At 65.8% G+C, this 57,671-nt stretch carries 41 protein-coding genes and 1 tRNA gene (2 of these 42 only partly in view); 24 read left to right on the top strand and 18 right to left on the bottom strand.

Annotated elements, in window-relative coordinates; translation table 11 throughout:
- Positions 1-700: the 5' portion of a hypothetical protein gene (locus IFSED24_RS17230; RefSeq protein ID WP_491332718.1), read on the bottom strand. 125 nt of this gene lie to the left of the window's left edge; the window shows 700 of its 825 coding nt (coding positions 1-700); its start codon is at positions 698-700; its stop codon lies beyond the left edge, outside the window.
- A 226-nt stretch (positions 701-926) separates the two neighbouring features.
- Between IFSED24_RS17230 and IFSED24_RS17225 the strand changes: the two genes are divergently transcribed.
- Positions 927-2,159 carry a cytochrome-c peroxidase gene (locus tag IFSED24_RS17225; protein WP_491332717.1) on the top strand — a complete coding sequence of 411 codons (1,233 nt, stop codon included), beginning with the start codon at positions 927-929 and terminating at the stop codon, positions 2,157-2,159.
- Positions 2,160-2,238: 79 nt separating this feature from the next.
- Here the strand turns inward: IFSED24_RS17225 and IFSED24_RS17220 are convergent, their stop codons facing one another.
- From IFSED24_RS17220 to IFSED24_RS17185, 8 genes are all read right to left on the bottom strand, one after another.
- Complete coding sequence (locus IFSED24_RS17220) at positions 2,239-4,068, bottom strand: NADH-dependent [FeFe] hydrogenase, group A6 (protein ID WP_491335076.1); 1,830 nt, start codon at positions 4,066-4,068, stop codon at positions 2,239-2,241.
- A gap of 118 nt (positions 4,069-4,186) precedes the next feature.
- Positions 4,187-5,380: a complex I 51 kDa subunit family protein gene (locus IFSED24_RS17215; RefSeq protein ID WP_491332716.1), complete on the bottom strand. Its 1,194-nt coding sequence runs from the start codon at positions 5,378-5,380 to the stop codon at positions 4,187-4,189.
- Positions 5,377-5,898 (bottom strand): NADH-quinone oxidoreductase subunit NuoE, encoded by a 522-nt coding sequence (gene nuoE / locus IFSED24_RS17210; protein WP_491332715.1) that lies wholly within the window; start codon positions 5,896-5,898, stop codon positions 5,377-5,379. Before nuoE ends, IFSED24_RS17215 begins: the two co-directional genes overlap by 4 nt.
- Positions 5,899-6,395: 497 nt before the next feature.
- On the bottom strand, positions 6,396-8,312 hold the full coding sequence (locus tag IFSED24_RS17205) for a T9SS type A sorting domain-containing protein (RefSeq protein ID WP_491332714.1): 1,917 nt from the start codon (positions 8,310-8,312) through the stop codon (positions 6,396-6,398).
- 224 nt (positions 8,313-8,536) lie between these two features.
- A complete protein-coding gene (locus IFSED24_RS17200; RefSeq protein ID WP_491332713.1) occupies positions 8,537-10,492 on the bottom strand; it encodes a phosphoenolpyruvate carboxykinase (GTP) in 1,956 nt (651 codons plus the stop codon).
- 154 nt (positions 10,493-10,646) lie between these two features.
- A complete protein-coding gene (locus IFSED24_RS17195; protein WP_491332712.1) occupies positions 10,647-11,261 on the bottom strand; it encodes a Clp protease N-terminal domain-containing protein in 615 nt (204 codons plus the stop codon).
- 59 nt (positions 11,262-11,320) lie between these two features.
- Complete coding sequence (locus IFSED24_RS17190) at positions 11,321-12,367, bottom strand: SLATT domain-containing protein (RefSeq protein WP_491332711.1); 1,047 nt, start codon at positions 12,365-12,367, stop codon at positions 11,321-11,323.
- Between the two features lie 99 nt (positions 12,368-12,466).
- Positions 12,467-13,102, bottom strand: coding sequence for a hypothetical protein (locus tag IFSED24_RS17185; protein WP_491332710.1), 636 nt, complete (start codon positions 13,100-13,102; stop codon positions 12,467-12,469).
- Positions 13,103-13,265: 163 nt separating this feature from the next.
- On the opposite strand from IFSED24_RS17185, the gene IFSED24_RS17180 reads away from it, so the two are divergent.
- On the top strand, positions 13,266-15,569 hold the full coding sequence (locus IFSED24_RS17180) for a response regulator (RefSeq protein WP_491332709.1): 2,304 nt from the start codon (positions 13,266-13,268) through the stop codon (positions 15,567-15,569).
- Here the strand turns inward: IFSED24_RS17180 and IFSED24_RS17175 are convergent.
- From IFSED24_RS17175 to IFSED24_RS17165, 3 genes are all read right to left on the bottom strand, one after another.
- The gene (locus tag IFSED24_RS17175; protein ID WP_491332708.1) at positions 15,560-16,948 is read right to left on the bottom strand and encodes a methyl-accepting chemotaxis protein; all 1,389 of its coding nucleotides are present in this window, start codon (positions 16,946-16,948) and stop codon (positions 15,560-15,562) included. The genes IFSED24_RS17180 and IFSED24_RS17175 overlap by 10 nt on opposite strands.
- 247 nt (positions 16,949-17,195) lie before the next feature.
- A complete protein-coding gene (locus IFSED24_RS17170; protein WP_491332707.1) occupies positions 17,196-18,923 on the bottom strand; it encodes a M14 family metallopeptidase in 1,728 nt (575 codons plus the stop codon).
- Positions 18,923-20,689 carry a DUF8731 domain-containing protein gene (locus IFSED24_RS17165; RefSeq protein WP_491332706.1) on the bottom strand — a complete coding sequence of 589 codons (1,767 nt, stop codon included), beginning with the start codon at positions 20,687-20,689 and terminating at the stop codon, positions 18,923-18,925. The genes IFSED24_RS17170 and IFSED24_RS17165 overlap by 1 nt, the downstream gene beginning before the upstream one ends.
- A 293-nt stretch (positions 20,690-20,982) precedes the next feature.
- Between IFSED24_RS17165 and IFSED24_RS17160 the strand changes: the two genes are divergently transcribed.
- Entirely contained in the window at positions 20,983-21,639 is a 657-nt protein-coding gene (locus IFSED24_RS17160; RefSeq protein WP_491332705.1) for a hypothetical protein, read from the top strand.
- A gap of 59 nt (positions 21,640-21,698) precedes the next feature.
- Here the strand turns inward: IFSED24_RS17160 and IFSED24_RS17155 are convergent, their stop codons facing one another.
- Complete coding sequence (locus IFSED24_RS17155) at positions 21,699-22,058, bottom strand: fibronectin type III domain-containing protein (protein ID WP_491332704.1); 360 nt, start codon at positions 22,056-22,058, stop codon at positions 21,699-21,701.
- A 354-nt stretch (positions 22,059-22,412) separates the two neighbouring features.
- On the opposite strand from IFSED24_RS17155, the gene IFSED24_RS17150 reads away from it, so the two are divergent.
- From IFSED24_RS17150 to IFSED24_RS17130, 5 genes are all read left to right on the top strand, one after another.
- A complete protein-coding gene (locus IFSED24_RS17150; protein WP_491332703.1) occupies positions 22,413-22,952 on the top strand; it encodes an HDIG domain-containing metalloprotein in 540 nt (179 codons plus the stop codon).
- Positions 22,953-23,210: 258 nt separating this feature from the next.
- Positions 23,211-23,444 carry a ferredoxin gene (locus IFSED24_RS17145; RefSeq protein WP_491332702.1) on the top strand — a complete coding sequence of 78 codons (234 nt, stop codon included), beginning with the start codon at positions 23,211-23,213 and terminating at the stop codon, positions 23,442-23,444.
- Positions 23,445-23,667: 223 nt separating this feature from the next.
- Positions 23,668-25,116 carry a DegQ family serine endoprotease gene (locus tag IFSED24_RS17140; RefSeq protein WP_491332701.1) on the top strand — a complete coding sequence of 483 codons (1,449 nt, stop codon included), beginning with the start codon at positions 23,668-23,670 and terminating at the stop codon, positions 25,114-25,116.
- A 110-nt stretch (positions 25,117-25,226) separates the two neighbouring features.
- Positions 25,227-26,351, top strand: coding sequence for a glycosyltransferase family 4 protein (locus IFSED24_RS17135; RefSeq protein ID WP_491332700.1), 1,125 nt, complete (start codon positions 25,227-25,229; stop codon positions 26,349-26,351).
- Between the two features lie 264 nt (positions 26,352-26,615).
- Positions 26,616-28,157 (top strand): catalase, encoded by a 1,542-nt coding sequence (locus tag IFSED24_RS17130; RefSeq protein ID WP_491332699.1) that lies wholly within the window; start codon positions 26,616-26,618, stop codon positions 28,155-28,157.
- Positions 28,158-28,163: 6 nt separating this feature from the next.
- Here IFSED24_RS17130 and IFSED24_RS17125 read toward each other — a convergent pair whose 3' ends face one another.
- Complete coding sequence (locus tag IFSED24_RS17125) at positions 28,164-28,835, bottom strand: phosphate signaling complex PhoU family protein (RefSeq protein ID WP_491332698.1); 672 nt, start codon at positions 28,833-28,835, stop codon at positions 28,164-28,166.
- Between the two features lie 18 nt (positions 28,836-28,853).
- The gene (locus IFSED24_RS17120) at positions 28,854-30,014 is read right to left on the bottom strand and encodes a Na/Pi symporter (RefSeq protein WP_491332697.1); all 1,161 of its coding nucleotides are present in this window, start codon (positions 30,012-30,014) and stop codon (positions 28,854-28,856) included.
- 330 nt (positions 30,015-30,344) lie between these two features.
- Here IFSED24_RS17120 and def point away from each other — a divergent pair, with 330 nt between their 5' ends.
- Complete coding sequence (gene def, locus IFSED24_RS17115) at positions 30,345-30,899, top strand: peptide deformylase (protein ID WP_491332696.1); 555 nt, start codon at positions 30,345-30,347, stop codon at positions 30,897-30,899.
- Positions 30,900-30,937: 38 nt separating this feature from the next.
- Positions 30,938-31,321, top strand: a complete 384-nt coding sequence (locus IFSED24_RS17110; RefSeq protein ID WP_491332695.1) for a hypothetical protein — start codon at positions 30,938-30,940, stop codon at positions 31,319-31,321.
- Positions 31,322-31,409: 88 nt separating this feature from the next.
- Here the strand turns inward: IFSED24_RS17110 and IFSED24_RS17105 are convergent, their stop codons facing one another.
- Positions 31,410-32,486 carry an AI-2E family transporter gene (locus tag IFSED24_RS17105; RefSeq protein WP_491332694.1) on the bottom strand — a complete coding sequence of 359 codons (1,077 nt, stop codon included), beginning with the start codon at positions 32,484-32,486 and terminating at the stop codon, positions 31,410-31,412.
- A 147-nt stretch (positions 32,487-32,633) separates the two neighbouring features.
- On the opposite strand from IFSED24_RS17105, the gene IFSED24_RS17100 reads away from it, so the two are divergent.
- Together IFSED24_RS17100 and tpx are read left to right on the top strand one after the other, a co-directional pair.
- Positions 32,634-33,167 carry a peptidylprolyl isomerase gene (locus IFSED24_RS17100; protein ID WP_491332693.1) on the top strand — a complete coding sequence of 178 codons (534 nt, stop codon included), beginning with the start codon at positions 32,634-32,636 and terminating at the stop codon, positions 33,165-33,167.
- A gap of 96 nt (positions 33,168-33,263) precedes the next feature.
- Complete coding sequence (gene tpx, locus IFSED24_RS17095; RefSeq protein WP_491332692.1) at positions 33,264-33,764, top strand: thiol peroxidase; 501 nt, start codon at positions 33,264-33,266, stop codon at positions 33,762-33,764.
- An 86-nt stretch (positions 33,765-33,850) separates the two neighbouring features.
- On the opposite strand, the gene IFSED24_RS17090 is transcribed toward tpx, so the two are convergent.
- Positions 33,851-35,002 (bottom strand): methylated-DNA--[protein]-cysteine S-methyltransferase, encoded by a 1,152-nt coding sequence (locus IFSED24_RS17090; protein ID WP_491332691.1) that lies wholly within the window; start codon positions 35,000-35,002, stop codon positions 33,851-33,853.
- Positions 35,003-35,092: 90 nt separating this feature from the next.
- On the opposite strand from IFSED24_RS17090, the gene IFSED24_RS17085 reads away from it, so the two are divergent.
- The 5 genes from IFSED24_RS17085 (at position 35,093) to IFSED24_RS17065 (ending at position 39,136) form a co-directional block, all read left to right on the top strand.
- Positions 35,093-36,232 (top strand): THUMP domain-containing class I SAM-dependent RNA methyltransferase, encoded by a 1,140-nt coding sequence (locus IFSED24_RS17085; RefSeq protein WP_491332690.1) that lies wholly within the window; start codon positions 35,093-35,095, stop codon positions 36,230-36,232.
- 10 nt (positions 36,233-36,242) lie between these two features.
- Complete coding sequence (locus IFSED24_RS17080; RefSeq protein WP_491332689.1) at positions 36,243-37,289, top strand: hypothetical protein; 1,047 nt, start codon at positions 36,243-36,245, stop codon at positions 37,287-37,289.
- The gene (locus IFSED24_RS17075; RefSeq protein ID WP_491332688.1) at positions 37,286-37,636 is read left to right on the top strand and encodes a DsrE family protein; all 351 of its coding nucleotides are present in this window, start codon (positions 37,286-37,288) and stop codon (positions 37,634-37,636) included. The genes IFSED24_RS17080 and IFSED24_RS17075 overlap by 4 nt, the downstream gene beginning before the upstream one ends.
- An 89-nt stretch (positions 37,637-37,725) precedes the next feature.
- Positions 37,726-38,253 (top strand): TFIIB-type zinc ribbon-containing protein, encoded by a 528-nt coding sequence (locus IFSED24_RS17070; RefSeq protein WP_491332687.1) that lies wholly within the window; start codon positions 37,726-37,728, stop codon positions 38,251-38,253.
- Between the two features lie 124 nt (positions 38,254-38,377).
- Complete coding sequence (locus IFSED24_RS17065) at positions 38,378-39,136, top strand: PHP domain-containing protein (protein ID WP_491332686.1); 759 nt, start codon at positions 38,378-38,380, stop codon at positions 39,134-39,136.
- Here IFSED24_RS17065 and IFSED24_RS17060 read toward each other — a convergent pair.
- Positions 39,133-42,402 carry an ATP-binding protein gene (locus IFSED24_RS17060; RefSeq protein ID WP_491332685.1) on the bottom strand — a complete coding sequence of 1,090 codons (3,270 nt, stop codon included), beginning with the start codon at positions 42,400-42,402 and terminating at the stop codon, positions 39,133-39,135. The genes IFSED24_RS17065 and IFSED24_RS17060 overlap by 4 nt on opposite strands.
- Before the next feature lie 570 nt (positions 42,403-42,972).
- Here IFSED24_RS17060 and IFSED24_RS17055 point away from each other — a divergent pair.
- The 7 genes from IFSED24_RS17055 to IFSED24_RS17025 form a co-directional block, all read left to right on the top strand.
- Positions 42,973-45,540, top strand: a complete 2,568-nt coding sequence (locus IFSED24_RS17055; RefSeq protein ID WP_491332684.1) for a sigma 54-interacting transcriptional regulator — start codon at positions 42,973-42,975, stop codon at positions 45,538-45,540.
- 185 nt (positions 45,541-45,725) lie between these two features.
- A tRNA-Asn gene (locus IFSED24_RS17050) sits at positions 45,726-45,800 on the top strand.
- A gap of 321 nt (positions 45,801-46,121) precedes the next feature.
- The gene (locus tag IFSED24_RS17045; RefSeq protein ID WP_491332683.1) at positions 46,122-46,712 is read left to right on the top strand and encodes a FlgD immunoglobulin-like domain containing protein; all 591 of its coding nucleotides are present in this window, start codon (positions 46,122-46,124) and stop codon (positions 46,710-46,712) included.
- 174 nt (positions 46,713-46,886) lie between these two features.
- Positions 46,887-47,981, top strand: coding sequence for a right-handed parallel beta-helix repeat-containing protein (locus IFSED24_RS17040; protein WP_491332682.1), 1,095 nt, complete (start codon positions 46,887-46,889; stop codon positions 47,979-47,981).
- Between the two features lie 525 nt (positions 47,982-48,506).
- Positions 48,507-53,132, top strand: a complete 4,626-nt coding sequence (locus IFSED24_RS17035) for a NosD domain-containing protein (protein ID WP_491332681.1) — start codon at positions 48,507-48,509, stop codon at positions 53,130-53,132.
- Positions 53,133-53,868: 736 nt separating this feature from the next.
- Positions 53,869-56,988: a lectin-like protein gene (locus IFSED24_RS17030; protein ID WP_491332680.1), complete on the top strand. Its 3,120-nt coding sequence runs from the start codon at positions 53,869-53,871 to the stop codon at positions 56,986-56,988.
- A 404-nt stretch (positions 56,989-57,392) separates the two neighbouring features.
- Positions 57,393-57,671, top strand: partial view of a T9SS type A sorting domain-containing protein gene (locus IFSED24_RS17025; protein WP_491332679.1) — the beginning only. 1,902 nt of this gene lie beyond the right edge of the window; 279 of the gene's 2,181 nt are visible here — the first part of the coding sequence; its start codon is at positions 57,393-57,395; the stop codon falls past the right edge of the window.

Genomic DNA, 57,671 nt, shown 5'->3' with positions numbered 1-57,671 from the left:
CCACCAGGACGGTGAGCAGGACGGCAAGCAGGAGCATGGGGTGCAGGTGACTGATCACCGCACCCTCGGTCTCGACCCGGAGGTTCAGGATCACGAGCGCCGAGAGCAGGCTCACCGTGACCAGCACCCAGCCCGTGACCAGCATCAACCGCCGCAGGCGATCGAGGTCGCCCAGGCTGGGCAGACGCTGGAACCAGGCATTGAACCGGCGACGCCGGATGTTCCAGTCGAGGATCACGTGGCCCGCGCCGAAGACGCCGCAGCCCATGAGCAGCGCGATCCCCGCCAGCGACATGGCCACGTGGACCGCCGCCGAGACGCTGCGCAACGACGGAGTCACGCTGCCGGGACGCAGGCCGAGCACCAGGCCCAGGATCATCAGGATCACCACCCCCAGCAACGGCAACAGCGTGAAGAGGCGCTGGTTCACCCGGCGCTGCGCGTAGCACTGGCCGAACCAGACCAGGGTGCCCAGGAAGAAGGCCAGCTGACCGAGATTGAGCATGGGCAACTGCTTCTGCATCACGGTGATGGCCACCAGCCAGATCAGGAGCAGGACCGCGCCCACCCGGCCCAGGCGGACGGCGTACGTCTCGAGCCCCTGGTCGGTCCGGCGCAAAAGGACTCCCCAGAGCCCGAGCAGACAGCCGAAGACCAGCAGCAGGAGTTGCGGCATCACGCGATAGAAGAACTGTTCCATGCCCGTCGTCCCGGTTGCGTGTGGCAGGTTGGAGGGGGGAGCGTGGCGCCTCCCCCCTCGCCGGATAATCTAACAGATGAGGCCGGTCTTGTCTCATCCAACTGCAGCTGGGCCGGATCGTTCCGTCATTCTGCTGTTCCCTGACAGGAACTATTGCTTACAATGACCGGAGAGACCCGCGAGCCTACGACCCACCATGCCGCCACGAAGCTGGAGGAGCCGTGTGATGTTCCCGAGACTGCCCACCCTGACCCTGACGCTCATGGCTCTCCTGATCGCGACCGTGCCCGCCACCGAGCTGACCCCGCTGGAGGAACTGGGCAAGGACATCTTCTTTGACGAAGAGCTCTCCCGGCCACCCGGCCAGTCGTGCGCCACCTGTCACGGCCCCGAGGCCGGCTTTGCGGGTCCGGATTCGGAGATCAACCTGGGAACCGCCGCCTATCCCGGCGCCGATCCCACCCGCTTCAGCAACCGCAAGCCCCCCACGATCACCTACGCGGGCGACAGCCCGGTCTTGGCCTACGTACGCGAAAGCGAGGAGGAGGAAGAGGAAGAGGAGGAAGAGCACGAGCACGCAGACGAGTATCTCTTCGTCGGCGGCATGTTCTTCGACGGCCGCGCCCACGGCTGGAAACTCCAGGATCCTCTGGCCGAGCAGGCCCAGGCCCCCTTCCTCAACCCGCTGGAACAGAATCTGCCCGATGCCCGGGCGGTCGTCGAGCTCGTGGCCGCCTCCTACGGCCAGCGCTTCGCCCGTCTGGGCCTGCCCCTCGATCCCGCCGGCGACCCCGAGGGTTCGTACGACACCATCGCCAGGGTGATCGCCGCCTACGAACGCTCGTTGGAGCTGAACCCCTTCGATTCCAAGTACGACTTCTACCTGGCCGGCCAGGCCGAGCTGACGCCCCTGGAGCTGCAGGGCCTGCAGCTCTTCGAGGGCAAGGCGCTCTGCAGCGAATGCCACCCCAGCCAGCCCGGTCCCGCCGGCGAGCCGCCGCTCTTCACCGACTTCACCTACGACAACCTGGGTGTGCCCCGGAACCTCGACCTGCCGTTCTACCGCATGCCCGCCGAGTTCAATCCCGATGGCGAGGCCTACGTCGACCCCGGCCTCGGTGGCTTCCTGGCCACCCAGCCGGCGTGGGCCCACCTGGCGGCGGAGAACCACGGCAAGCACAAGGTGCCCACCCTGCGCAACATCGATGCGCGTCCCGATCCCGACTTCGTCAAGGTCTACATGCACAACGGCGTGTTCAAGTCGCTGGCCGAAGTGGTCAACTTCTACAACACCCGCGACGTGGGCGACTGGCCGCCGGCCGAGGTGGCCGAGAACGTCAACGTGGAGGAGCTCGGCGACCTGAAACTCACGCCCGAGGAGGAGGCGGCCGTGGTGGCCTTCATGAAGACCCTCACCGACGGGTTCGACCCGGAGAACGGGAACTATCCCACGCCCTAGTTCGCGGCCGGCAAAGCAGGAACCGGGCGCTCCCTGGGGAGCGCCCGGTTCCTCGTTGCGACCGATGGTGCGGCCGCGGCTAGGGGATGTACTTGCCGCGCGGCACGTAGGCCGTGTGCAGCAGGTGGTGGCTCTTCTCGCCGCAGGGCCCGTCGGTGAGGAACTCCTCGTAGATCCGGGTCACGGCGGGATTCTCGTGGCTCTTGCGGACCGTGGAATCGCGGTCCTCGGCGTAGATCGCCTCGGCCCGCTTGGCGCGGATCTCCGGCGAGGTCGGGATGGGCTGGCCGCCGCCGCCGAGGCAGCCGCCCGGACAGGCCATGAACTCGATGAAGTGGCACTCGCTGAACGGTCCGCCCGCCTTGATGTCCTCGAGGACCTTCTTGGCGTTGGCCGTGCCGTGCGCCACGCCCACCTTGAGCTTGGCACCGAGCAGCCAGTCCCAGTCGGGCACCAGGTGCGCGATGATCTCGGGCACCGGCCCCACCTCGGTGATGGGGATCTCGGCCATGCGGATGCCGTCGAAGCCGCGGATCGGCACGATGTCCGCATGCGCGTAGAAGTCCTCCACCACCTTGCCGGTGACCAGCTCGATGACCGAGCGCAGCGCGGCCTCCATGACGCCGCCGCTGGCGCCGAAGATCACGCCCGAACCCGTCTCCGCCCCGAAGGGGTCGTCGAACTCGGTGTCGGGCATGGCCGGCAGGTCGATGCCCGCCTGGTGGATCATGCGCGCCAGCTCGCGGGTGGTCATGCCGTAGTCCACGTCCTTGTACCCGCTGTCGCACATCTCCGGCCGGTTGCACTCGTACTTCTTCGCGGTGCAGGGCATGAGCGCCACCGAGACGATGTCCTTGGGGTCGACCCCGGCGCGCTCGGCGTAGAAGGTCTTGATGAGCGTGCCGAACATCTGTTGCGGGCTCTTGGCCGACGACAGGTTGGGGATGTACTGCGGATAGAAGTGCTCGAGGTACTTGACCCAGCCCGGCGAGCAGCTCGTGAACTGCGGCAGCGCCACGGTCTGGTCCTTCTGCACCAGCGCCTTATAGAGGCGGAGGATCAGCTCGGTCCCCTCCTCGATGATGGTCAGGTCGGCGGTGAAGTTGGTGTCGAAGACCTTGTCGAAGCCGCAGCGCTTGAGCGCGGTGTTCAGCTGCTTGGTCACCGGGGTGCCCGGTTCCAGGCCGAAGCACTCGCCCATACCCGCGCGCGGGCTCGGCGCGGTCTGGATCACCACGTGCTTGGTGGGATCGTCGATGGCGTTCCACACGTCGTCGCCGGGATCCCGCGCCCGCAGCGCGCCCGTGGGACAGCGGTTGATGCACTGGCCGCAGTTGATGCAGACCACGCTGCCCAGCTGCTTCTCCATGAACGTGCCGATCTTGGTGTCGGCGCCGCGATGGAGCGCCTCCAGCACGCCCACCTCCTGCAGGTCGATGCAGGTGCGGATGCAGCGGCGGCAGAGGACGCACTTGTCCATCTCCCGGGTCACCGAGTAGGCCGAACGGTCGATCTCGGTGCGGGGCTGGTTGGTGTGTCCGAACTTGTAGTCGCGGACACCGTACTCCCAGGCCAGGCTCTGCAGCTCGCAGTTGTTGTTGCGCCAGCACGAGTAGCACTCGCCCACGTGCTCGCTGATCAGGAGGTCCACCATGTGCCGGCGGGCGCGGCGCACCCGGGGCGTGTTGGTGAGGATCTCGATGGTCTCGGTGATGGGATAGGCACACGCCGCGTGCAGGATGCGATGTCCCGTCACTTCCACCAGGCAAATGCGGCACACGCCGGCGATGCAGAGGTCCTCGTGGAAACAGAGCGTGGGAATCTTGATGCCCTGCCGCTTGGCGGCCTCGAGGATGGTGGTCCCGAAGGGGACCTCGGTATCCAGGCCGTCGATGGTGACCCGCACCATGTGGGCGTCGTCGCGTTCGATCTCGGGCCGGCTGCGCCGCATGGAGACGGGGGCCCGGCACATGCCATTGTCGACGATGATTTTCTCGGCCATGAGCTCAGCTCCTCATTGCTGCGGTTCAGACGGCACCGACCGCCCGCCCCATGATCTCCTCGCGGAAGTGCTCCACGATCGAAAGGAAGACGTTGCCGCTGGACTGACCCAGGCCGCACTTGCTGGCCATGTGGATCGACTCGCCCAGCGCCACGATCTCGCGCAGGTAGGCCGCGGAACACGTCCCTTCCTGCAGCATCCGGACGCACTCCAGGAGCTTGGGATTGCCCACCCGGCAAGGCGTGCATTGCCCGCAGCTCTCCTCGCACATGAACTCGAGGAAGTTCTCGGCCACTTCGAGCATGTCCCGACCCGGCCCGAAGACGATGACCGCGCCTCCGGTGGGCACATCCTCGTAGCAGACCTTGCGGTCGAACTCGCCCTGGCCCACGCAGCGACCGGCGGCGCCGCCGATGACCACGGCCTTGGCGTTCTCGCCGCCCACGGCCTCGAGCATCTCGCGCACCGTGGTGCCCAGAGGCAGCTCGTAGACTCCCGGCCGATCGATGTCGCCCGAGACGCTGAACAGCTTGAAGCCCGTGGACATGTCGGTACCCACCACCCGGAACCACTCCGAGCCCTTGGCCAGGATGCAGGCGGCCCAGGCGAAGGTCTCGACGTTGTTGACCACGGTGGGGTTGGCGTTCATGCCGGTGTCGGCGGTGAACGGCGGGCGGTTGCGCGATTCGCCGCGGTGCCCCTCGAGCGACTCGATGAGCGCGGTCTCCTCGCCGCAGACGTAGGCGCCGCTGCCCATGCGGATCTCGATGTCGAACGCGAACCCGTCGACGTCCATGACCCTGGGCCCCAGCAGACCCTGCTCGCGACGCTCGCGCAGCGCGCGCTTGAGCCCGCCCTGCAGGTAGGTGTACTCGCCACGCAGGTACACGATGCCCTTGGTGGCGCCCACGGCCTTGGCCGCGATGGTCATGCCGGCGAACACCAGGTCGGGGAATTCGGTGAGGATGACCCGGTCCTTGAACGTGCCGGGCTCGCCCTCGTCGGCGTTGCAGACCACGTACTTCTGCTCGCCCTTGGCGGCGGCGCAGAACTTCCACTTGGCGCCGGTGGGGAAGCCGGCGCCCCCGCGGCCCTTGAGGCCCGAGGCGGTCACGGTCTCGATGATCTCCGGACCGCTCATGTCGATGGCGACCTTCAGGCCGGCATCGGGCTCGATGTCGCGAAAGGTCAGCTTCTTCTGGATGAAGCTCTTGATCATAGCCCGACCTCCTGGTCCTGCATGGCATGGGCGCCGAAGACCTTGCGGCATTCCTCGATGATGTGGTGCACCTCGTCGGGCGTGACCTGGGTGAAGACCCGGTCGTTGACCAGCAGCGCCGGCCCGAGGTCGCACATGCCGATGCAGTTGGCCCATTCCAGGGTGAAGCGGCCGTCGGCGGTGGTCTCGCCGAACTTGATGCCGAGGTCGGTCTCGAGCTGGTGCGCCACCCGGTCCTTGCCCTGCATGTGGCAGCACATGGTCCGGCAGACCCGGATCACGAACCGCCCCCTGGGCTTGAAATCGAGGAAGCTGTAGAACGACACCACCGCGAAGACCTCCACGGGGTGGATGCCGAGGAGATCGGCCACCACCTGCATGGCGTATTCGGAGATGTGGTAGTGCTCGCGCTGGATGTCCTGGAGGATGGGAAGCAGGCTGCTGCGGGTGCTGCCGTACTTCTCGGTCAGTTCGGCGAGTGATTGCCGGATGCGATCGCGTTCGGTCAGTAGAACCATGAGGCCCTCTCCTTGGCGGCGGGAGTGGTCGCGAACAGAGGATCTCCGCTGGCGCCTTCCGTGGACGTTCTTGATGCCACGTCAACGTTTCCTGGGCCAGAATCCGGAGATCCACCCCAAGGATGCCATATGTTGTGAAAAAAACAACCTCGAAATGAGCTCACCAGGGCCTTCAACGTCATTATTTTGCAATCTTTTTCGTCTTAATTGACCGCCGGTCAATCGCGACAAAATGTGCATAAACACATGGACCGGCCAACCCCCCCTTAATTGACCACATCAATGACCTAATCAAGTGTTTGAGGGCAATTCAGGGATCTATATTTGCTGCCAATGAGTTAACATTTGATCCGAGATCAATTTCTGCCCCCACGGCGGCTCAGGATGCGGGTCATGCCGCCATGAGACCTAAAGATCACACGAGAGGGCCGCCCGCCACATGGAAACCGGGGCCGGCTGCGAGCCGGCCCCGGTCGTCGAGGGATCCAGGCAGGAATCTACTTCACCAGCAGGAGCTTGGTCTGGGCCACGCCGTCGTCGGCCACCAGGCGGGCGAAGTACACGCCCGAAGCCACGCGGTCGCCCGACCAGTGGAGGCCGTGCTCGCCGGCGGCCAGCAGACCGTCGTGCAGCACCGCGACCTGGCGTCCCACCGCGTCATGGACCGTGACCCGCACGTGCTGCTCGCGGCCGAGCGAGAGCATCACCTTGGTCTGCGGGTTGAACGGATTGGGCTGGGCGCCGATCAGGCGGACGCCGGCCATCAGCTCGGGCGTCAGCGTCTTCTCGGCCAGCAGCTCCCAGTCACCGTCGACCTCGTGGAGCAGCTCGTAGGTCACCGGGCCGGCGGCTGGGCGATCCTCGGCACGGAAACGGCCGGGGCCATCGCCCTGGGCCGCGAGCATGCGCAGTTCATCGCCCTGACGCGCACGCACGGTGAACTGGTGCGCCGCGCCCTGACCATGGATGCGCCAGCGCAGCTCGATGCGGCCACCCTGGTCGACGGCGTCGAACTCCGCCAGGTACACCGGCACCGAGCCCTCGGGCACCAGGACCAGGCCCATCTCCACCTCGGCGCGCGTTCCGGGCGCCTCGCTGTAGGCCTCGTCCAGGCCCGCCGCCTCGTCGGCCGGCAACTCCAGGCCGCCGCCGCCCGTGATGGGATCGCCCACCTCGATGTCGGCGGTGAAGTACACCAGCGCGCGGCCCAGGTCGTCGCGGTCGGCCACGGCGAGGGCGGCGATGCCGGTGAAGTCGGTGACCACGGCGTCGGGATCGGGATCGCCGTTGCCGTCCACGTCCACGGGCATGCCCTCCATGAGCACGATCTCACCGTTGAGCAGGAGCACTTCCCTGGCACCTTCGGCGGTCTCCACGCTCCAGCAGCAGGCCCAGTCGCCATCCTCGTTCATGTAGGCCCGCTCGATGCTGCCTTCCAGCGGCATGCCGTCGACGAGGTCGCCCTCGCGCAGCATGATCATGCCGTCGATCATCAGGAACTCGTCGGTGGCGGTGTCGCCGTCGGTGTCGCCGGTCAGGAGCCAGTGGCCATCCTCGGTGATGGCGGTGTAGTCGAAGTTGTCCCAGTTCTCACCGGGCAGGCCGCCGGCCGCCGCGGGCAGCGGGCTGCCCTCGCTCACGGGCAGGCCGTCGACCAGGACCACCGCGCCGTCGGAGACCATGTGGTTGTCGTTGGTGCTCGAACCCGTGGCGGTGCCAACCTCGGCGAGGTAGTGGGTGCCGAAGGCCGAGAAGCGGTAGTCGAAGCTCACCGCTGCGCTGCCGTCGACCACGGGGTCGGGCAGCCCGTCGATCATGTCCCCGCCGATGATCAGCGGCGCGGCGTCCGGGCCGTAGAAGAGTCCACGCCTCTGGGTGGAACCACCCTGCGTGTCGGTGATGCCGCCCACGAAATAGGGGGTGCCGTCCTGGGTGGCGCCGGGCCGGCTGCCGAAGCTCCACCAGAAGCCCTCGGCGTGCGGATAGACTTCCTCTTCGATGGCCACCACCGTGTCCTCGAACCACACGCTATCGAGGCCGGTCTGGCCATCGGAGATGCGCGTGCAGGAAGGACTGTAGGCGAAGCCGTTGCCGCCGAGGCCGCAGAAGCTCTCCCACGAGTTCTGCTCGTAGTCGCCCACGGTGGTCTCGGTGCGCAGGATGTCGGCGGCCGCGACCCCATCGAGGGTCCCGTAGGCCAGGGCAATGGTCTCGGCGTCCATCACGGAATTGAGGTTGAAGGCCCAGCCACCCCCGTGGTTGACCGCAGGCAGCGCGATGGTATCGACGAGGTAGGCATCGTTGCCGGGCACCGGTTGACCAGCGACCACGATGGCCGTGGCCACCTGGCCCTGGGCCGCTCCAGCCAGGAGCACGATGCCGGCGAGAACGAGCAGCAAGCGCAAGGAATGCATGGTGTCCCCTTCCGGTAAGCGGATTGACGATGGTATGGCGGTATTTCTAGCGCCGATGTCGTGCGGGGAGTCCAGGCGGTGGCGCACGGGGATGATATCACAAAATTATCCCGATGATGAAAAAAGATATCACTTATATGCGCCCCACCCGATCCCGGTCGACCAAGAAGGGCCGATCCCGAAGGACCGGCCCCACGCGCCTGAACCAGGTGTCTTGCGGCTGCCTAGCTCAACTGATCGATCCCGACCACCGCGCCGAACTTCTCCTTCAGCGCCAGCAGCTCGGCCTTCTGCTTCTCATAGACCTTGAACAACTGCGGCGGGAGGCTCTCCTCCTTGCCGTAGGCCTCGGTCTGCAGGTCGATGCGGCCGACGATGTTGTCGACATAGAGCGCGAACTGCATGTCGTAGAGGCTCTTGGGATACTCCTTGTTGATCCCGGCGAAGAGCTCCTTGAGGTCCTCGTACTTCGGCAGCATGCCGATGGGCGTCTCGATGGCCTCGACCTCGCCATGCACGTAGCGCTCGAGCCAGCCCAGCCAGACCTTCACGTCCTTCTTCTCGCCCAGCAGGCCCTTGCCGTCGCTGCCGCGGTTGGCGTGGGTGAGGAAGTAGTTGAGGCCCGCCATGATGGGACGGCCCTGGTCGGAAAGCGCCTTGCTGTTGAAGAACTTGAACTGGACGTTCATGTAGTCGGCCAGGGCGCCCGGGATGAACGGCGCGTTGGCCCAGGGCTGGCGGTTGACGCCGGTGGCGCCCACCTCGGTGGCGGTGGCGGCCGAGACGATGCTGGCGCCGATGGCCACGCCCGCGTCGGGGTTCTTGGCCACCCACACCGGCGGCATGGTGTCGCTGTCGCGGCCCGAGTAGGTGATGACCTTGACGGGGACGCCCGCCGGGTCGGCGTTGGCCGCGGCGTTGTGGTTGGCGATGACCTTGCAGTCCACCGTGCAGCGCGAGTTCTTGTGGCTCGGCGGGATGGGCTTGCCGTCGGCGCCGGTCTTGCCCTCGAACCACTCGCCCTGGAAGTTGACGCCCTTCTTGGGCATCTCCTCGCCACAGCCGGTCCAGTAGGGCACCCCGTCCTCGCTGATCAGCACGTTGGACCAGATGGCCTCGGTGTCGTCGTCGCGCATGGCCTTCATGAGGTAGGGATCGCCCTCGCGATTGACGTCCTCGACGATGCCGAAGATGCCCGCCTCGGGGTTGACCGCGCGGCAGGTGCCGTCGGCCGCGATCCAGATCTGCGCCAGATCGTCACCCACGAAGTCGGTACCCACCATGGCGGTGGTGGTCTTGCCGCAGCCCGAAGGCGCCGCGCCGGCGAAGTAGGTCACCCGGCCGCCGGGGCCCTTCATGCCGGTGATGAACATGTGCTCGGAGATCTCCTTGTCCTCGCCGTAGTAGACCGCGTAGTCCACCGAGAAGCGGTGGTTGCCCTTCTTCATCAGCAGGGTGTTGCCCGCGTAGGTGCAGAAGGTGGAGAAGGTGGTCAGCCACGAGCGGTCCATGAAGATGCGCGCGTTGGGCACGTCCTCGGGACGGTTGGGACCCTCGCTGTGGACGTTGGTGAAGAAGATCCCCCGGCGTTCGACCTCGCCGTCGAAGGCGTCGTAGCAGTTGCGATAGAGCAGTTCGGCCGAGTGGAGCACGTAGGCCGAACTCGAGATCTCGATGGCCGGCGTCGAGGCCTGGGCACCCACGGGACCGCGGGCGTAGAAGCCCACCATCATGGTCATGCCCTTCATGATGCCCTTCATGTAGGTCTGCACGTACTCCAGTCCCTCGCTGCGCAGGACCTTCTTGGCCAGGGCGCTGGTCTTCTCGTCTTCGTTGACGATGTAGAAGGTCTGGTTCACGAGGCGGGCCTGGTCCTGGGGCAGGTCGAAGTGGATGGTGTGGCCCTTCTTGGCCAGGGGCTTCTCTTCGCCCTTCTCCAGCGCATGTTCACGGATCCACTGCACGTCCTGCGCGCTACCGGTGTTGATGAAGACCCGATCGGGCTCGCACATGGCGATGGCGTTGGCGATCTTCAGGAGCGCCTCTTCGTTGGTGATGGGCGCCAGCTTCTTCTGATTTTCGGCATCGAGCTTCTGCTCGATGAGGGCCCTGGCCTCGGCGATGGACTTGACGCCACCAACCTCGGCGAGGATGTCCACGCCCTTCTTCAGCTCCAGCATGCCTCTCTCCATTCGCTTGTTCGCTTGACGTGATGGGTCCACGGCCCCGCGTTCGGGGTGACGCGACAGACTCGACGACCACAGTTAAATCCCGAACAGGTACGACGTCGAGGCCTACCACTCTAGCACTTATCTAGGGATTGAATCAACGGAATCAGGCCGGGCGTCCATCCTGCAGCAGACGGGCCTCCACCACCTCGCGGCCGCATCCCTCCTGTCGCAGCAACGGCGCGGCCCGCGAGATCTCGTCGCGGGTGCAGGCCAGCAGGAGATGGGTGCTGCTGACCTGATCGGCCCCGCGGGTGACCGCCTCCTCCACGGCGGCCTGGAGGCAGGCCGTGGCCGTGTCGTCGAAACGGGCCGGACCGTCGCCCTGGGCGAGGTAGGGGGCAACACGCTCGTGGAAGAATCCCGCCATGCGCAGCGAGTCCAGGCCGCTGTCGGCGAGGATCCTGGCGGCCCGGCATTCCCGTGCTCCGGCGAGCCCCAGGACCAGATGCCAGTCGGTGATGCTGCGGTGGCGTTCACGGCGCGCGGTCTCACCGGCCATGACCAGCGCGGCCCGGCACCCGCGACTCCATTGTTCCAGCGGTTCGGCCTGGGCAGGCCCGGATGAAGGCGGCACGAACAGGCGCTGCCAGGCGAGGATGGCCGACCCGACCACGCCCACGAGCAGACCCAGCAGCAAGGCGAGCACCTCCGTGGCGCCGAACAGCAGGCTCAGCGTCGTGACGATGGCGCCCAGAATGATTGGCAGCAGACCCAGCATGACCTTCCCTCGCGAACCCTGATAGTAACCGGCGCCTGCCGGGAGTGAAAGGTCTACTGCTAGCCTTGCTCGGCGCGACTGTCGAGCTGTGTCTGGGGACGCAGGCTCGCCAACGTGGCGTCCAGCTGCTTGACCCCGGTGCTGCGCGCGTCGGCCTCGCTCAGCCACTGGCGATGCTCCAGGGAGACCTGCTCGTGGACGGCCTGCACGAAGGAGGCGAGGGACTCCCGCGATCCGGCGGACACCGCCTGGCGCACCTCCGAGAGCCGGCTCTCGAGCTGTTCCAGGGCCTGGCGCGTCCGGTCATAGCGCTCGGCGTTGCGTTGATCCTGGTTCATGGCCGCCCGCGAGGCCGCATAGGCCGCGAGGGCCGAGCCCAGGATGGCCAGCGACGCCAGCGACGCCAGGGGCGGATAGGGTGCCCCCAGGAAGCCGGCCAGACCGGTGGCCGCCCCGGCGAGGAACGCCGCCCAGCCGCTCAGAGCCAGCGTCCGGCGACCGGACAGCCGGTGTTCGGTGGCGCGCACCCGGTAGAAAGCCACCTGGACGTCGAGCTGATAGCGTCGGAAGTACTCGAGCTGCTGCTGCAGGACCGGCAGGTCCGAGGTCTCGGTCACGGACCAGGGCCTGGTCACCGCCTCGAAGTACTGCAGACGGCGCGATTCCGCCCGGGCCCGGCTCTCCATCCATCGCGTCAGCAGCGCACCCTCGCGGATGTTGTGGATCCACATGGTCCCCAGCCAGGCCAGGACCAGCCCGAGGCAGCCCGCCACCAGGAAGGGCCAGCCCGGATTCTGGGTGCCCGCATCGGTGTAGAAGGCGCCGAGGAACACCAGCGTCACCGCCAGGACCGCCGAGGAGATCACGGCCAGACCGGCGCGGCCGGCGATCTGCCGGAAGCGGGCCTGGGCCGTGATGGCGCGCTCGTCGTCCTCCTCGAACTGACGGGCCACCACCTGGACCTCGCTGTGGCGCAGGATCTCGGCGATCTCGGGGACATGGTCCTCGAGCGCGCGTGCGTGGTGGGTCGGCTGGATCCGGTAGTCGTCCTGGGCCGGTCGACCGAAGGCCTCGATGGTGCGTCGGATGGTGTCGGACGTGGACATGACGATTCCTTTCCGCCCGATAATCTCCCCCCGTGGTTCAGCTTACCACCACCAGCCGGCGCCGGCAACCGATCGACTCCGGATTCCCGACCTCCTGGATCAGCCCCGGTTCCGCCGCAGGAAGCGCAGGCCGCAGGCCACCAGACAGGCCACCCCCGCCAGGAACAGTCCCACCGCATAGGGGCGCGGGGGCGCGCCGGCCAGCGCCGCCTCGAGATCGCGCAGCCAGGTGAAGAGCAGGACCAGGGCGCCCGCGGCTCCCAGCGCCCAGGACCACCCATCGGCACGGCCGGGTCGGCGTGCCTCGGCGAGGAAGACCCGCCAGCCGAACCCGACCATGAGGACCGCCACCAGAGCCGGCGCATAGACCGGCCCCAGCCAGGGCCAGGGCAGCAGGAACAGCACGTCCCAGGTCGCCAGGCTCGCGGGCCAGCCGAGCGCCGCCTTCAAGCCCAGGTAGTAGACGAGATCCCAGACGCCGAAGGCCACCAGGAACGCCGCGAAGCGCTGCCAACGGGTCCGACCGGCGAGCATGGCCACGGCGGCGAGCATGATCAGGGTGGCGGCCTCGCGTGCCAACTCCACCGCCAGCAGCGAGGCCTCGATGGGGCGCAACGGCAGGGCGAAGCCGTCGGGATAGAGGATGCGACGCAGGTAGACCACCACCGCCGCCTCGAGCCAGCCGAAGGCGACGCCGAAGACCACGACCCACCACATCCGGACAGCAGCGGACAAGCCAGACCTCCCGGGTTGGAACCGAGGATAACCACCCACGCGCCAGCGACGTCAAGTCCCGCGCCTTGTTGCCGATGATATACTGTCGTTTCGAGTCGACGGGAGCACGGGGCAGCACCCCGCGGCTCCCCGCACGCCCGGGAACCAACGAGGCATCCTCTGCATGGCACCGTTCGCCCTGCCCACCAGCCTCTTCCGACCCAGCCGCCCGACCGTCTCGGCGCAGCAGCGCGAGCGCGAGGCCCTGGAACGGATCATCACCGTGGTGTCCGGCAGCATCTCCGCCGGGGACCGCACCTCCGCCATGCTCGAGATCGAGCACGCGCTGGAATTGCTGGGCAAGCATGTCGGCGTGGATCGGTGCTACTTCTTCCAGCTCGACACGAAGAACCACATCCATCAGCTACTCGCGGAATGGTGTGCTCCAGGCGCACCGCCCATCCCCGCCGAGGCCGACCGCCGCCTGCCGACCGAGGCCCTGCCCTGGGCCACCCAGCAGATCCTGCACGGCCAGCCGGTGGTGGTCCCCGACGTGACCGACCTGCCCGCCGAAGCCGCGGTGGAACAGGAGCGCTGGATCCTCCAGGGCCTGCAGTCGCTGCTCATCGTGCCCGCCTTCACGGCCGCCGATCAGGCCGGCGGGCTCGGCCTGGACCGTCTCCAGGAGCAGGGCGTCTGGACCGAGGCCGACCTCTCCCTGATCCGGACCGTGGCCGCCGTCCTGGTCAACGCCTGGGCCCGCCAGGAGGCCGAGGAGAAGCTGGCCAACCGGCTGGGGATCGAGCGCACCCTCGCCAGCATCGCCGCGCGCTTCATGTCCTTGAAGGCCACGGAGGTGCCCACCGGCATCGACGAGGCGCTCCGCCGGCTGGGCGAGTTCGCCGCGGTCGACCGCGTCTACCTGTTCGAGCTGACCGACGACGGCCAGCATCTGGAATACGCGCACGAATGGTGCGGCCCGGATGTCCCGGCGCTCATCGGCCACCTCGGGCGCACCCGCCTGTCCGACCTGTCCTGGGTCATGACGCCCCTGTTGCGCGGCGAGGTGGTGGAAGTGCCCAACGTGGACGCGCTGCCCGATTCGGCCGCCGACGTCCGCCAGCGCTGGCAGCAGCAGGGCCTCCGCTCGCTGCTGGCGGTGCCGCTGATCCTCGGCGGCGGCGTGCGCGGCGTGCTCGGCTTCGAGACCATCCACCAGCCTCTGCACTGGCTCAAGCCCGACATCTCGCTGCTGCAGACGGCCGCCGGTCTGATCGCCAGCGCCCAGGCCCGCCAGCGCACCGAGGCCAGCCTGGTCGAGGCCAAGGAACGCGCCGAGACCGCCAACCAGAGCAAGAGCGAGTTCCTGGCCAACATGAGCCACGAGCTGCGCACTCCGCTCAACGGGGTCATCGGCATGTCCAACCTGCTGGCCGAGACCGACCTCGATGCCCGGCAGCTGGAGCACCTGGCCCTGGTCCAGAAGTCGGGCGAGAACCTGCTGGCGATCATCAACGACGTCCTCGACTTCGCCAAGCTCGAGGCCGGCCAGCTCAGCCTGGAGCGCGACCCCTTCGATCTGCCCCGCCTGTTGCGGGACATCGGCGCCAGCCTGCAATGGCTCGCCGACGAGAACGGCCTCGATCTGCAGATCGCCTGCGACCCCGACGGTCCGCCGCTCTTGATCGGCGACGCCGGACGCCTCCGCCAGATTCTCACCAACCTCACCCACAACGCCCTCAAGTTCACCGAACACGGCGAGGTGAAGCTGGCCGCCGCCCGCCTGGGCTCCGGGAGCGGCCGCGCGCGCTACCGCCTCGTGGTCTCCGACACCGGAGTCGGCATCCCGGCGGAGAAGCAGGCCCAGATCTTCGACAAGTTCGTCCAGGTCGACGGTTCGTCGAAACGCCGCCACGGCGGCACGGGTCTCGGTCTGGCCATCTGCCAGGAACTGGCCCGGATGATGGGCGGGCAAATCGTGCTCGAGAGCACCCAGGGCCAGGGGTCGACCTTTACCCTGGAGCTGACCTTCCCGGTGGCGGCCACCGGCGACCAGTCCAGCACGGACACCGGGGCGGCAGAGACTCCGGGCAACGCCGACTTCAGCGATCTGCGGGTCCTGGTGGTGGAGGACAATCCCATCAACCAGCGGGTGGCCGCGGCGCTCCTGACCAGCCTGGGCTGCCCGTGCGAGCTGGTCGACAACGGCCAGCATGCGGTGCAGCGCCTGCGCGAGGAATCCTTCGACCTGGTGTTCATGGATTGCCAGATGCCGGAGATGGACGGCTTCGAGGCCACGCGTCGCATCCGGCTCCTGGACGGCGAGTCGGCGCGGGTGCCCATCGTGGCCATGACCGCCCACGCCATGCGCGGCGACCGGCAGCGCTGCCTGGACACGGGCATGGACGACTATCTCACCAAGCCGGTCCGCCGCGAGAAGCTGGCCAACATGCTGGCCCGCTGGGGCCGCCGTCCCACCTACTGCTGAACCGCCTCCCCCACCAGATGACCGAGACCGTCGGCCACCCGCTGGAGCTGCTCGGCCATGTTCGTCAGCTCGGCGCTGGACGCCGCCGATTCCTCGGCGCTGGCCGCGGTCGACTGGGTCATGCGGTCGAGGGTCATCATGGCGTCGGTGATCTCGGCGATGTGGCGCGCCTGCTCGTCGCTGGCGCTGGAGACGTGGCCGATGGCCTCGGTGGACTTCTCGGCCTGTCCGGTGATCTCGGCCAGGATCGCCGCCACTTCCTGCACCACGGCCACGCCCTGGTCGGCCTGCGTGCGCGATCCGGCGAGCAGGTCGGCGGTGTTGTGCGCCGCCTCGGCCGACCGCTGCGCCAGGTTGCGCACCTCCTCGGCCACCACGGCGAAGCCCTTGCCGGCGTCGCCGGCCCGGGCGGCCTCCACCGCGGCGTTCAGCGCGAGCAGGTTGGTCTGGAACGCGATCTCGTTGATGGTGCCGATGATGCGGCTGGTGTCGTCGGCGGCCTTCTTGATCGACTCGATGGAACTGGTCATGCGGCCCATGGCCTCGTGGCACTGGCGGGCCGCCTGGCTGGTCTGGTCGGCGGTGGTGCTGGCGTCGCCGGCGCTGGTGGTGAACACCTTGGTCTGCGCGGTCATCTCCTGGAGCGAGGCCGCGGTCTGCTGCAGGCTGCTGGCCTGGTCGCCGGTGTTGCGGGCGATCTGGTCGCCGGCCTCGCGGAACTGGCTGGCGGCGGTGAGGGTCTGATGCGCGCCGGTGATGATCTGCCGGGCCGCCTGGGTCACCGGACGGATCACGCCGCGGGTCAGGATCACGGTCAGGAGCAAGCCCAGCGCGAGCACGGCGCCCAGGGCGGTCAGGATGATGTTGCGCTGGAAGCTGGCCAGGGCGGTGTCGTTGGCGGCCGTGTTCACGGTCACGCTCGCCGCGCCGAGCACTTCGCCCACCTTGACCTCGTGGCACTCGAGGCAGCTCTCCTTGGCGGCCAGGGGCATGATGGTGCGGATGGTGTGGGCCTGGTGGTCGTTCAGGACGAGCGGCTGGCCGGTGGCCAGCACCTGCTCCTCGAACCGGTCCTCGGGACTGGCACTTTCGCGTTCGTCGAAATCCCGGACCACCGCGGGCCCCCGCACCGCATGGACATGGTCGATCCCCTCGGTGGCCAGCACGCTGGTCACGAAGGCATCCAGCGCATCCATGTCCCCGATCTCCCCGAAGACCTCCATGGAGTGGGTCACGGTCTCGGCCACGACCTGGGCCTGGGTCGTCCGGCCCTCGGTGGACATGTCGGTCACCCGATGCAGCGTGTAGGCCGAAAGCCCGCCCATGATCAGGACGAGGCAGCCCACCATCATGGCCACGATCTTCTCGCGCAGTTTCATGGTCTTCCCCCGGTTCAATAGATATCGGTTATCGTAATCAAATTGACCACCATTGTGGTCCTGTCTTGTCAATCTGATCGACCGGAGAGGGGAAATGTTGAGATAAAAGATCAGATTGGTAGGATCGATCCGAACCTGGCTGACCGGTCGTCGAGGGGGCCAGGGTGTCTGGCCCGGGCCCGGGATCCTGGTCGGCGACGGCGTCAGCCCATCCGCCGCGCGAGAGACAGCCGCGCGGCGTCCGGCGTCATTCGAGGCGGACGGCCGGGCTCGCGACCACCCCGCACTTCACGCCGTCGTAGGTCGCACGCACCGACCCGCTGCCGCGCACGATCCACTCGGCCTCGCGGACCGACTGCGGCGGCAGCCAGGCCGCCAGCCGCCCGGGATCCCGGCGCACGGTCTCCACGCCGCCGAACCAGGGATCGCTCACCAGACCGCCGCTGAGCACCTCGATGTCCTCGCCCTCCAGCGAGAAGAGGTCGCGCCGGTAGATGCTCTTTCCGCGGGCCTGGGCCGACAAGGTGGGCAGACCGCCCAGGTTGGCCGCCCGGGCGCGCACGCGCCAGAGCCCCTGGCCCAGGTCCTCGCGCGCCACCACTTCCACCGTGACCCGCGGCAGCTGCATGGCGGTCCAGACCACGAACATGGCGTTGCGGTGGAGGGTCTCCGGGAGCATCCAGCCGGGTGTCGAGCGCACGTCGAAGGGCTTCCAGCCGCCGATCTCGATGGGGCCGTACTGCGGGTGCTCGAAGGGCGTCCAGTCCACGAACATCTCGCCGGCCATGAGGTGGTCGTTGAACTCCTGCTTCTCGCTCAGCGGCGGCCGGCGCGACCAGAGGTTGCCGTCGTCGCCGTTGGGCTCGTCGCTGCGCCCGCGGTAGGCGAACTCGCTGGACATGGTGATCTCGCCGGTGAAGCCGTACACCCCCCAGATCTGGTACATGAACTCGTCGAAGTCGCCGAACGTGGCGTAGAGGTCCTTGTGCGAGATCAGGTAGCGGTAGCCGGGGACCGTGCGTTCGCCCTCGCGCCCGAGCCAGTCCCAGACCGCGATGTCGGCGGGGTCGTAAGGCGGCGAATCGGCGCTGCCGGGACCGCGCAGCCACATGCCGCCGTAATTGTGGAAGGCGAAGGCGAAGGCGATGTTGGGTCGGTCGGCGATGAAAGCGGCCACCGCGCGGGTGTTGGCCGCCGAGAAGGGGAAGTCGCCCGACCCCGCCTGCACGTACGGCGGCTGCCAGTTGAAGCCCCAGTTGCGGTTCATGTCGAGGTAGCCCGGGCCGTCCTCGTTGACGCGGCCGTCGCCGTCGCTGTCGATGCCCTCGAGCCCCAGGAGCGTCCACTCGGCCTGCTCGCCGGGCTTGACGCGCACCAGGACGCGCGGGTCCGCGGGGTCGCTGCGGTGGGTGCCGCCAGGGTCGCGCACGCGCATCTGCAGGATGAGGCCGTCGCCGTCGAGATCCTCGGGGCCGTCCTCGTCGGCGAGGCCGTCGAAGTCGTCGTCCACCGGCACCTGCGCGGTGCGGCCGAGCTGGTGGCTGGCGGGATCGGCGAAGAAGCGCGCGCGGCTGTCGACGTTCACCGTGGGGACGATGTAGAACGCGGCGCGGTCGACCAGCTCGGTGATGCGCTCCCATTCGCCGTAACGGTCGAGCAGGAGCCAGGCCAGGTAGAGGCAGACCTCGGTGGCCTGGATCTCGTTGCCGTGGATGGCGCCATCGACGTACATGGCCGGCTTGCCCGCCGCGGGACCGGCCTTCTCGCCGGTGATGGTGAGCTGCCAGATGTCGCGGCCCTCGGCGCTGCGGCCGATGGTCTCGAGTTTGGTGAGGTCGGGATAGGCCTGGTGGAGCGACGTCAGGGCGGCGGTGACCGCATCCTGGTCGAAGTAATGGTCCCATTGGAAGCGAGGCTTGTCGGCGGCCAGCGCGGGCACCGCCACGAGGAGCAGGATCACGAGCAGGCGCTTCATCACTGGCCTCCCTTCGCGGTGACGGTGCCGAGGCTCGGCGCGGTGGCGGTGACCTGCAGATCGCGCGGCTCGTCGGCGCGGACCAGCCAGTGCAAGGTGACCGCGCCGCCGGCAGGCAATTCCGCCACGACCTGGCGCAGGGGATCCTGGAGCGGTTCGGCCCCGGCCAGGGTCACGGTCAACGGTCCGGGACGACGGTTGATGGTGCCCATGACGGTGGGATAGGGGATGCGTCCAGTGTTGCGCACCACCGCCGTGACTTCGTGCAGGCCCTCACCCCGCGCCTCGATCCGCAACGGTGCCAGCTCGAGTCGCGGCAGCCAGTCGGGCAGCTCGAGCAGCAGCGGCAGGAGGGCCCGGGACCGGATCTCGGCAGCGTAGGCGGCCGGCGTGCGGGTGGCGCCGGGTTCGGGACCGCCAACCAGCACATCGGTGCCGTCGTCCAGGGTCAACGCGGTCCAGGGCCGCCAGCCGGCGTGGCCGCTGGTAGTCGTCCGCTGGTGCAGCAGGACCAGCTCGTGGTCGGGGGCCGGAACGGTGGTCACCGTGGCGGTGGTGTCGACGGCGGCGGTGTCGGGAGGATCGGGCAGGGTCCACAGGTCCAGCGCCACCGTGGGCACTCCATAATGGAAATAGGCCCAGGTTGCGGGCGAGCCGCCACCGGGGGCGGCCGGTGCCAGTCGCGGCGAGGCGAGGCCCGCCGTGTCGAGGAAGGCGCGGTAGCGTTCAGCCAGGGCCTGCCACCAGGCGAGGTCGCCCGCGGGCGGGTGCTCCAGCGGCGCGAGGTGCAGCATGGCGCGCACCCTCGCCGGCGTCAGGTTGGCCCGTCCCCCGCGCTCGGCGGCCGCGGCGAGCACCGCCTGCAAGGGGTACTCCGCCCCAGACTGCAGGCCCAGCTCGCGGGCCAGCCGCCAGGTCACTTTCACGGGTTCGGAATCGCCGGGCGGCGAGGGGTCGGCACCGGGCACCTGCCAGAGGTTGTTGGTCTCGCCCAGGATCAGGACCAGAGCGATGTCCTGGTGTGCGAAGGCGAATTCGAGGATGGCGCGGGTCTCGGGCTGGTCCCCGGCCCAGCGCCCGCCACGCGCGGTCCAGTGCGTGAAGCCGTGCGGGAAGTTGGTGGCGAGATCCGCGCCGCCTGGCGGGTCCTCGTTGAAGAGACCGTCGCCGTCCTGGTCCCGCCCCTCGACCTCGCGTCGGTAACGACCGGGCAAGCCACGGGCGGGGTCGGCGGAGAGAGGCAGCTGGTCCTGGTCCAGAGTCCACGCCCCGGCCGGGTCCTCCACCAGCATCCAGGTGATGACGCCGTCGCCGTCGAGGTCGTCGGGCGGATCCTCGCCCTCGCGCCCGTCGCGGTCCTCGTCCACCGGCGTGGCGTTGAAGCCGCCGGCCGCACGTGGTCGGGCGAACCAGCGATCGAGGCCGTCGGGTGCCGCCACGGGCAGCACGTACCAGCGGACCGCGGCGGCGGGTGCCGCAGCATCGGCGGCGAGGATCTCGGCTGCCAGTTCGGTGGCCGCCAGCGAGCAGAGGGGCAGGTCGCCCTCCACGTTGGCGAGCACCAGGATCGCCGGGGCACCGCCGTCGGGCTCACGCGCGGGGTCGATCTCCAGCAGGCGCAGCTTCTGGCCGCCGGCCGAGAAGCCGATCTCGTGGAGCTCGGCGCGGTCGAGACGGGCGAGGTCCTTGAGCCGACCGGCCAGTTCCTTGCCGTCGGGCCAGGCGGGGGTGGTGAGGGCGGGGGTGGTGAAAAGGGTGAACAGCAAAACCAACAATCCAAACCACCGCATGTGATCCCTCTCTTGTGCCACGGAAAGTGTGTCCGAGCCATTCTGTGATCTTAATCACCGCCATTGTTGATGTTCCGGCATGCTGGCGACAACAATCGTACTGCCTGCAGGACGATGTTCGACCCGGACACAATCTCGATGGCACAAGAAGGAGTATACCGGGGGCATGGTGGGGCAGCAACGGTCACCACCCCCTGAATCCCCATTTCCTCTCCACGACCCATGGACTATCATGGTCGCCGACCCGCAGCCCGGAAAGGACCGCTCCCATGACCCGCTACCTGTCGCTGCTCGCTGTCGTCGCCCTCTTCCTCGGCCAGGTCGGGGTCGCCAGGGCCCAGACGCCACCGGCCGCCGGTCCCACCTTCCGGCGGGTCGAGATCCATCTCGAGGGTGGCCTGGGGCTGCCGATGGGCGACCTGAGCGCCCCGGTCCGCGCCAGCGCCCCGAGCGCCCTGGGCGCCGAGGCGGGCTACATGCTCGGCCTGCGGACTCGCTTCTTCCTGGGCCGGTCGTGGACCCTGGCGCCGAGCTTCAACTTCACCCAGTTCGGCGACTACGACGGATTCACGGCCACGGGCGACAAGCTCAAGATCACCGCCTCGGTCCTGCGCTACGGTCTGGACCTGGTCTATCTGGCACCGGGCAGCCACGGCACGCTGCGGCCCTTCGTGGGCGGCGGCGCGGCGTTCGTCCACAACAAGTACCACGAGGACATCGACGAGGAGACCTCGATCTATGACGCGGCGGTCAATGCGCTGTCATGGTCGGTGATCGCGGGTCTGCGCCTCAAGGACTGGGAGCTGTCGTTCCAATACGACATCAACCGCTTCAGCACCCCCCTCTTCTATCCCACCGGCGAGGATCTCGATTATAACTGGAGCAGCGTGGTGCTGCGCATCAGCTACGTCCTGCCACGGATCTGAACGTGGACGAGGCCGCCTCCAGGTGGAGGCGGCCTCGTTGCTTCACGCGTCGCCGACGTCTACATCAGCATGGGCTTGCCAGGCTGGCCCGGAGGGCCGAGATCCGGCGTGTAGGGATCCGATTCCTCGGAATAGGGGCCCTGGCGGCCCTCGGCGTCCACGCCGGCCACGCGGGCACGGTAGGTCTGACCGACGTCGAGGTCCATGACGTAGGTGGTGGTGTTGGTGGAGCCCACGGTGGTGTAAGGGCCGCCGTTGGTGGAGAGTTGCAGGATGTAGTGGTGGACCGGGGATCCCTCGCTGGGAGGAGTCCAGGAGGCGGTCACCTCGACGGTCTGTGCCGCGGCCGAGGAGGCGCCCAGGACCCCGAGGGCCAGCAGGACCCCGAGGACCGTCAGAATTCGTGCGTGCTTGGTCATGGAAACGTGCTCCTGGCCGGTTGTCTTGGTCCTTCGCCGGCAGGGTCCGGCGTCGAGATACCCGGCAGTTGCATAGGCGGTGCCCGCCCGGGGTGCCGGTGCGAATTGGGCACAACTCGCCACGACAAGGCAGGTTAGGTCCTTTCTCGAGCTGATATCGATCCTTAAAATTATCACCACGGCTTGCAGGATGCGACGATCGCGGCGCGGTGTTGCAAGATGGCAGAGTATCACGGTCCCGGTAACGAAATCCGGTTGCCTGACCGCTGGCCGTGGTGTTCCTTTGCGGGGTCGAACGACCCGGCCCGCCCCGAACCGTGCGGGCCCCGCCATTCCGCCTGCCGGAGGAACGACATGAACGCCGAAGTCCTGAAGCTGTGGCCCGAGCTCGAGTGGATCGCCGACGAGGATCTGAAGAAGGCCACCGCCAAGACCTGGGAACTTGCGCTCAAGCGCAGTCCGCTCACCGCCGAGGACCTGGAGACCATTCCCTTCACCTTGCTGGTGCCCGACTGCAAGGTGAGCTTCATGGCCCACAAGCGGCTGGTGGTGCACGTCAGCCGCGATGCCGGCGTCCAGATGAACAAGTTTCTCTCGCCGGACCTGCACGTGGACATGGACACCGTCATCGCCGGCGCCATCCTCGCCGACGTGGGCAAGCTCCTGGAGTACGACACGCAGGATGGCGAGACGGTCAAGAGCATGACCGGCAAGTACCTGCGCCACCCGTTCACCGGCGTGGCCCTGGCCATGGAGGCCGGCGTGCCCGACAGCGTCTGCCACATCATCGCCGCCCATGCCGGCGAGGGCGATCTGGTGACGCGGTCGCCCGAGGCCTATGTGGTGCATCATGCGGACTTCATGACCTTCCTACCCTTCAAGCATAAGTTTTAGCCTGGGAGGGGATGGGGGGATAAGAACGTGCGGGGGCCCTGGACGGGCCCCCGCCGTAACGTATCCCCCCATCCCCTCCCAGGCTTGGCGATTTGGGGGCACGAGTGGCGGGCCAGAGGCCCGCCACCGTGCGGAGTACCGTGCGGAGGGCCGTGGGAGGGTGGGGAGGGTGGGTGTGGGGTGGCCATTTTTTGGGAAATCGGTGATCATGGCGCCGGAGATGACAGCAACCGAGTCCGAGACCGAGGAGATTGTGACATGGCCGATCCCATTGACAAGGTGCCTGGCAACGCGAACGGCCAGTTCTACGTGGACACCAACTGCATCGACTGCGACCTCTGCCGCCAGACGGCGCCCGACAACTTCGACCGCAACGACGACGAGGGGTTCTCCTACGTCAAGAAGCAGCCGTCGAACGAGGAGGAGTTGCAGCTCTGCCGCGACGCCATGGACGACTGCCCCGTGGAAGCCATCGGCAACGACGGCGAGTAGCGTCCGCCATATGCTCACGAGGCGAGGCCGGCCGCCCCGGGCAGCCGGCCTCGTCGCGTGTCCACGCCGAGATGCGGAAATCCCGAAACGAAGAGAAACTTTTTCAGGGTCCGCGGAGTTCATACCGAGCGCCCGGCGCTGACGGCGCGGCCCGGCTCCCGTTCCCGGCGGCCGGCCCGCAGCGTCAACGATCAACCCAAGCCACCTCAGTCGGAGGATTGCAATGTTCAAGAGAGGGACCCTCAGTCGCCTGCTGGCCGCGTCGTTGCTGGTCACGGTCGGCTTCATCGGCGGCCTCGCGCTGACCGCCGGCGGCGACCAGACGGCCATGCTGGCCGTGCCCGTCGCCACCGCCGCCGTCCATAACGACCTCGACCCCGCCGACGTGGCCGAGCTGACCATGCCCGCCGTCGTCAACATCAACACCAACAAGGTGGTCGAGCGGCAGCAGAACCCGTTCCAGAACGACCCCTTCTTCCGTCGCTTCTTCGACATCCCCGAGCACCAAGAACGCCTCGAGCGCAGCCTCGGCTCGGGCGTCGTGATCAGCGAGGACGGGTACATCGTCACCAACAACCACGTGGTCGAGAACGCCGAGTCGATCCGCGTCTCGTTCAACGACAACGAGACCTACGACGCCGAGATCATCGGCACCGACCCCTTGACCGACGTGGCGCTGATCAAGATCGACCCCGACCGCAAGCTGCCCTTCCTCGATTTCGGCGACAGCGACCAGCTCCGCGTGGGCGAGCGCGTCATGGCCGTGGGCAACCCCTTCGGGGTGGGCCAGACCGTGACCATGGGCATCGTGTCGGCCAAGGGCCGCGCCATCGGCCTCATGCAGTACGAGGACCACATCCAGACCGACGCGTCGATCAACCCCGGCAACAGCGGCGGCGCGCTGGTGAACATGCGCGGTGAGGTCATGGGCATCAACTCGGCCATCCTCAGCCGCAGCGGCGGCTCGCAGGGCATCGGCTTCGCCATCCCCGCCAACATGGTCGAGCGCATCCTGACCAGCCTGCGCGAGGACGGCTCGGTCACCCGCGCCTGGCTCGGCGTCCAGGTCCAGGAAGTGAACCAGGCCATCGCCGACTACTACCAGCTCGACAAGCCCATGGGCGTGATGGTGGCGCGCGTCACCGAGGACACCCCGGCCGAGGAAGCCGGCCTCGAAGAGGGCGACATCATCATGGCCGTGGACGGCAAGCGCGTGGATTCGGTCTCGCAGCTGCGCAACACCGTCTCGCTGCTGCCGGTCGGCCACAAGGCCAAGCTCGAGCTGCAGCGCGAGGGCAAGCAGATCGAGAAGACCGTGAAGCTGGGCGAACTGCCCGCGCAGGAGCAGCTGGCCAGCAACCGCGGCAGCGGGCCCGAGGACAACGACGGCATCGAGGGCGTGACGGTGCGCGCGCTGAACGACCAGCTCCGCGCCCACGCCAGCGTGCCCGATAACATCGACGGCCTCCTGGTCACCGACGTCGACAATCGCAGCGCCGCCGCCCGCGAGGGCCTGGTCGAGGGCGACGTGATCCTCGAGGTGAACCGCCGCGACGTCACCTCGCTGGACGACTACCGCGAGGCGGTGGGCGAGAGCGGCGACCGGCCCGTGCTCCTGCGAGTCTATCGACCGCGCGTGGAGGGCCGGCTCTTCCTGGCCATTCCGCGCTAGCGTCGCGGCGTCCGGTGCGGTAGCATCGGGTCATGACCGCACGGAACAATAGCGCGCGTTCCGACAGCGAGGCGGTGCGATCCCCAGGGATCGCACCGCCGGTTTCGTTGGTGTTCGTCTCCTCGCTCGTCGGCTGGGGCGGCGGCGAACAGTGGATGCTCTCGGCGGCGGCGAACATGCACCGGCGCGGACACCGGGTCGCGCTGGCGGTGCAACCGCGCAGCGCGCTGGCCGAACGGGGACGCGCGGCGGGACTGGCCGTCGCCGAAGTGCGCCTCGGCGGCTGGCTGGATCCGCGGTCGTTGTTCGGACTGGCGGCCGTGCTGCGGCGCGCGCGGGCGGACGTGGTCTGCGCCAACCTGGACAAGGAGATCCGCCAGGCGCGGTTGGCGGCCGGCCTGGCCGGGCGTACGGTCAAGCTGGTGGCACGACGCGGGTCACCCGACCGGATCAAGGACAACTGGCACTACCGCCTGGTTTACAGCCGCGGCGTGGATCGGTTGATCTGCAACTGCAAGGCGCTGGTGGAGCCGGTGTGCGGCGGGGCGCCCTGGTTCGACCGTGCCCGGGTGCGCGTGATCCCCAACGGGGTCGACCTCGCCGGGGTGCAGGCGCGGGCGCTGGCTGGCGACGTGCGGCAGGAACTGGGGATCGCGGCCGGTGTGCCGGTGGTCGCCTGCGTGGGCGAGGTCGGCTGGCGCAAGGGGCAGGAGCACGTGCTGGCGGCGGCCGCGACGCTGCGCGACCGGTTCTCCGATGCGGTGTGGCTCATCGCCGGCGAGGGCGACGGGCGGACCGCGCTCACGGAACAGGCGCGCGACCACGGGCTGCTCGACGGCGGATGCGTGCGGTTCCTCGGCTTCCGGCGCGACGTGCCGGCAGTGCTGGCGGCCGCCGACATGGTGGTGCTGCCGAGCCGGATGGAGGGCTTCCCCAACACGCTGCTCGAGGCCATGGCGCTGGGTCGCGCGGTGGCCGCGAGCAATGTGGACGGCATCCCGGAGCTGGTGCTGCACGGCGAGACGGGGCTGGTGCACCGGGTGGATGATCGCGAGCGTTTCACCGCCGATGTGGCGCGGCTGCTGGCGGAGCCTGGATTGAGGGACCGGCTGGGCCGGGCCGGGCTGCGCCGGGTGGAAGCGGAGTTCGCCGAGGAGTTGGTGATGGACCGGGTGGAGGCCTGCCTCTGCGATTGGGCATCACCAGCGCGGACACATTCTTCGCGGGAGGGATGAGCGAGGCGAGGTCCTCCTTGGCGTCCCCCGGGGGCGTGCTCCAATCTAACTTACTGTTAATAAAGAAAATACAGAGTTCAATGTTCCTCGCCCCCCACGAACCGCCACCTTCCCCTCCATCCCCCATGCCGCTTGCCATCCCCCCGGATCATCGCTAGATACTAGACCAGAACCCCCACTCCGCAGTACACCCCCGAGCCTCGTGCATCCAGGATCCGCCCACCGACATGGAGGTCCCCACCCGTTTCACGAAGGGGGATGGCCATGCTCGACCGCAACCGCCTCACCAACAGCTTCGGCGCGCCCATCGACGACGACGAGCACTCGCTGACCGCCGGCAAGCGTGGTCCGACCCTCCTGCAGGACACCCACCTGCTCGAGAAGCTCGCCCACTTCGACCGCGAGCGGATCCCCGAACGCGTGGTCCACGCCAAGGGCGCCGGCGCCTTCGGGTACTTCGAGGTCACCAGTTCCATGCGCCACTTCACCCGCGCCGCGTTCCTCGGCGAGGTCGGCAAGATGACCGATGTCTTCGTACGCTTCTCCACCGTGGGCGGCGAGCAGGGGTCGGCCGACAGCGAACGCGATCCGCGCGGGTTCGCCGTGAAGTTCTACACCGAGGAGGGCAACTACGACCTCGTGGGCAACAACACGCCGGTCTTCTTCATCCGCGACGCCGTCCAGTTCCCCGACTTCATCCACACCCAGAAACGCAACCCCGCCACCCACCTCAAGGATCCCGACGCGTTCTGGGATTTCCTGTCGCTGACCCCGGAATCGATCCACCAGGTCACCATCCTCTTCAGCGATCGCGGCACGCCCAAAGACTACCGCCACCTCAACGGCTACGGAGGCCACACCTTCATGTGGTACAACGCCGAGGGCGACCATTGCTGGGTGAAGCTGCACCTCAAGACGGCGCAGGGCATCGAGAACCTCACGCGCGAGCAGGCGGTGGCGCTCGCGGGCACCGATCCCGACCACGCCACCCGCGACCTCTGGCAGGCCATCGACCGCGGCGACTACCCGGGCTGGACGCTCTACGCCCAGATCATGACCGCCGAGGCCGCCGCCACCTACCGCTTCGACCCCTTCGACATCACCAAGGTCTGGCCGCACCGCGACTATCCCCTGCAGGAGGTGGGCCGGCTGACGCTGAACCGGAATCCCGAGAACTACTTCGCCGAGGTGGAGCAGGCGGCGTTCTCGCCGGCCAACTTCGTGCCCGGCATCGGCCCCTCCCCCGACCGGCTGCTCCAGGGCCGCCTGTTCAGCTACCACGACGCGCACCGCCACCGCCTCGGCCCCAACTACCACCTCATCCCGGTCAACGCGCCCCACCAGACCGACCAGCGCTCGTATCAGCGCGACGGCCGGATGCGCACCGATCAGAACGGCGGCGCCGCCGTCAACTACTGGCCCAACAGCTTCGGCGGGCCGGCGCCCGAGGCCTCGGTGGCCCTGCCGTACCTCGACGTCGCCGGGCTGGCGGCGCGCCACGTCTACGAACGGGGGGACATGGACTTCGTCCAGGCGGGCGATCTCTTCCGCAAGGTGATGACGGACACCGATCGCCAGCACCTCGTCGCCAACATCATCGGTCATCTGGGCGGTGCGCAGGAACGGCTCCAGTACCGGCAATGCGCGCTCTTCAGCAAGGCCGACGGCGACTACGGCCGCCTCGTGGGCAAGGGACTGAACCTGAACCTGGCGAAGGTGGAGCAGCTCGCGGCCATGACCCAGGATGAGCGGGTCGCGGCCACGAGCAGCGAGGAGTTCCGGAGCGAGCGGGGCGCGCAGGCCTGACCGCGGTCAGGGCTTCTCGTCGTGGAAGTCGAGCAGGTCGACCGGCATCACCACGGTGGTGGCGATGTTGCTGAGATGCGACGAGATGCGCTTGAAGAAGCGCAGCGCCAGCACCAGGCACACCGCGTCGCGCACCAGGAAGTCGCCGTCGGTGATCTCGCGGATGGCTGCCTCGCAGTCGCGGCCGAGGCGGCGGGTCTCGGCGATGACGTCGGCGGCGCCGGGATCGTCGCTGTCGGCGAAGGCCTCGCGCGTGCGCACCATCAGCTGCTCGATCAACTGCGAGCGCTCGCCGAGCCAGGTGGCGTAGAGGGCCCGGTCGGGCTGGTCGGGCTGCATGTCGACGATCTCGTAGATGTTCTTGATGTAGTCGCCGATCCGCTCGGCATCCTTGACCGCATTGAAGAAGATCAGCGCCGTGGGGACCTCGCCCCGACGGCCGCCCACACCCAGGCGGGTGATGACCCGACGCCGGATCTGCCGCATCAGCTGGTTGATCTGCTTGTCGCGGTCGAAGATGGAGCCGCCGGGGTCGGTGTCCGGTGCCCCGTCCACCAGCACCTGCCGGGTGTAGCTGAACATGTCGCTCGAGAGCTCGAGCATCTCGCTGAGCATCTCCACCATCTCGCTGCTCCAGTCGTCCTCACGGAACAGCGCCATGATCGATTTGAAATCCATGTCGGCCTCCCGGGCCAGCTAGCCCAACCAGCGATCGAGCAAGACGAAGATCAGCGGCAGCACGAAGAATACACCCACCATGTAATACAGCGCATACATCTTGTTCCGGCTGGTGCGGTGCGCCAGGGCCCGCGCCAGGTTGATGGGGATCATGCGCAACCGCCGGTAAGGATAGATGATCAGGATCCCCGCCAGGTTGAAGAGCAGGTGCACCAGCGCCACGGTGACCGCCGCGGTGTTTCCGGCCAGCGAGGCCAGCAGCGCGGTGACCGTGGTCCCCACGTTGGCGCCCAGCGTCACGGCGAAGGCCCCTTCCAGCGGCACCAGTCCCGCGCCGATGATCGGCACCAGCAGGCTGGTGGTGATGGAACTGCTCTGCACCGCCACGGTGATCCCCAGCCCCACGGCCATGGCCCCGATGCCGCCCCGACCGACCCAGCCGGCGAACGACCCCTCGGCGCGGACCAGCACCACTCGTTTGAGCACGCGGGTCAGCATGGTCAGTGAGAAGAAGATCAAGAGCAACGCCAGCACGAGCTCGATCACGCCCGCGACCCAGTCCGGCAGATTCATCACCTCGAGCAGCAGGTGCTTGACCAGATTCGCCGCCGGCTTGACCACGGTCTTCACCGGGCTGTGGAACTCCAGGCCCTCGGCGCCCACGAGCAGGGTGCTCAGCCACGTGGCCGAGCGCTCGAGGATGTGGGTGGCCTGCTCCAGCGGGAACAGGATCAGGATCGAGAGCAGGTTGAAGAAGTCGTGCATGGTGGCGCCCGCGAACGCGCGCACGAACTCGCTACGGCGGTTCATGCTGGTCATGGCCACCAGGGTGTTGGTCACCGTGGTGCCCATGTTGGCGCCCATGATGATGGGCACCGCGCCACGCACGGTGAGCGCGCCGGCCGCCACCAGACCGACCACGATGCTGGTGGTCGAGCTGCTGCTCTGGATCAGCGAGGTCGCCAGCAGGCCGATCATCAGTCCCAGCACCGGATTGGTGGTGCCGGTGATCAGGGCCTCGCTGAAGCCCTTGCCGAAGAGCTTGAAGGCGCCGCCCATGAGGCTGATGGCGAAGAGGAAGAGGTAGAGCAGGCCGGCGACCAGGATGAGGCGTCCGATTCCCGTCAACCAGGGCACAGGCTTGGGATCGGGCGGGGAGGACGTGGTGGCGGCTTCCATGAGGATCCCAGGTTGGAGGAACCGATCGTGAGGGCGCCAAACGAGGCGGATGTTAACGGTGCGTTAAGGGTTTGTCAAAGTAGGTGGTCCGATTTCCATGTTAAGTTTTGGTAAATGCTCCGGGTCGGAGCACGGGGGGCAAGATTTTCCCCGCTCCGGCAAGGTTGGCGGGCCCAGGCACCGGCCCAGAACCACCAGAATCCCGCCCTGAAGCCGCTGAGCGTGGCTCCTGGACTCCCGGGATCTGGGCCCATTTTTGCATCAGCGTTGAAATTGGTTATGGTGGTGGCGCGAGACGTCACCCCATCGACCACTGCAGGAGGCTGGCAGATGGCCATTCTCAAGGTTGCCCGCATGGGTCACCCGGTGCTGCGCGAGACGTGCAAGCCGGTGGACCCGGCCAAGATCACCGGACCCGAGGTCCAGCGCCTGATCCGCGACATGCTCGAGACCATGATCGAGTACAACGGCGTGGGTCTGGCCGCCCCTCAGGTCTACACCCCCGTCCGCCTGGTGATCGCCGGTGGCGAGGAGGACGACCAGGGCCGACCGCGGCTGCGCGTCCTCATCAACCCCGAGATCACGGTGCTCGACGAGGAGCGGCTCCTGGGCATGTACGAAGGCTGCCTGAGCGTGCCCGGGCTGCGCGGCTACGTCGAACGCCCGGCCCACATCCGGGTCAAGGCCTACGACGAGAAGGGAAAGCAGTCGGAATTCGAGCTGGAAGGCTTCCCGGCCATCGTCATGCAGCACGAATGCGACCATCTGGACGGCGTCCTCTACGTCGACCGGATCGAGAATACCACCAAGCTGGGCTTCGAGGACGAGATCCAGCGATTCCAGGACCACGCCGACCTCGACGACGAGAACGGCGAGGAGGACTGAGCGGCCGGCACTTGGCTGGCCGCCGGAAAGGGATGTCCATGCAGGAGCAGTTCCTTGCCGGGCTGGTGACAGCCTTCAACCGCCGCGATTTCCAGAGCGCCGCCAGGCTGGCCAGCGAGGGTCTGGTGCATGCCACCGGCCGCGACGAGGTCTTCTGGATGGGCCTCCACGAGTCCTGCGAGGGTTACCGGCAGTTGCTGGCCGGCAACACCGACCGCAGCGAGCATCACATGATGATCGCCATGCAGAACCTGCGGAACTTCGGCTACAACTATCAGGGCCTGCAGGTGACCACCCTGCTGGCGGGACTGCGCCGCTGCGTGGAGGAATTCCGCGCGGTGAAGGCCCAGGACAAGCGCATCTTCGACGTGACCCTCGTCCCCCAGCTCCGGCTGGCCGAACAGGTCGAGCAGTCCTTCTGACCCCGATGGGGCACCTCGGGTCGGGCCCCCAGCGACGGATCCTCGTGGTCTGTCGATGGTCGGGCCCGGCTTCGCGCTCGCCGACCCCTCACGGCTCCTCTCCCCGCCTCCCCACCGCCGGCAGGATGTCCTTGAACGCCTCGCCGTAGATCTCCCAGATGGTCAGGAACAGCGCCCCCACGATGGGTCCGATGATGAAGCCCAGGGCGCCGAACAGCGTCAGGCCGCCCAGGGTGCTCAGGAACACCAGCAGTTCGGGCATCTGGGTGTCGCGGCCCACCACGCGGGGCCGGATGAAGTTGTCGACCATGCCCACCACGAGGATGAAGAACAGCGACAGGCCGATGGCGGTGACCCAGTGACCGCCCATGGCTAGCCAGACCGCCGCCGGCACCCAGATCAGGGCCGTCCCCAGGCCGGGGATCACCGAGAGCACCACCATGACCGCGCCCCAGAACACCGCGCTGTCCACGCCGGCCACGGCGAAGGCCAGGCCGCCCAGGACGCCCTGGATGATGCCGATCAGGCCGGTACCCTTGAGCGTGGCGCGGGTCACCGAGAGGAACTTGTCGAGCATGAGGCGCTCGTCGCGGTCCTCGAGCGGCAGGTACCACAGCATCTTGTCGAGGACCTGCCGGCCGTTGATCAGGAAGAAGTAGAGCGCGTAGAGCATGACGAAGAAGAGGAAGACGAAGTGCACGGTGCCCATGGTGGCGTTGCTCAGGGCGCCCACCAGCCAGTTGCTGATGCTGCCGGCCAGCTCGCCGGCCTTGGTCAGGATGTCGTCGCGGTAGGGCTCGATGCGGTCATAGAACGGCAGCGCCTCGAGCTTGCGCGAGAGCTCGTCTGGCTGGGTGAGGTTGGTGCGCACCCAGGGAGTCACGTTGTTGCCCACCTTGACCGCCTGGGCGGTGACCAGACCGGCCAGGCCGCCCAGCGGCACCAGGATCAGCACCACCAGCAGGAGCTCAGTTACCACCGCCGACAGTGCCTTGCGGCCGCGGAACAGCCGCTCCAGCCGGCCATAGGCGCCGTTCATGAGCCCGGCCAGGATCGCGGCCATGAGCAGGGCCAGCAGCATGCCCTTGATCATGCGGAAGAACATGATGGAGATGAAGGCCAGCAGCATGAGCAGGACCACGCGGTTCACCGTTTCACGCGACATGGGGCTCTCCAGCGGAAGGGTGGATGGCGGCCGGCCGCAGCCGGCGGGGTCGAGCGCATGGTAGCGCACCGGGGCCCGGGAGGCTAGACTGGCCGCGAGGACGGCCGACCGGCGGCCGTCCGCCCCATCGACCCGAAGGAGAAAACCGTGTCCGTGACCGCTCGCATCGAGACCAGCAAGGGTGTGATCAACCTCCAGTTGCACGCCGACCGGGTGCCCCTGACCGTGGCCAGCTTCGTGAACCTGGCCCGCCGCGGCTACTACGACGGCCTGACCTTCCACCGGGTCATCGACGACTTCATGATCCAGGGCGGCTGCCCCGACGGCAACGGCATGGGCGGCCCCGGCTACCAGTTCGAGGACGAGTGCGATCCCGAGCTGCGCCACGACGGGCCGGGCGTGCTGAGCATGGCCAACGCCGGCCCGGGCACCAACGGCAGCCAGTTCTTCATCACCCACGTGCCCACCGACTGGCTCGATGGCCGCCACACGGTCTTCGGCAAGGTCGCGGGGCAGGCCGACCAGGACGTGGTCGACGCCATCGCCGCGGGCGACGGCATCGTGTCGGTGACCATCGAGGGCGAGGGCGTGGGCGAGCTGCTGGCCGGCCAGCAGGACCGCCTCGCCGAGTGGAACGAGGTCCTGGACGGCCGCTTCCCCGAGCTGCGCCCCGTCGAGTGAGCGCCGGGTGGCGGCAGGCCACCCGCGGCTTATCATGGCACCGATATCGTCGCTTCAACCGGCCCCCGCGGCCGGCAACCCGAGAGGATCCGCGTCATGGCCCAGTTCAAGCTCAAGGGCAACCCCTTCAACACCGTGGGCAACCTGCCCGCCGCCGGCAGCCAGGCCCCCGATTTCACCCTGGTGGGCAGCGACCTCGGCGAGGTCAAGCTGGCCGACCTGGCCGGCAAGAAGGTGGTCCTGAACGTCTTCCCCAGTCTCGACACCGATGTCTGCGCCGCCAGCGTGCGCCGCTTCAACGAGGCCGCCGGCACGCTGCCCGGCACCACCGTGCTCTGCGTCTCCATGGACCTGCCGTTCGCTGCCGGAAGGTTCTGCACCACCGAGGGCCTGCAGAATGTCGTGACCGCCAGCGATTTTCGTAACGGTCAATTCGGCAAGGACTTCGGCATGCGCATCGCCGACGGTCCGCTGGCCGGACTGCTGGCCCGTTCGGTGATCCTGCTTGACGAGAACGGCAACGTCATGTACACCGAACTGGTGCCCGAAACCACCCAGGAGCCGAACTATGACGCGGCCCTGGCGCTCCTCGGCTGACGGGGGACGCATTCGGCGCACAACTTCTTGCTCACGGGAACGGCCGCGACGGATCGCGGCCGTTTCTCATGGGTGGCAACGTGTGATCAGAGCCCGCCCAGGTCGAGATACTGCCACATGTACCACGACCCGAGCGACCGGTACGGCCGCCAGCGCTCGCCGAACGCGGTCAGCTCGCGCGGCGTGGGCGGCTGGGCCAGGCCGTAGACCTTGACCACCGCGTTGCGCAGGCCGAGATCGTCGGCCGGCAGCACGTCCAGGCGACCCAGGTGAAAGATGAGCACCATTTGCGCCGACCAGCGGCCGATCCCCTTGACCTGACACAGCTCCGCGATGGCCGCCTCGTCTTCGAGGCGCGGCAGGCGCGATAGGTCGAGGCGGCCGTCGCGGACCCGGGCGGCGAGATCACCGAGGTAGCCCTGCTTCTGGCGCGAGAGGCCGGCCGCGCGCAGGGTGTCGGCGTCCAGGGCGAGCAGCTCGTCGGCGGTGGGCAGGCCGGGGCCGGCGGTGAGCGCGGCCACGCGGCCGACGATGGTCCGGCCCGCGGCCACGGAGATCTGCTGATGGATGATCGAGCGCACCAGGATGTCCCAGAGCGGCAGCGGCTCGGCGTGGCGCGGGCGGTAGGGACCGACCCGGGGGATCACGCGGCGCAGGACGCGGTCGCGTCGCTGGAGCTCGGCCAGGGCCGCCGCCACTTCCGCGTCGAGGTGCACCCCCTCCACGAAGAGGAGCCGCTCCTTGAGCCAGGCGCCGCCGGGCGACGAGAAGCCGCCCGGGCCCCGGCGCGTGTCGGCGGGCAGGCAGCGGTGGCAGGGAACCAGCAGGGGCACCGGGTTGGCGCCCATGATGCGCCCCACGGCGCGGGCGGCGCCGGGTTTGCCGGCGCGGGCGGCCAGCTCGCCGTAGGTGATGGTGGCGCCGGGGCCGACGCGGCGCAGGGCGTCGCTCACCCGGCGGGTGAAGGTGTGGCGCGCGGCGAGATCCACGGGGATATCACGGAGATCGTCGGAGCGCCCACCCAGATGGGCCTCGAGACGCCGGGCCACACCGGCCACCGGCGGCGGCAGGCGGCGCGGCTGCGGGCGGTCGAGCGCGGCGGCCAGGGCGGCGGGGTCGGCATGATCGGGATCCGAGAGCACGACACGGTCGATGCCGCGGGCGGTCCAGGCCAGGCCCACGGGGCCGAGTGGGGTGGCGACGACGGCGGCGCCGGGGTCGAGGGCGGTGAAATCCATGGCGCGCTCCTGCGATTGGGGGTGGCCGAGATGGGGGCCGTTGCGTCATTGTACGCACAACCGATCGCGATGGCCCAGGGATGGAGAGTGATGTACCGCTACCAGGAAGATCCCCGCTACTTCGCCCAGGTGGGCGGCGGCGTCGAGGAACTGGCCGTGCAGGAACTGCGCGACCTCGGGGTCGAGGACGTGGAGCCCTCGGTGCGCGGCCTGCACTTCCGGGCCGACCCGCCCGTGCTCTACCGCGTGGTCTACGCGTCGCAGCTCCTGCAGCGGGTCATCGCGCCGCTGCTGCAGTTCCGCTGCCACAACCCCGACTACCTCTACCGCAAGGTGCTGGAGGTGGACTGGCGCGAGTTCCTGCGGCCCGGCCAGACCATGGCCGTGTTCGCCAACGTGTCGCACTCCAAGCTGCGCGACAGCCGCTACGTGGTGCGCCGGGTCAAGGACGCGGTGTGCGACCGGCTGCGCGAGGACACCGGCCAGCGCCCCAGCGTCGACACCGAGAACCCGCACCTCTGGCTCAGCGCCCACGCGGTCAACGACCAGGTCACCCTGGGGGTCGACCTCGCCGGCGGCTCGCTGCACCGGCGCGGCTACCGGCAGCAGTCGGTGGAGGCGCCCATGCAGGAGACCACCGCCGCGGCGATGCTGGCCATGACCGGCTGGGACGGCTCGCGGCCGCTGCACGATCCCATGTGCGGGTCGGGCACCCTGCTGGCCGAGGCGTGGCTGCGCGCCACCGGCACGCCGGCGCAGACCCTGCGCGCGCGGTTCGGCTTCATGCAGCTGCCCGATTTCGACATCGTGGCCTGGAAGCAGGTCAAGAAGGGCCTCGACAGCCGGCGGCGCCTGCTCGATCCGGGACTGGTCACCGGCGGCGATCTCGACCCCGGCGCCGTGGCCGCGGCCCGGACCAACCTGGCCATGCTGCCCGGCGGCGACCGCGTCAAGGTGCGGCAGCGCGACTTCCGCGCGGTGGACGACCTGCGCGACGCGGTCATCGTGGTCAACCCGCCCTACGGGATCCGCCTCGAGAAAGGTCGCGACCTGGCGGGGTTCTACAAGGAGCTGGGCGACTGGCTCAAGTTCCGCTGTCCCGGCTGCGAGGCCTACGTCTACTTCGGCGAGCGCGAGCTGATGAAGCGCATCGGGCTGCGGCCGGCGTGGAAGCGGGCGCTGCGCAACGGCGGTCTCGACGGCCGCGTGGCCAGGTACGAGCTGTACTGAGGGAGCGTCCATGAAGCTCGGCTTGCTGATCCTGGTGTTCCTCGTCCCGCTGGTGTGTGCCTGCGGGCAGAAGCAGCAACCGGCGCCGGCGCCCGAGTCCGCCGTCGCGCCCATCGCGGTCGAGCCGCGCCTGCTGCCGCTGGCCGGCCCGGCCGCCGCCCCCGAAGCCGAGATCTCGGCGCTCTTCTGGTACGGCGACCGGCTGGTGCTGGTGCCGCAACATCCCGAGCGCTACACCGTGGGCCAGGACACGCTCAGCTTCTTCGTCCTCGACCGCGCCGACATCGTGGCCGCCATCGACCACGAGCGCCGCGAGCCGCTACGGCCGCGCCCGGGCCGGCTGGTGGCGCCGCGGCTTCTGGACAGCATCCCCGGCTGGGACGGCCTGGAGGCCGCCGCCGTGCTGGGCGACACGGTGTTCCTGGCGGTGGAGGCCAAGGTCGACGGCCGCATGGCCGGCTACCTCCTGCGCGGCGTGCTCGACCCGGCCGGCGAACCGCTCACCCTCACGGTCGACACCGACCTGATCGCGCCCGTGCCCATCACCACCCAGCTGCCCAACATGTCGCAGGAAGCGCTGGTGCTGACGCCCGATCGATTGGCGGTGGTCTTCGAGGTCAACGGCCGGCGCGTCAATCCCGGCGCCCACGTGGCGGTCTTCGACCACAACCTCGACTACCGCGGCAACGTGCCCATGGTCCATCTCGAGTACCGGGTCACCGACGCCTGCCGCGGCGCCGCCCCCGACAGCACCTTCTGGGTGCTCAACTACTACTACCCGCCCGAGGGCCCCCTGCTCCAGCCGCCCGTCATCCCCACCGGCCCCGTGGAGCAGATCGTCCAGCTGCGCTTCGACGGCGAACGCCTGGTGCGCGGCCTCTGTCCGCCGCTGGACCTGCGCCGCGATCCCGAACTGCCCGCGCGCAACTGGGAGGCCATGGTCCTGCTCCCGGGCCGCGGCTTCCTGTTGATGACCGACCGCTACCCCACCACCCTGCTGGCCTTCGTCCCCTTCCCGGACGAGGCGGCCGACCATCAAGGAGACGCCACTCCATGACCGACATCCACCACGACCTGACCGTGCTGATCACCCGCGACGGCATGGGCACCGCCGACCCGGCCCTCGCCCACAAGCTGGCCGGCAGCTTCCTCGACCTCCTCGACCTCGAGGACCGCCTGCCCGGCAGCATCTGCTTCTACGCCGACGGCGTGAAGCTGGCCTGCGCCGGCTCGCCGGTGCTGGAGACCCTGGCGGGACTCGCCGCGCGCGGGGTCCGGCTGATCGTCTGCTCGACGTGCCTGCAGTTCTTCGGGTTCGAGGATCGGCTGCAGGTGGGCGAGGCGGGGAACATGCGGCAGATCCAGGCCGCCATGTGGGACGCCGCCAAGGTGCTCCCCATCTAAAGTTCGCGGTGCGAGCTGCCGAAGATGGAGACGAGATCGCGTTCCCCCGGGGGAGCGCCCCTTCGGAATCCTCTTCGGGGAGGCTCATCGTGAACTGTCCGGCTTGCGGACATCTCCTCAGCGCCCACCAGGTGGGCGACATCACCGTGGACGTCTGCCGTGGCGGCTGCGGCGGCGCGTGGTTCGACAACCGGGAACTCGAGAAGGTGGACGAGAGCTTCGAGCCCGCCGACGAGGGCCTGCTCGACGTGCCCCACGATCCCGCGCGCACCGTGGACCACGAGGCGCGGCGCTACTGTCCCTGCTGTCCCAGCGTGGTGATGATGCGCCACTACTTCAGCGTCCGGCGCGAGATCGAGGTGGACGAGTGCCCCGCCTGCGGCGGCTACTTCCTCGATCGCGGCGAGCTGGCGGCCATCCGCGGGCAATTCGCCAGCGAGGAGGCCCGTCGCGAGGCCGCCCGCGCCACCTTCGACGACCTCTTCGCCGACCAGCTCGACGAGGAAGCGTCCCGCACCGACGAGCAGCTCGCCCGGTCGCGGCGTTTCGCCCGCATGTTCCGGGTGCTGCTGCCGAGCTGGTGGCTGCGCGGCAAACAGCCCTGGGGCGCCTTCTAGTCGGCTCCCCACGCTCTGGTGACCGGCACGCGACCGCTCGCGTGCCGGTCGCACCTTGCGCTCCACACGTTCCTGGATTTTGATGTCGACTCATGCCGTTGACACCACATCGAGGACGAACCACGTGAGCGAAGAAACCCAAGCGCCCGAATCCCTGGTGCGACCCTGCGACATCCGCGGGTTGCTGCACTCGCATACCCGCTACGCCGACGGAGTCCATTCGCTCCGGCGCATGGTGGAGACCGCGCAACAGATCGGTCTGGAGTACCTCGGCATCACCGACCATCTCCGCTCCGCACGGCATCCCGAGGGGCTCGACGAGAGCGACGGGCTGGCGCAACACGAGGAGATCGCCGCGCTGCGCACCGAGTTCCCCGATTTCGACATCCTGCACGGCCTCGAGGTGGACGCCACCAGCGAGGGCGAGGTGCCGCTCAGCCAGGAGGTCATCGCCCAGCTCGACTACCTCCTCGTCTCGCTGCCCGAGCCCGACGGCTTCACCAAGGACGGCTACACCGACCTGGCGCTGAAGGTGGTCCGGCATCCCGCGGTGAACATCCTGAGCAAGCCGGTGGGCTGCTACATGCTCACCAAGCCGCCGGTGCCGCTGGACATGATGCGGCTCTTGAAGGCCGCCGCCGAGTTCCACACCGTGGTCGAGCTCGACGCCAATCCCGTCTGCAGCGACCTCGACGACGCGCACTGCCGCCTCGCCAGCCAGCTCGGCGTCACCATGGCCATCAATCCCAACGCGCATCGCGCGGCCAGGCTGGTGGATTACCGGCAGGGAGCGGAGATCGCCCGGGCCATGGGGCTGGACTGCAAGCAGATCGTCAACACGCTGACGGCGGCCCAGCTGCGCGAGCGGTTCCGCCGGAGCTAGGATACCGTCGACACCACCGCATCCCCTACCCACTGCTCCACGATCTGGCGCAGGGTCTTCTTGTTGACCGGCTTGCTGGCGAAGTCGTTCATGCCGGCCCGGAGGCACGCGTCGCGGTGTTCGCCGAGCACGTTGGCGGTCATGGCCACCACCGGCACCGCACCGTGCGGGTCGCCCAGCTCGCGGATGAGGCGCGTGGCCTCGAGGCCGTCCATCACCGGCATCTGGCAGTCCATGAGGATCAGATCGAAGACCGTGCCCGACGCGGCGTCCACGGCCTGGCGACCGTTCTCCGCCACGGTGACGCGGCAGCCGAGGGTCTCGAGCAGGCGCGTGGCCACCTTCTGGTTGAAGACGTTGTCCTCCACCAGCAGGACGTGGGTGCCGTCGCAGATCTGGTCGGCCTCCTCGGCGGGCACCGTTGCGACGACGGCGGCCGGATCGATGACCTGCCGGAGCACCTGGCGCAGCGTGCTGCGCCGGGCCGGCTTGTATAGCACCGCGTCCCAGCCCATGCGGGCCGGCGCGTCGTGGTGGTCGCCCAGGGGCGCCATCAGGATCAGGCGCGGACGCCCGGACGCCGGCATGCCCAGCACGGCCTGTCGCACCCTCTCCAGCAGAACGGAATCGAGCTGGCCATCGACCAGCACGACGTTGCAGGCCCGGCGGGACAGCGCCGCCAGGGTGCCGGGGACGTCGTGGTGCGCCTCGCCGCTGAGGCCGAGATCGCCGAGGTAGGCGGTCATGGCGTTGCGGGCGGCGGGGTCGATGAGCTGCACCAGGTAGCGCTTGCCCGCGAGCAGGGGGTCGGGGAGCGGTCCGCGCGTGGCGGGGATCTCGCCGGACAGTGGCAGGGTCACGGTGATGGCGGTGCCGCGCTCCTCGGCGCTCTGCACGTCGATGCGGCCGTCCATCATGGTCACCAGGCTGTGGCAGATGGCCAGGCCCAGCCCCGTGCCGCCGTACTTGCGGGTGTGCGACGCGTCGGCCTGGGTGAACTTGTCGAAGATGTGCGGCAGCTTGTCCGCGGGGATGCCGATCCCGGTGTCGGCCACCACGAAGCGGGTCTCCCCCGCGTGATGCGACACCCGCAACGCCACGTGGCCGGCCTCGGTGAACTTGATGGCGTTGTTGAGCAGGTTCAGGAGGATCTGCTTGAGGCGGACCGGGTCGCAGGTCACGCGCAGGCGCGCGCCGGGCTCGAGGTGGTAGACCAGCTCCAGGCCCTGCTGCTGCGCGTGGTAGGCCATCATGTCGACCACCTCGGACAGGAGCGCGGGCAGGTCGCTCTCCACGGGGTCGAGGGAAAGCTGGCCGGCCTCGATCTTGGAGAAGTCGAGGATGTCGTTGATGACGCCGAGGAGCGACTGGCCGGCCTGCTGGATCATCTGCAGGTAGCGCGACTGCTCGGCGGTGGGATCGAGCCCGTTGAGGATGTCCGAGAGGCCGATCACCGCATTGAGCGGCGTGCGGATCTCGTGCGACATGTTGGCCAGGAACTCGCTCTTGGCCTGGCTGCTCTGCTCGGCGGTCTCCTTGGCGAGCTGCAGGCGGGTCTCGGCGAGGAAGCGGCTGCGCGCCTGGGTGTAGAGGTCGGCGAGGCCGGCGAGGATCTGGCGGCAGCCGGTGCAGTCGGGCTGCGGCGGCTCGGGGCAGTGGGCGCCCAGCACGCCCCAGAGCGTGCCGTCGGAGGCGAAGACCGGGGCCAGCACCAGGAAGCGGGTGCCGAGGCGTCGGGCCATGGCCACGGCGATCTCGTCGTCGGGCAGGTGCTCGGGATCGGCGTAGACCACGGTCTCGCCGCGGGACAGCGGCTCGAGGGCCCAGGTCAGGCGGCGCAGGTCGTGGGTGGGCCGCGAGGGCGTGCGGCCGCCGGTCCAGAGGAAGACCTGGCGCGCCAGCCCGGCGGCCTGGTCGATCTGATAGACGAAGGTGGAGTCGGCGGCGCAGAAGCGGCCGACCTCGGCGAGCACGTCCCGCATGGCCGACTCGAACTCCGTGGCGGGACTGCGCACCAGGAGCGCCAGGCAGCGCCGCAGCGTGCGCTCGCTGCGCAGCCGCTCCTCCACCACGCGCTCGGCTTCCTTGAGGCGCGTGACGTCGGTGGCCACGCCCAGGACCTGGTCCGCGGGTCCGTCGCCCGAGGCCAGGGGCATGGACATGAGCTGCAGGAAGCGCTGTCCGCCGTCGGCGTCGACGGTGCTCAGGCCCGGATGGCGCACGGTGCGGCCCGAAGCGAGGATGCGGCGATCCATGGCGAGGGCGCGGTCGGTCGTTGCGGGGTCCCAGCCGGTCTCGTGCACCGAGCGGCCCTCCAGGTCCTCGCGGGAGCCGCCCAGGAACTCGGCGGCGGTGCGGTTGAGCAGGCAGTAGCGGCCGGCCTCGTCGCGGGCGAAGACCAGGTCGGGCAGCGCGTCGATGACCCGGCGCAGATAGGCCTGCTCGCGCGCCTGGGTATGGCCGGCCACGCCGCGGGCGAGGTCGATGCAGAGGCCGAGCAGCGGGATCAGGTAGGCGAACCACTGGAGGATGGCCATGCGGTTGAGCGCGCCGCTGTCGAGGTAGAAACCGGGATGCAGGAAGCCCACCTGGTTGACGGTCAGGGGCAGCAGCCCGGCGAGCATGGCGACCACGTAGGCGGACACCGGCTGGCGTCGCAACTCGGGGATCAGCAGACCCGCCGTGCCGGCGAAGGACAGCAGGGTCGCCGCGTGCATGAGGGTGACCTGCAGCGGGCTCGGTTCGTGGTTGCGCAGCAGCTTGAGCGAGACCGCCAGCATGACCACGCCCAGCACCACCAGGAGCAGAGGTCCCCGGCGCCGGGGCAGTCGGCGCCGCCAGCGCACGGCCATGGCGCCGGCGAGGAGCGTGGCGCCGGCCAGAGCGCTGGCGAGCTGGGTGGCGTGGAAGACCTGGCGCCGGAACATGTACTCGGGCGTGCCGCCGGGCGGCAGATCCAGGACCTGCACCGCCGCCACCAGCGCCGACATGGCCAGCGTGATGGCCAGGAGCAGGCTGGCGTTGTCCTGGCGCTGGTAGCGGCGCAGGCCGAAGTAGCAGGCCAGCCCCAGGCCGCCGCCCATGAGCAGGATGAGGTCGAGGCGCAGGACGGCGCTGTCGAGATAGTAGCCCGCGAAGTTGTCGCCCACGCCGCCCAGGTCCAGGGACTGGAAGTGGAAGCCCAGCCGGTCCATGGCGAACGGGCCCAGGGCACAGACCAGCGCCATGAGCAGGAGGCTGACGATGAAACGACGAGGCGAGTGCATGCACACCTTCTCGTGAGTCGGGCGGGGTACAGATCCTGTTTCGGCATTTCAACCGGCCAACTTAGAGTAATCCTTAACGAAGAACGATGTCGTCCGGAGGGGACGCCGCCGGCGGCGGCCGTCCACGATGGACACCCGATCCCGTGGCCGGACCAGACGGGATCGTGGCGCCAATTGACTGTTCAACAACAACTTGACCGTCGGGGCCTCCGCCTTGCACATGGCCTCGCGACCGGCCGCACCGGGCGGCCCGCGCTCGGGCTCATGGCAGCGGGCTCCACTCGCTGGCCACCGTCGGGGGACACCCGAAACCCATGCCTGGACCTCGCACCCCGGGGTCGTCCCCCGCGCCCCGGCAACCGCGATCAGGGCTCGCGCCGACCGAGGCGTGGGCGGCCCGGTCGGCCGGTCGGTCTTGCGCTCGCCGGGTGTCTGTGGCACGATGATGCGCGCGAGCAGCCGCCATGCGCCCGGCGGCCCACCCCACGCTCACGGATCCTCCCGACGTGCAGCCGCACCCGTTCGACCGCGTTCGCCCGTTTGCCGGCGGCCGTCGCGGTGGAGGGCGCCATGACTGCATCCGGCCACTCGCTGGCGCGCGAGGCCGCGCCGTCGCCAGCGCCGGCGGCCACGACGCCGCTGCATGCGCTGCCCGTGGATCGTCCGGTCTTCTGGCGCGCCTGTCATGCGCTCCAGCGCGAGGACACCGCCGCCGCCGCCGCGCCGCTGGCCTGGCTGCTCAAGGACCTTGCCACGCTGCCGCCGTCGCTGACCGTGCCGCCGCGACGTCCGTGCGGTCCTGCGCCCCCCGCCGACCTCTTCGCCCGCCCCGGCCCCTGGGAGCTGGTGCCCGACCCGGTGCGTCCCCGCGTGGCCGAGACCGCCGAGCTGGTCTGCCACGTGCTGTACCGGCGCCAGCGGTGGGACGAGCTGGCGGCCTGGACCGACGAGATCGCGCGCCGCGGCCTCGCCCCGCCCGGAGCGGTCTTCCCCGCGCTCTGCCGCGCCTCGTCCATGACCTGCAAGGGGCGGATCCGCGAGGCCCGGCTGGTGTTCGAGGAGCTGCTGCGCCTGCATCCCGACCTGCCGATCCGCCACCGCGCCCACCTGCTGCAGAACTACGGCCTGACCCTCTCCCAGCTCGGCGAGTTCCGCCGCGGCCGCGACCTGGTGGCCGAAGCGGTGTCGCTGCGCCGCGCCACCCAGGACACCTGGTACCTGGGCGTGACGCTCATCGGCCTGGGCCTGATCGAGCTGCGCAACTTCCGCCTGGCCGACGGCGAGGCCGACCTGCGCGAGGCCGTGGCGGCGCTCGACGCCCACGGCCGCCGCGTCCTGGCCAACCAGGCGCGCTTCAACCTGGCCATCGCGCTCTACAAGCAGGCCCGCACCGGCGAGGCCCGCGCACTGGTCGACCGCATCGAGCACGAGCTGCGCGAGAGCGGCGACGCCCAGGCCTGGCTGCAGACCCGGCTGACCCGATGCAAGATCCACCTGGTGGACGGCGACGCGGCCCCCGCGCTGGCCGTTGCCCGCGAGGTGGAGACCGAATGCGCGCGGCGCCAGTTCCAGCGCGAGCGCGGCCTGGCGGTGGAGATCCAGGGCGACGCGCTCCTTCTGCAGGGCCGCCAGGAGGCGGCGCGGCGACGCTTCGTACGCGCCCTGGTCATGGCCCAGCGCCAGGCCCCGGGCGGCGACCTGGCCGCGGGCCTCAAGCGCCGCCTGGGTGAGGTGGCCCTGCTCGCCGGCGACCTGGACGAGGCCGTGCGCCACCTCGAGGACGCGCTGCTCACCTCGCGCGCCGCCGGCGAGGCGTTCGAGGAGGTGGTGAGCGGCCGGCTGCTGGCCGAGGCCCGGCGCGAACGCGGCCAGCCGTCGCGGGCCCGCGAGGCGGCGCAGCGGTCGGTGGCCTGTGCCCGGGTCCACGGCTGCACGCTGGAGCTGGCGCGGTCGCTGCTGGAGGAAGCCCGTGCCGAGGGCGCGCTGGCCGGTCACGGTCATGGCGGCGACCGCGAGACCGCATGGGCCCGCGCCGCCGAGGCGCGCCAGCTCGCAGGCGCACTGGGCTTCCGCCGCGACCGCGACCGCTGCGACCGCTTCCTGGCCCGCCTGCGCGAGACCTGGCGCGCGGCCTGGGTGTGGTCGGGCGGTCCGCCGCCACCCGAATCGCTGGACGGCGGCAGCGAACCCGCGTTCGTGGCCTCGTCGCCCGCCATGGCCACCGCCGCCCAGGCCATGGCCGCCGCCGCCGCAAGTCGCGATCCGGTCCTGATCTCCGGCGAGACCGGCACCGGCAAGGAAGTGGCGGCGCACCGGATCCACGGTCTGGGCCTGCGCCGGCGCGGTCCGCTGGTGGCGGTGAACTGCGCCGCCGTACCGGGCGACCTGTTCGAGCGCGAGTTCTTCGGCCACGCCCCCGGCGCGTTCACAGGCGCCGAGGACGGGGCCCGGGGCCTGGTGGAGCAGGCCCACGGCGGCACGCTGTTCCTGGACGAGGTGGGCGACATGCCCGCCGGCCTGCAGGCCAAGCTGTTGCGGCTGGTGCAGGAGGGGACGTTCCGCCGGCTGGGCGACCCGGCCGAGCGGCGCGTGGACCTGCGGGTGATCGCCGCCACCAACGTCGACCTGCCGGACCGGGTGGCGCGCGGCGAGTTCCGGCGCGACCTGTTCTTCCGCCTGGCGGTGCTCGAGGTCGCGCTGCCGCCGCTGCGCGACCGCGGCTGCGACGTGCTGAACCTGGTGAAGGCGTTCGTCCGCCGCGGCCTCGGCGAGGGCATCGCGCCGGAGGACGTGCTGGCGCCGGCGGCGCTGTCGGCGCTGTCGGGCTACGACTGGCCGGGGAACGTGCGCGAGCTGGAGGCGCTGATCCGCCGGGCGTGCCTCTTCGCGCGGTCGGGACAGCGGCTGCCCGTGGGGATGCTGCCGGGGGGGCTGCAGGAGGTCATGGAGTGGCAGACCCGTGGGGTCGACCAGGCTGCGGATGAAGGGACGTTGGCGTTCCAGATGGCGCGGGCGGAACGTGAGGCGATCGGAGAGGCGCTGGCCGCCGCCAGAGGGAATCGTTCGCAGGCGGCGCAGACGCTGGGGATCAGCCGGAAGGCGCTGTACGCCAAGATGGAGCGGCTAGGGCTGGGGTGAGGTCGAGGATTCGGGGCGGTCGGGTGGGTGGTTCCGGGGGACTCCGAGCGGTGGTTGAGAATTTGGCGGTCGTCTTGACTGGACATGGGCCGTTGGTTATATTGCCGATCCGCTCGCTGGGCCCTGGACTCTCATCCCTGGACTTCGCATCCGGGCTTGGCGGGCAACTTACCGCGAATAGAGGCTCCTCCGTAGCTCAATGGTAGAGCATTCGGCTGTTAACCGAAGGGTTGTTGGTTCAAGTCCAACCGGAGGAGCCAGATCTTTTTGTAGGGAAATCCACTGATGATGGAGTTAACAGAGAGGCCGCCTTCGGGCGGTTTTTTCATGCTGGTAAGTTGCTGGTTTCAAAGGGTTAGCGGGAGTGGATTTTTCGGTTGGGATCTCAGTCGATTCTCAGAATGGTTTGTTCTGCGTCCAATCCGGACCCCCAGACTATATTGTTCTGAAATTCTGAGATTCTGTGCCTTGGGCCAAAAAGGTTAACAGCCCACTCCCCCGAGATGCCACACCATATATCAATCCGCGTCATACTCAGTCGCCTCCACCATGTGGCAAAAGACAACCTAGTAGGCGAATCGTTGGACTGGAGCGAGCACACGTTCATCCAGGCGCTAGCTACAGAAACGGACGGCCTCTTTCTGGTCTTCCGCTTGCCGCTGGACGGGGCATTTGAGCATGAGGGAACTGGTTGCGGCCTGGGGTACGGATTGGGCGACGGCCAGATCCGCTGCTGGATTGGTTCTGAAGAAGATGAGTGGGATCTTTTAAGCCCTGAGTTTCAGATGGCTGTCCAACCCATCATGGGTGCTGCAAAGAGTGGCGACATTCTGGTGCTGAGGCGAAACAGTAGTGAAACGCTGGCCAGCGAAAGCGCATCTGAACAGGTTGTACCGCTGGTAGAGAGTCTCAGTGCATCACCCAATCCTTTCAATCCTCAGACGAATATTCGATTCGTGATACCTTCTGATGGAGATGTTGCGTTGAGGGTTTTCGATATCCGAGGCTACTTGGTTCGGACTCTCGTCTCTGGCTCGCTTAAGGCTGGGGCGCATACTGTGACCTGGAATGGGTGTGATAGCCGTGGCCGGCCACAAGCCAGCGGAGTATATCTAATGCTCCTTGAGTCTGGAACAGTTCGATTGACACAAAGGCTGATGCTATTGCAATGAATGAGCTTGGGGGGCCGGGTATAGCCTGGTCCCCCATGGTCGCAACCGAACGAGAGATCTAGCATGATGCGAATGGTAGTCTTTGGCTCACGAACTATAGTGCTGCTCTGCCTTCTTGTATCTTCTGCCTGGACCCGCACCTGGACAGTAGAGAGGGATGGGACGGGAGAGTTCATGATTATCCAGGAGGCAGTAAATGTTGCTTCCTCCGGGGACACAATTCAAATCGGCCCTGGGCGATACGACAATAAACAGTTTTTTTCCTGTCCTGGATGGTCAGACAGCGTTCGGGTCGTTGTGTCTCAACATGAGCTAACGCTTATTGGTTCAGGTCCTGAGACAATCATTGGACAGGTTGAGCCCTGGGACCTGGAGCAGGGTAATCACAAGGGGATCATTACTGGAGACTACCTGGGCAACAAAATTATTAGGATTGAGAAGTTGCACATGGAGAACATGCACCATGCTTTTTATTCTAGTTATGAAAGCGACGGAGCCGACACCGTTATAGCACGTAATTGCTCATTCTACGGTAACTGGATATCCGCTTTCATGGCTGGCGACCGTGGGTCTGCAAGGATAGAGGATTGCTTATTTAATCATATGGCCCGAGATGGCATTCACGTTTATGCCAATGGTCAAGGCGAACTTGTAATTAGTGACTGCCTATTTAGGCTATGGGATGTACACACGTGGTCGCAAATGCATCTTGGATTTTATAATGTGCTAAACGCCAACATCCAAAACTGTGAATTCTATGAAGGAGCTGTTGGCGCGACAATTGTTTTTGGTGGAAACACTGCTTTTGCAAACTGCTTATTCGATGGTCAAAGTAATGTTTGCCTATCCCCATCTATTCAATCAAGCGTAACGGTCACTTCCTGCTATTTTCGCAATCAGGACAATGTGATAAAATCTTCTTCATCGGATAATTTTATACAATTGAACAGCTCTATTATTGAAAGTGTATCAGACTGTTCCATCTATTTGTCGCATATAGGGCCTATTTCAGTCCATGCTTGTGATATTGCAAGAGGTGAAAGAGGTGCCGTCTGGGTGGAAGATCGCCTGGGCTGCACAGACCCCGTTGTCTTGGATATGACGGATAACTACTGGGGTACGGATAATTCCGACAGCATCGCGGCTTGGATTCGAGATTTCAACGACAGTGATCAAGCGTGTTATATCGTAAACTTCGAGCCTTTCAGGGATGAATCCACTCCCGCTGAGACCAAGAGCCTAAGTGACTTAAAGGACCTATTCCGGTAGCGCATTCTTGCACCTTTATATGCTGCGCTAGACAGAAGAATTCTCAGAATCCTTCCGCTTCTACGTCCAAGCGGGGGAGCCAGTTCTTATAGTAGTGGAAAACTGAGGTGGCACAGGCAGGCTTGAGGGCCTGCTTTTTTGATGGCCATAAGTTGCTGGAATCAAACGGTTACGGGGATGTGTCCGCGCAGGCTGCCCTACTATCGAATCATTTTGGCTAACTCAGACAGACCGCAGACCCACTGCTATTCTCTATGATTCTTAGTTTCTGTGCCCGCCGGCATTTTGGTTAACACAGACCTACCCTATTTCCCTCCTATTTGATGACACCTGTATTCCAATTGGTGCTAGGCTTCTTCGGCAGCCCACACCTCGCTCGTCTCCGTGGGCAAACTCCTGCCGGACATCACAGAGGCTGTGTCTAGCCTTATTGTAGCCGATTTCGAGACGCCCCGTCGCGAATCCGACCACGTGTTGGGCTCTCGGCGGCCTGCCATACAGAAAGGATACCCAAAGGAGGAGATCATGATAGGCCTCCATATGCGTCTCGTGCTCGCGCTATTTGGCTGCGTCTTCCTCGCAACTGCCGCTCATAGCCAAGGCGGTTCCGAGCCGATTGTGCTGACGGAGGACATTGTGCTCGAGGCCGATCTCGTCTTCGAGGGCGACGGCTTCGTTGTCGCCGCCGATGGGATCACGATCGACGGCAACGGGCACCGGATTCAAGGCAGCGGCGTTGGCCGCGGTATAGTCGTAGACGGCTACGCGGGAGTTACAGTCACGAGCGTATTCGCTTCGGGCTTCGCGACCGGTATCTCAGTCGATCACGGTGATGGCAATACGCTTGAATTCAATCTGCTAGTGAACAACCAGGTTGGCGTAAGGATCGGCGAGTTCGGCCAGACAACCCTCGCTCAGAACGTGATCCGCGACAACCAAATGGGAATCAACACCCTCTCGTCTTTCAACAGCATCTACCACAACATCATCTGGGGGAACGACGATCAGATCGAGGACGCCGGCGGCAACATCTGGGCCGATCCGGTGGATGGAATCGGCAACCTGTGGAGCAACTACTGGGGTTTCGACAACGGCGCCGCGGGCCGACTTGCTGGCGACTACTTGGGTGACACGGCTATCCCTCATGAGAACGTCGATTTGAACCCGGCGATATCGCCATTCTGGCGAGAGGGAGGTGAGATCAGTCCGTTTTGGGGTATGCCTTCCTATTTGGTATGGCGTGGCGGTTGGTCCCCCGTCGGAGTGCGTTTCCTTAACAATCATGGGCTCGAATTATCGGCAACCGCAAACGGACTGGGCCTCCGCGGCTTCTATGCCGAGGACGAGACCGTCAACCCTGGAACCAAGCTAGTCCAGATGCTCATCAACGCCGAGCCGGACAGCGCCTCGGCGGACGGCATCCACACCTTCGAGATGACTGCGCAGGACGACCTGGACTTCTGGATGGAATGGTACGTCGGCTCCAACGGCGAGGTCGATCTCGTACGCAGGATTGAAGGCGTACCCATGAAAGCCGGCCAGACCTACCACGTCGATGTGGGGATCGAGGCAACGACCGATCCTGAAACTGGACGGACGGTCCTCCTGACCGAGGAGAACCCCGTGAGCACGCTGAGCGGGGGCTCGGTGATTACGGGAAGCGTTTCTCTCGAATCTGATCTGACGATCACCGGCACGCCATTGGTCGTCGCCGGCAACGGCGTGACCCTGGATGGACAATTCAACACGATCCTCGGCAGTGGCGGCGTGGCTGTTCTCTGCTGCGGCAATGACAACGTGATCGAGGGAAACGATTTTAGCCCGTCAGGCTTGCCTGGCTGGACTGGCGTGGAGATCCTCGGCGACGGCAATACGATCGCCGCCAACGTGCTCCGTGATGGGAGCACGGGTATCCTCCTCAGTAGTGGCTCCGGAAACGTCGTCGTGGGCAACATCATCCGAGACAACCAGCTTGGAGTATCCGCGACGGCGGTGGGGAACCGGATCTACGGAAACATCCTCTTCAACAACGACGTGCAGGTCGAGGATTCCGGAGACAACCTCTGGATCGACCCAGACCTCCAATTCGGCAACTACTGGAGTGACTACTGGGGAGTCGATGATGGTAGCGTAGGGCGGCTCCAAGGCGACTACATCGGTGACACGGATCTGCCGCACTGGGATGTCGACTCGAATCCGTTGATCACGCTGGCGCCTATCGAGCCTCCCGAGGACGACCCACTAATGCGGTGTTGGTGGTTGGATAACCCATACTTAGTCTGGCGCGGCGGTTGGTCTCCCGTGGAAATTGAATTAGTGGACAACTTCGGCGATCGTCTCTCATCGACAGTCAACGAAATCGGACTTGGCGGTCTCTATTCAGAAGACGAGTTGGTTCAACCAGGTACAAAGTTGGTCAACGCGTTGATGTTGTCCCGGCCCGACGGCTTATCTCCGGACGGAATCTACTCGCTAAAGATCGATGCGCTAGCGAACCTGGATTTCTGGCTCGACTGGTACGTGGGGGTCGGCGATTCGGTGCTAGTGGAACAGAAAATCGACGACGTATGGATGCCCAGTGGCCAGTCATGGCACGTAGACGTCGGTATAGAGACGGTCTTCGACCCCGAGACGGGTGACACGACCATGGTCGTGACGAAGAACCCACTTTCCACGCTCAGCCCCGGATCGATGCTCACGCGAAGCATCACTCTCGAGTCAGATCTGGTGTTTGACGGGACCGGGTTCGTCGTGGTTGGAGACAGCGTCACCGTTGACGGAAATGGGCACGTAATTACCGGAGGTGGTCCCGACTACGGGTACGGCGTCTACGTCTCCGGCGCCAACAACGCAAAGGTGACACATCTCTATATCACGGGATTCACCCAAGGAGTGGTAGTCAGTTACGATGGTGGCGCCTTGATTACCGACAACGTGTTCTACGGGAATGTTGTAGGCATCTCGCTCGGTGGCGACAGTCAGAATATCGTCACCCGCAACTACATCCGGGATAACAGCATGGGGTTGGCGCTGCTGAATACGACGAGTTGGATCTACAACAACACGATCCTCGATCCCTGCCTTGAATCGGACCAGACCAACATCTGGGTGAACACCGACGAGGGTGTCGGCAACTACTGGATCGACTACTGGGGCCAGGACGACGGCAGCGGTGATGGTACGGCCGGGGATTTCATTGGAGACACCGATATTCCGTATGACGGGAAAGACAATCTACCCCTCCTTGCGCCTGAACTGCCGGCCATGCCCGGTGGGTATATCCGTGACGGGTGGTGGCTACACAATTCATACCTCATCTGGCGCGGAGGCTGGTCCCCCGTCGAGATCCAGGTAACGGACAATCAGGGGCGGGTTCTCTCCGCCACAACCAATGAAATGGGCCTGGGTGGCTACTTCAAGGAGAACGAGACAGTCGAGCCTGGCTCGAAGCTGGTTCAAGCGATAGTGATTCCCAGCCCGGAGCAGGGCGCAGAGAACGGTATCTATACCTTCGAAATGACGGCCATTGAGGACCTGGACTACTGGATGGAGTGGTACGTAGTCTCTCCCGATGGGGTGGTCATGTACCAGAACACCGTCGAGGTACCGCTCGCGGCTGGAGAGACACGACGTGTCGCCACCGACTTTGAGGTGGTCCTAGATCCGGAAACGGGCGACTACATCACGACCATTGCCCGGCGAGTCGTAGCCCTTGACGTACTGCCTGGCACCTGTCCGAACGCTCTTGATCCGTTCATTCCGGATGTGCTGCCTGTGGCAATCCTGGGAACGCCGGATTTCGATCCGAGTCTAATTGACCAGCTCACGATCAACCTGCTGGGCGTCACTCCGCTGGCCGTTAGTCTCGCAGATGTCGGCAAGCCGGCGAACGATCCTCAGGATATGTGTGACTGCACGACTGGCACTGACGGTGTGTTGGATCTCTCTCTGGAGTTTGACCGTCAGGCCATTGCGGACGCGATGGTCGGACTCGTCAGCGGCGGCCAGATAATCCTGGAGCTAAACGCGGACCTGACAGACGGCACCAAGATCGTCGGCTGGGACTGCCTGCTGATCCCACAAACTGGCTCGATTGTCGGAAGTGTGCTGGCGGACTGCCCCGCACCGGGAACCGCACTCAACGGTGTAGTCGTCGACGCCTATGACGCGGTGACGGGTGACCTGGCGGCAAGCGGCGAGACCGGAGACTCGGGCAGCTATTTCATTCCGGATCTGCCCGTCGGCGACTACGTCGTTTCAGTGATGACGCCGTTGGGTTACGCCGCAGCGGTGCAGGACATCCCCGCGACGGTCTTTGGCACCCACGTTGCGTCAGCAGACTTTGTCTTGACCTGCACCGAACCAACGGGCAACCCACGCGGAACGGGATTCTGGAAGCACCAGGTCGGCGTGGCGACCGGAGGTAACGGGAACGCACAGCTAACCGGCGGCGAACTCTGCGCATTCCTGGATAACATCGAAGCCCACTTCAACAGCAACTCGGTCAACCAGGTTGTCGTGTACGAACCGCCTGATTCCGACGAGTGCGCGGACAAGCTCGAGGTCGCCAAAAGCCTCCTGAACCTGCGCGGCCAACAAGAGCCGATCGCGCGGGCGCGGCAGCACTTCATGGCGTTACTGCTGAATGCTTCCGCCGGATACCTGTCGTTGCCGGCTGAAGTGAGTGAGGACGGCGCGACACTGTCACAGGCCATCACGTACTGCGATCTGATCATCGACGATTCGGGCGGTGACTATGAGCTGGCCAAGGACATTGCCGAGACGATAAATCGAGGTCAGTTGGTGGATGGCGACGTAATCCCGCTGGATATTGAGCAGATCGCGTACCGGAGGCCCGAGGGGGCAGTGCCGAACACCTATGCGCTCGAGCAGAATGCGCCCAATCCATTCAATCCGGCGACGCGGATTGCATTCACTGTACCTCAGGAATGCCGGGTGCAGATCTGTGTCTATGACGTCTCTGGGAGGCGCGTGGCGGTGCTCGTGGATGAGTTCAAGCCTGCCGGTAGATATGAGATTTTATGGAATGGGACGGACGACTCAGGTAGGCGAATGGCTTCTGGAGCGTACTTCTGCCGGATGCAGGCGAGTGGGTACATCGAGACGACGAGGATGACGTTGGTGAAGTAGGAATTGCTGCAACTCAACACTTGCCCGCCGGCCTCCCCGCTGGCGGGCTGATTCTTGGGGTCCGTCCATCGCCTGCGGCCCCGCTAGCGGTGCTGTATTGGTCCACCGATTTTAAATAACTCCATCATCTTTATAATCCGTTGTCGAAAAATGTGTTACAATCGACATGCTCCTTCCCCGCAGACATCTTAGGAGCAAGCCATGTCGTCCTATCCTGTCCTTTCGGAATATCCCATCCGCCCGGTATCCTGAGGATTTTAGACTGTTGCGGCCATTCTCAGAATCTTCCGCTTCTACGTCCAAGCAGGGGAGCCAGTTCTTCTAGTAGCGGAAAACTGAGGTGGCACAGGCAGGCTTGAGGGCCTGCTTTTTTAATGGTCATAAGTTGCTGGAATCAAAAGGTTACGGGGATGGGTCCGCGTAGGCTACTCTACTATCGAATCATTTTGGTTAACTCAGACAGACCGCAGACCCACGGCTATTCTCTATGATTCTCATTTTCTGTGCTCGCCGTCATTTTGGTTAACACAGACCTAGGCTATTTTCCATCTATTTGATGACTTTTGTGTTTCATCTTCTGGTTGATTTCGATATAGTCCCACCATAAACATCACCATATTCCGACTCAATCCATGAGCATTGCCCCCTTCCGCAATACTAGCAATCAAAAGCGCAACTACTCTTCGACAATAGCACTGATTAGATCTCAATCATTAATCGACCTGGAGGTTATCGAATGAATTCACATTCTATCGTCTTTCGAACGATTCGGATCGTTATTCTCTCGCTCACAGTGTTGGTAACATCCCTACATGCTTGTCCAGGCTACGCTGACTTCGACTTCCCAGGAAATGAGCGAGGAGTCGTTCTCAATGGTTCGGTCGCTTATGTAATGGCTGCTGCTAGTGGCGTTCACGTTGTTAACGTCGCTGACCCTTATTCGCCAGAATTGGTTGCGACCCTAGATACGCCAGTTAACGCACGCACTGCCGTCTATAGCAGCGGTCTATTGTATGTCGCCGATCTTGGTGGCGGTGTAAGAATCATAGACGTCTCAACGCCCGAACAACCAGAACACGTTGGTTCGGTTGGGTCCGTGGATTATGCTCACGATCTTTTCTTGGACGGAAACTTACTGTATGTAAGTTGCTACTATGAAGGCACCAAGATCATCGATGTGAGCGATCCAGCGTCGCCATCATTGGTCGGCCAGGTTGATGATACGTATCAGACTTGGGGCCTGGATAAGTCGGGTAACTACCTGTTCGTTGCCGTCAAGAGCACGACCAATGCGGGTGAGCTGGTCGTCTTCGATGTGAGCGATCCGGCTGTACCGTTCATTGCCGCCCGGCTGACCGTGCCTGGAGAAGCGCGAGACGTTGCAATTGATGGAGTTTACGCGTACTTGGTTACGATGAGTTCGGATACTAGTCTACGACATTTGCGGGTGATCAACGTCGATAACCCAATCGATCCTACAATTGTGAACTCACTGCAAATTCCCGGCGGTCTGGACATCAGGATCGATGGCGATGTTGCGTTCGTATCTGCACAAGCTGCTGGAATCGGTGCAATAGACATCTCTAATCCGGAGGCACCTTCGATCATCGAATGGCTTGATACGCCGGGTGACACCCGCGGTTTTGACTATAATAGCGAGTTCATTTTCGCAGGTGGAATAGATAGTGGCCTCCAGGTTGTGCCGAAGAGTTGTCTCGTAGAAGAGTCTGAGGATTTTGAATTCCTTGCTGCCATTGGATCTTCTACATACTACCGATACACTGGTCCTCGTACTACATGGACGAATGCACAAGCGATCTGTGAAGCAGCTGGGGGGAATCTGATATCGATCGGCAGTCAAGAGGAGAACGATATCGCATTAGCCGCTGCGTCAGTTGCGGAAACAGATCGTATTTGGATTGGATTCACCGATGAAGAGGTAGAAGGCGAATGGGTTTGGTCGGATGGCTCTCCTGTTACTTATACGAACTGGAATGACGGTGAACCAAACAATAATTACGATGAAGACTACGCTATATTGTATGGAGACGACACCGGAAACCCCGGAGCGTGGAATGATTCACGTCAAGATACGTCGGATCTATGGCGGCAGTTTGTGATGGAGGTAGATGACAATTCACAGATGCCAGACATGAGTATTTCCGCGAGGGTATCCGATGAAGGCAGTATAGCGTTAGATACTGTTTTCTTGGTCGAGCATCTACCTCTTGACTGGCAGAGCATACATATTATCTACGGGGATGGTGAAGATAGTCTGTACAATGGAAATGGAAGTAGCTTTAAATATATGAATCACGGATACGGCGAACCAGGCAACTATGTCGCATCATGTATCGTTGAAATTGATGGCACGCAGTACACACTGCCGAGCATTGAACTTACCTTGACTGATTTCGACGCTAGTATAGATGGCTATGGTTTTACAAACGGTGAACTAGTCGATGCTATAGCAGCGATTGAGGGCTCTGCGGTGGAATTGGCAATGGATTACTATACAACTCTCTCCTTGCCTTATGAGCTTGTCGAGTGGCTGGTGCATCAATTGCCGATCGGGTATTGTTCCGGCATGGCATCGTCGGTGGGTGACTATTTTATCAGTAACGAAGTTCCCGACGGCTTCGCGAACGTCGCTCTAGTTCCCCGTACAGATGCCGAAGAGCAAACTCGCATCATGGGCCGACACGCCATCTATAATGCATGGAACACAATAGCAGATATCGAGGTTTGGGCGGAGCATGGGTGGTGTTGTGACGATATATATTTAGATGATGCAATGGAATCTGTCGAGACCGCACTAGGTGAGAACGAACCAATAGCGTGCTCGTTCAGGTACTTTCCTTTTGGCGAGCAACACTGGAAAAAGGCACATACTTTGTTGGTGGTCGGCCACATTGATAATGGAGAGTATCATCGGCTTATAATCCACGATAATCGAGAAATTGGCCAACTACGTTACGGAGATTTGAAACCACATAATGGGGGTTATAGTTTCTCGGGTAATTATTTTGATGTAGAGCTGCGGGCTCTGATATTCGCTGATCCAGTTGTCGGGAGATATATGCCGGGTTTAGGCGATCTGCTTGAAGCTTATGCTAGTGATTTATCTCGTCGAGTATCTGAAGGTTTCTCTTCGATTCTAGTTCATTGTCCGGTCGAAGCATATATTGAAGATATAGAAGGTAATAGAGCAGGAATTGTGGACGGTCAAATAATCCATGAGATCGAAGGTGTGTCCTTCAGCAATGCGGACAGTTCATGGAGTTTCAATGTACCCGCTTCACTAGATTGCAGCCTCAACATTAACGGATTAGGAAGTGGAACCGCGGCGACATCGTGGATATCGGCAACTAATGAGGGCAGCGTATTGCTTCAAGCATATGAAGTCGAAGTTCAGTCCGAAACACATGTCTCGATTGAGTACGATCCGGTGACTGCAGAATTCATCTGCGAAGTAGATTACGACAATGACGGCACCATAGACGGATACCCCGAACCTACTGCTGAGGAAGTATTGTTTGTTGATGGTGTTGCGGTTGGCATTGGTGACCTACCAAACGCCGATCAGGTCCATTTGGAAGTCCAGCCGAATCCTTTCAACCCAAGAACGACTATCGTTTACTCCATACACACAGCAGGACCAGTCAGACTTCGCATTTATGACCTCAAGGGTCATCTGGTTGCCACACTAGTCGATGAACCTCTCGCCTCCGGTCGGCATGAAGTCTTGTGGGCAGGCACCGACTCGAACGGTCGCGCCGTGCCCAGCGGCGTCTACCTCTCCCGCCTGGAATCCAACGGCCAGGTGGCGCATGGGAGGATGACGCTGGTCAGGTAGGAAGCTATCAATCCGAACACTAGCCCGCCGGCCTCCCCGCTGGCGGGCAATCTCTTGGGGGCGGCAGGCGATTGCAGGCTGAGCTTTCTCACTATTGGACCTCAGGAAGCCCGTACTCGGTACGAAGCCGAATAGGAGGGAAACCGACTACCAGGATCGCTATATTACTCGCTATTTGCGGACACCTGTACTCCCCTATTTGATACGCTCCCCCCGCAGCCCACACCTCGCTCGTCTCCGTGGGTCGACACATGCCGGACATCCTCGCGGCTGCCTCCGTGCCTGTCTGCACTCATTCCGACATAGATTGCGACGACCGATCGAACCGTGGGCAACCTGCCACTTGTCTGCGCGTTCATTGCTCGCCGCGTATCGACCCAGCTCGGTAGCCCGGAGGTAGTACGATGAGATTCGGAGTGACTGTTCTGTTAATCGCGCTGCTGCTACCGGCGGTTACAGCGTCTCAGGACTGCATCTACTATGAGGACTACCTGCACTGGGTTGTAGGCATGCCTGGCTCTGCCAATGGCGTAGCGGTTTCGGGCCGTTACGTATACGTCGCGGGCAATCCCGGCTTGCAGGTGATCGACATCACCTATCCGGGGAGTCCCCAGATCGTGGGGAGTGTTGATACACCGGGAAACTATTACTCGGACGTAGCGATCTCAGGCAATCATGCCTGC

The sequence above is a fragment of the Candidatus Latescibacter sp. IFSED24 genome, from assembly GCF_058273205.1.
The sequence above is the reverse complement of the archived record's forward strand: the minus strand, read 5'-3'. Positions and strand labels throughout refer to the sequence as shown.

Excerpts from the sequence above, each read along its gene's own strand:
- IFSED24_RS17090 (WP_491332691.1), bottom strand. The coding sequence starts at position 35,002 with ATGGATTTCACCGCCCTCGACCCCGGCGCCGCCGTCGTCGCCACCCCA.
- IFSED24_RS17120 (WP_491332697.1), bottom strand. The coding sequence starts at position 30,014 with ATGGAAGCCGCCACCACGTCCTCCCCGCCCGATCCCAAGCCTGTGCCC.
- IFSED24_RS17055 (WP_491332684.1), top strand. The coding sequence starts at position 42,973 with ATGACTGCATCCGGCCACTCGCTGGCGCGCGAGGCCGCGCCGTCGCCA.
- IFSED24_RS17085 (WP_491332690.1), top strand. The coding sequence starts at position 35,093 with ATGTACCGCTACCAGGAAGATCCCCGCTACTTCGCCCAGGTGGGCGGC.
- IFSED24_RS17160 (WP_491332705.1), top strand. The coding sequence starts at position 20,983 with ATGACCCGCTACCTGTCGCTGCTCGCTGTCGTCGCCCTCTTCCTCGGC.
- IFSED24_RS17155 (WP_491332704.1), bottom strand. The coding sequence starts at position 22,058 with ATGACCAAGCACGCACGAATTCTGACGGTCCTCGGGGTCCTGCTGGCC.
- IFSED24_RS17200 (WP_491332713.1), bottom strand. The coding sequence starts at position 10,492 with ATGCTGGAGCTGAAGAAGGGCGTGGACATCCTCGCCGAGGTTGGTGGC.
- IFSED24_RS17175 (WP_491332708.1), bottom strand. The coding sequence starts at position 16,948 with ATGAAACTGCGCGAGAAGATCGTGGCCATGATGGTGGGCTGCCTCGTC.
- tpx (WP_491332692.1), top strand. The coding sequence starts at position 33,264 with ATGGCCCAGTTCAAGCTCAAGGGCAACCCCTTCAACACCGTGGGCAAC.
- IFSED24_RS17125 (WP_491332698.1), bottom strand. The coding sequence starts at position 28,835 with ATGGATTTCAAATCGATCATGGCGCTGTTCCGTGAGGACGACTGGAGC.
- IFSED24_RS17030 (WP_491332680.1), top strand. The coding sequence starts at position 53,869 with ATGAATTCACATTCTATCGTCTTTCGAACGATTCGGATCGTTATTCTC.
- IFSED24_RS17140 (WP_491332701.1), top strand. The coding sequence starts at position 23,668 with ATGTTCAAGAGAGGGACCCTCAGTCGCCTGCTGGCCGCGTCGTTGCTG.
- IFSED24_RS17205 (WP_491332714.1), bottom strand. The coding sequence starts at position 8,312 with ATGCATTCCTTGCGCTTGCTGCTCGTTCTCGCCGGCATCGTGCTCCTG.
- IFSED24_RS17130 (WP_491332699.1), top strand. The coding sequence starts at position 26,616 with ATGCTCGACCGCAACCGCCTCACCAACAGCTTCGGCGCGCCCATCGAC.
- IFSED24_RS17225 (WP_491332717.1), top strand. The coding sequence starts at position 927 with ATGTTCCCGAGACTGCCCACCCTGACCCTGACGCTCATGGCTCTCCTG.
- IFSED24_RS17040 (WP_491332682.1), top strand. The coding sequence starts at position 46,887 with ATGATTATCCAGGAGGCAGTAAATGTTGCTTCCTCCGGGGACACAATT.
- IFSED24_RS17105 (WP_491332694.1), bottom strand. The coding sequence starts at position 32,486 with ATGTCGCGTGAAACGGTGAACCGCGTGGTCCTGCTCATGCTGCTGGCC.
- IFSED24_RS17195 (WP_491332712.1), bottom strand. The coding sequence starts at position 11,261 with ATGCTGGGTCTGCTGCCAATCATTCTGGGCGCCATCGTCACGACGCTG.
- IFSED24_RS17215 (WP_491332716.1), bottom strand. The coding sequence starts at position 5,380 with ATGATCAAGAGCTTCATCCAGAAGAAGCTGACCTTTCGCGACATCGAG.
- IFSED24_RS17110 (WP_491332695.1), top strand. The coding sequence starts at position 30,938 with ATGCAGGAGCAGTTCCTTGCCGGGCTGGTGACAGCCTTCAACCGCCGC.
- nuoE (WP_491332715.1), bottom strand. The coding sequence starts at position 5,898 with ATGGTTCTACTGACCGAACGCGATCGCATCCGGCAATCACTCGCCGAA.
- IFSED24_RS17035 (WP_491332681.1), top strand. The coding sequence starts at position 48,507 with ATGATAGGCCTCCATATGCGTCTCGTGCTCGCGCTATTTGGCTGCGTC.
- IFSED24_RS17080 (WP_491332689.1), top strand. The coding sequence starts at position 36,243 with ATGAAGCTCGGCTTGCTGATCCTGGTGTTCCTCGTCCCGCTGGTGTGT.
- IFSED24_RS17075 (WP_491332688.1), top strand. The coding sequence starts at position 37,286 with ATGACCGACATCCACCACGACCTGACCGTGCTGATCACCCGCGACGGC.
- IFSED24_RS17145 (WP_491332702.1), top strand. The coding sequence starts at position 23,211 with ATGGCCGATCCCATTGACAAGGTGCCTGGCAACGCGAACGGCCAGTTC.
- IFSED24_RS17180 (WP_491332709.1), top strand. The coding sequence starts at position 13,266 with ATGGCACCGTTCGCCCTGCCCACCAGCCTCTTCCGACCCAGCCGCCCG.
- IFSED24_RS17170 (WP_491332707.1), bottom strand. The coding sequence starts at position 18,923 with ATGAAGCGCCTGCTCGTGATCCTGCTCCTCGTGGCGGTGCCCGCGCTG.
- IFSED24_RS17220 (WP_491335076.1), bottom strand. The coding sequence starts at position 4,068 with ATGGTGCGGGTCACCATCGACGGCCTGGATACCGAGGTCCCCTTCGGG.
- IFSED24_RS17060 (WP_491332685.1), bottom strand. The coding sequence starts at position 42,402 with ATGCACTCGCCTCGTCGTTTCATCGTCAGCCTCCTGCTCATGGCGCTG.
- def (WP_491332696.1), top strand. The coding sequence starts at position 30,345 with ATGGCCATTCTCAAGGTTGCCCGCATGGGTCACCCGGTGCTGCGCGAG.
- IFSED24_RS17190 (WP_491332711.1), bottom strand. The coding sequence starts at position 12,367 with ATGTCCACGTCCGACACCATCCGACGCACCATCGAGGCCTTCGGTCGA.
- IFSED24_RS17150 (WP_491332703.1), top strand. The coding sequence starts at position 22,413 with ATGAACGCCGAAGTCCTGAAGCTGTGGCCCGAGCTCGAGTGGATCGCC.